The following is a 54156-nucleotide window of genomic DNA, read 5'->3' as shown; positions in this document are numbered from 1 at the left end:
GCCCGCTGAATTGCGGACAAAGTACCTTCCCGGGCTCGACGAAGGTACTTTTTCCGCAAGTCAACCCGGGAGGCGGGCGGGAGGGGCGCGGGTCAGGCCTCGATGACGAGGGGCACGATCATCGGGCGGCGGCGGAACGACACGTTCACCCAGCGGCCGACTACCCGGCGCACGGCCTGTTGCAGCGCGTACGGGTCCCGCACTCCGCTGTGGGCGGCCTCGGCGAGGGCCGCCACGATTTTCGGCTTGACCGCGTCGAAGACGGCGTCATCCTCGGCGAACCCTTTCGCGTGGATCTCCGGCCCGACGATGACCTTCCCGGTGTTGGCGTCGACGACGATGATGATCGAGATGAACCCCTCCTCGGCCAGCGTGCGGCGATCCTTGAGGTCGGCGTCGGTGATCTCGCCCACCGTCGACCCGTCCACGTACACGTAGCCGATGTCGAGCTGGCCGACCGTGCGGGCGATTCCGTCCCGCAGGTCAATCACGGTGCCGTCCTCGGCGAGGATGGTGTTCGCCTCGGGCACGCCGCTGTCCATGGCCAGCCGGGCGTTCGCGACGAGGTGACGGTATTCGCCGTGCACCGGCAGCACGTTCTTCGGCTTGACGATGTTGTAGCAGTACAGCAGCTCCCCGGCGGCGGCGTGCCCGGAGACGTGCACCTTCGCGTTGCCCTTGTGCACCACGTTCGCACCGAGCCTGGTCAGGCCGTCGATGATCCGGTAGACCGCGTTCTCGTTGCCGGGGATGAGGCTGGAGGCCAGGACGACGGTGTCGCCGTGGCCGACCTCGATCTGGTGGTCCCGGTTGACCATCCGGCTGAGCACCGCCATCGGCTCGCCCTGGGAGCCGGTCGACATGTAGACGATCTTGTCGCCTGGGATGTTGCCGGCCTTCTTGAAGTCGACCAGCACCCCCTCCGGCACTTTGAGGTAGCCGAGGTCGGCGGCGATGGTCATGTTGCGCACCATCGAGCGGCCGAGCAACGCCACCCGGCGGCCGTTGGCGTGCGCGGCGTCGAGGACCTGCTGCACCCGGTGCACGTGGCTGGAGAAGCTGGCGACGATGACCCGGCGCGGCGCCCGGGCGATCACGTCCTCCAGCACGGGCCCGATCAGGCGCTCGGACGGGGTGAAGCCGGGGACATCCGCGTTGGTCGAGTCGACCAGGAACAGGTCGACGCCCTCGGTGCCGAGGCGCGCGAATTCGCGCAGGTCGGTGAGCCGGCCGTCCAGGGGCAGCTGGTCCATCTTGAAGTCGCCCGTGTGCAGCACCGTGCCGCCCTCGGTCTTGATCGCCACGGCGAGGGCGTCGGGAATCGAGTGGTTGACGGCGACGAACTCCAGGCTGAACGGGCCGAGCCGCTCGGTCTGCCCCTCGGCCACCTGCAGCGTGTACGGGGTGATCCGGTGCTCCTTGAGCTTGGCCTCGATGAACGCGAGGGTGAGCCCGGAGCCGATCAGGGGGATGTCCTGGCGGAGTTTGAGCAGGTACGGGACGGCACCGATGTGGTCCTCATGGCCGTGCGTGAGCACGACGCCGAGGATGTCGCCCAGGCGGTCTCGGATGGGGCCGAAGTCCGGCAGGATCAGGTCGACGCCCGGCTGGTGCTCCTCGGGGAACAGCACGCCGCAGTCCACGATCAGGATCTTGCCGTTGATCTCGAAGGAGGTCATGTTCCGGCCGATTTCGCCCAGGCCTCCGATCGGGATGATCCGGAGGGTCCCGGGCTCGAGTGCGGCCGGTTCGTATACGTCGCCTGGCATATGCCCTCCCGGGGCTCTTTCGTTTAGCGGGTCGTGCCGGCGATCCTGGGCAGCGCCCCTCCGGCCGCGGCGTTGCGGTCGGGCCGGAAGTTGGAGAAGTCCACGCCCGGGATGCCGGTGACCAGGTCGATTTCGTCTTCGATCTGGGCGGCTTCCCACTCTTCCGGCCCGACGAGGGGCAGGCGCACGCGCGGGCTGCCGATCCGGCCGAGGCCGTGCAGGATGTACTTCACCGCGACGGTGCCCGGCACGTGGGTCATGCACGCCCGCACCAGCGGTTCGAGTTGCTTGTGGGCGGCGGTGGCCGTCTTCAGGTCGCCGGCGTTGACCGCGTCGACCATCTGCCGGTAGGGGGTGGCCGCGATATTCGCGGTGACGCCGATCAGCCCGGTGGCGCCGATGGCCAGGTGCGGCAGCACGTTGGGGTCGTCGCCGGAGAAGTACAACAGGTCGGTCTGGTTGAGCACCCGGCTGACCTGGGCGAGGTCGCCCTTGGCGTCCTTCACGGCGAGGATGTTCGGGTGCTTGGCGGCGCGGAGGATGGTCGCGTACTCGATCGGGATGCCGGTGCGGCCCGGGATGTCATAGAGGATGACCGGGAGGTCGGTGGCATCCGCGATCATGCGGAAGTGGGTGAGCACGCCGGCCTGGGTGGGCTTGTTGTAGTACGGGGTGACGATCATGTTGCCGTCGGCGCCCGCCTTCTCGCTCTGCTTGGCGAGCTGCATGGCATGGGCGGTCTCGTTGGAACCGCCGCCGGTGATGATTTTCGCCCGGCCGGCGGAGACATCCTTGCCGACCTCGACCAGGCGGATCTTCTCCGGGTCGGTCAGGGTGGAGGTCTCGCCGGTGGTGCCGGTGACGACGATGCCGTCCGCTCCCGCCCGGATCACATCGTCGATGTGCTGGGCGACGCCGGGCCAGTCGACTTCCCCGTCGGCAGTGAAGGGAGTCACCAGGGCGACGAGCACCTGGCCGAATGGATTCGATGGCGTAGTCACGATTACAGGCTAGCGGCTCGGCGGGTTTGCCTGCAGCCCGGTCGTAACACGGGGTCGCAACACAGGCCGCAACACGGGCGGCGACACGGGGCCCCTGGCCCAGAGGTCAGGGGGCGACTCTGCCGTTCGTGTTGAACGCGTCGTAGGTGAGCGGCATGAGTTCGGCGAAGAAGTCCTCCATCTTCTCCGCGCACATTTCGATCTCGCGCTGCGGGAACGACGGGAAGTGCGTCCCTTCGCGCTTCGTGCGCAGGCTGAGGAAGTTCATCAGCGAGCGGGCGTTCATGGTGACGTACATCGACGAGTAGATGTTCAGCGGCAGGATGATCCGCGCGACTTCGCGGGCGACGCCGGCCTCCAGCATCCGCTGGTAGGCGCCGTAGGCGTGCACGGACACGTCGCGGGTCTGCTGCTCGACCAGGGCGGTCTGCTCGGCAGAGCCGGGCAGGAAGTCGTAGGCTCCCGGCTTGCCGACCTGGAGCAGGTTGCGCTCGGGGGCGGGAACGTAGAAGACCGGGTTCAGCTCGCGGTAGCGGCCCGATTCTTCGTTGTAGGAGGCGATGCGGTGGCGCATGAACTCGCGGAACACGAAGATCGGCGCCTGCACGTAGAAGGTCATCGAGTTGTGCTCGAACGGCGAACCGTGCCGGTCGCGCATCAGGTAATTGATCAACCCACGGTCGCGCTTCAGGTCGGCCTCGGATTCCGAGCCCTCCAGGCGGCTCTCCTCGAGGGTTTGCTCGCCCTGGGTCGACACCCGGGCTGCGAACAGCACGTCGGAGTCGTGGGCGCTGGCGCGAACCAGTTCAACGGTCACATCGGAGCGAAACTCAATCTCAGGCACGGCGTAAACGATACCCGGTGCCGCGTGCCCGCCGAGCCGTGGCTCGCCGCCCGGTCCCGCGTAACCTGTTGTCACAGACCGGGATCCGGAGTTTGCCCGCGTAACGTTGCGAGCATGAATCCTCTCACCGCGCTCACCGTCATCCTGGCGCTCGTCGCGGCCGCGACCGCGCTGGGCCTGGTCTGGCGTGCCCGGCAGGGGCGAATCGCGACGGTCTCCGGGGTGGTCATCACGCCGACGGATGTTGCCAGCGACGTCCCGTTCGGCCGGAACGCCACCCTGCTCCAGTTCTCCACCGAGCTGTGCGCGCGCTGCCCCGGCACGAGCCGACTGCTGGCCGGAGTCGCGAGCTCGCGCCCCGGCGTCGCTCACCTCGATGTCGACCTGACCCACCGCGCGGACCTCGCCAACCGGTACCGGGTCATGCAGACACCGACCACGCTCATCCTCGACGGCGACGGCCGGGTTCGGGCCCGAATCGGCGGGGTTCCGCACCGCTCCGGCATCGCCCGACACCTCGACGACCTCACCGGGAGCAACAATGTCAGCCTCGCCCGCTAGGCCCCGGATCGACCCGCGCGGCCCACGGTTCGTCGCCGGGATCACCGCCGCGCTGCTCCTGGCCGTGGTCTTCCTGTCCCTGACCGGGGCATCCGTCGCCGCGCTTCTGCTGCTCACCGTGCTGGCGGCGCTGTTCGCCTGGGGCGCCTTCGCCGGTGCCGGGCGGCATCCGTTCGGGCTGCTGTTCAAACGGTACGTGCGGCCGAGGCTGGCCGCGCCGGCCGAGCTGGAAGACCCGGCTCCGCCGACCTTCGCGCAGGGCGTGGGCCTGGTCGTCAGCCTGATCGGCGTCATCCTGGGCCTGGTCGGCCTTTCCGGCGGCCTCGCGGCCGCCGCGGCTGCCGCCTTCGTCGCGGCCTTCCTCAACGCCGCGTTCGACTACTGCCTCGGCTGCCAGCTCTACCTGCTGCTCGTGCGCGCCGGCGTGCTGGGCCGCTCCGGGAGGGTCGGCGGCGCAGCATAGAGCGGCCCGCTGGGCGGCAATCAGGTTCCGAGGTCGCGCGGCGGTTAGGCTGGGGTTCCACTTCCAGGAGGTATCACCATGGCTCTGACCAGCGAAGCAACAACAGTGTGGACCGGCGACCTGATGTCGGGTCGCGGCACCACCACTCTCGACTCGTCGCACGCCGCGGAATTTCCCGTCACCTGGGCGGCGCGCGCAGAGGGCACGCCCAACACGACCAACCCGGAGGAACTGCTCGGCGCGGCCCACTCCGCCTGCTTCTCGATGGCGCTGGCGAACGCGCTCGCTGCCGCCGGCCACACGCCGGAGAGCATCCAGACCACCGCGGCGGTCACCTTCCAGCCTGGAACCGGTGTCGTCGGCAGCCACCTGCTCGTGAGCGCCCGGATCCCGGGCATGACCGAGGAAGCCTTCGAGGCCTTCGCCGAGGACGCCAAGCAGAACTGCCCGATTTCCAAGGCACTGACCGGCATCCCGATCACGATCGAGGCGGAACTGGCCTGAGCCGGGGCTGCGGCGCCATGCGAGTCCTGATCGCCGGGGCATCCGGCCTGATCGGCACCGAGCTCTCCCGCCAACTCGAGGAGGCCGGCCACACAGTGCTCCGCCTGGTGCGGAGCGAACCGCGCACGAGCGGCGAAATCCGCTGGGACCCGGCGGGGGCGGGCCTCGCGGCCGGCGTGCTCGACGGCGTCGACGCGGTCGTCAACCTGTCCGGCGCCTCCCTGGCCCGCCTTCCGTGGACCCCGGCGTACCGACGGGAGATCCTGCGTTCCCGCGTGCGGGCGACGCGTGCCCTCACCGATGCGATGCGGCAGAGCGCAACGCCGCCCGCGGTGCTGCTGAACGCCTCGGCGATCGGCATCTACGGCAACCGGCCGGGCGAAACGCTCACCGAGGAATCCCCGCCGGCACAGGATTTCCTCGCCGGCGTCGTCTCCGCCTGGGAACGCGAAGCCCTGCGCGCGCCCGAGCAGACCCGGGTCGTGACCTTCCGCACCGGGCTCGTGCTCGAGCGCGGCGGCGCCCTCAAGCCGCTGCTGCCGATCGTCCGGCTCGGGCTGGGCGGACCGCTCGGCCGCGGCACCCAGCACTGGTCGTGGATCAGCCTGCATGACGAGGCCGCGGCCATCGTGCACCTGCTCACCTCGACTCTGAGCGGCCCGGTCAACCTGGTCGGGCCCACCCCGGCGACGGCGAACGACGTGATCAGGGCGGTGGCGAGGGCCCTGCACCGCCCCTTTTTCATCCCCGTTCCGGAGTTCGTGCTCACCCTCGCGCTGCAGGATGCCGCCCGGCAGCTGCTCCTGGCCGACCAGCAGGTGAGCTCCGCGAAACTGCAGGCCGACGGCTTCGTCTTCACCCACCGCACCGCCGCCGAGGCCGTCGACCACATGCTCCGCGCCTGACTTCCCCCGTCTTCCCCCCGCGAAACCGCAGTCGTGCGCGTTATGAACGCGTTTTAGCGCGCACAACTGCGGTTTCGCGGAGGCGGGGAAGGCGGGTTACGCGCGGCGTTCGAGAGCGATGGCGGTGCGGATGGCGCCACGCGCGCGGCGCCGGTCCCCCGAGGCGTCGTAGGCGAGCCCGAGCCGGAACCAGGCGCGCCAGTTTTCCGGGTCGGCCTCCGCCGCTTCGCGGAAGCGGGGGAAATCGGCGTCGGCCGCGTCCCGGTAGGGCCGCCCACTGGGCCGGGACGGAAGCTCGTCGACGGGCAGTTCGCCCTCGGCGTCCAGGCGCCGCAGCAGCCGCTCCGAGCCCAGCCCGAACTGCAGCTCGCGGGCGAGCGCCCAGACCCCGACGATGGGCAGGATGATCAGCGCCCCGCCGATCACGATACCGATCGGCTCGCCGGTCAGCATAAACTTCACGGCCTGCCAGCCCACGAGGACCAGGTAGACCAGGAGCAGCAGGGCCATCAGCGCGGCGGCCAGGCGACCCCTCATTCCGCTGCCCCGGACGTGGCGGCGGAGCCGGCGGCGCGCGGCGAGCCGGCGCCGGCCTCGCCCAGGCCGAGGTCGACGATCCGGTCCAGGCCGACGGTCACCCCGCGGGCCGTGCGGGTGGCCGCGAGGGCCAGCAGGATGCCGCGCTCGTAGGCCTCGGCCGAGAGCGTGTTGTGGCTGATGGTCAGCGTCTCGCCCGGTCCGCCGAGGAACACGTCCTGGCGGGCGAGGAGGCCGTCCAGCCGCAGGCTGTGCACGGGCACACTGGAGACCTGCTGGCCGCGGGCGCGCTGGTCGGTGTGCGGGGCCGAGACCGGGCCGAGGCCGGCCCGCGCCCGCCCGATCAGCTCGGCCGTGCGCACCGCCGTGCCCGACGGCGAGTCGACCTTGCCGGCCTGGTGCGCCTCGACGATCTCGATCGAGTCGAAGAAGCGGGCGGCCTGGGCGGCGAATGCCGACCCGAGCACGGAGCCGATGGAGAAGTTGGGGATGATGACGACGCCCGCATCGTCCAGGCCGGCGAGGCGGAAGGCGAGCGAGTCGATCCGCTCCTGCGACCAGCCGGACGTGCCGACGAGCACCCGGATGCCGTGGTCGACGGCGAACTCGACCACGCGCTGGCTGACGCCCGGCGCTGTCAGGTCGACGGCGACATCCGCCCCGAGCATCTCGGAGAGCGCACTCTTCGAGTCCAGCCGGGCGACGAGTTCGTAGCCGTCGGTGTCTTCAATGAGCGAGGAAACCAGGCGGCCCATCTTGCCCGTTGCGCCGATAACGGCCACCCGTGTTGTCATGTTCCCAATCTACCAAGCGCGACCTTGCGGGCCCGACGTAGCCTAGGGGCATGCCTGAATTCAGAGAAGTGTCGGTGACGGATGCGCCGGCGCTCACCCTGCTCACCCAATACTTCAGCGACCGCGCGTCGTCGTTCCCGTCGGCTCAGGGCAGCTACCGCACCACCCTGCCCGTCGCGGAGGAGTTCCTGCCGCCGCGGGGCGTGTTCTTGCTGGTGGAGGAGGGACATTCCGGCCGCTACGTCGGCTGCGGCGGGGTGCGGCGCATCGCCGACTCCCCGGCCGGCGCCGTGCGGTACGAGATCAAGCACCTGTGGCTGCAGCCGCACGTGCGCGGCCTCGGCTGGGGGCGCGTGCTGCTGGGCGAGCTGGAGAGCCGGGCGAGCGCGTTCGGCGCCGGCGAGGTCGTGCTCGACACGAACGCCAGCCTCGAGGCGGCCGGGGCCCTGTACCGGAAAGCGGGTTACGAGGACATCGCGCCGTACAACGACAACCCCAACGCCACGAACTGGTACCGCAAGGCGCTGGTCAGCCAGGAGCGGGCCGAGGCCTAAAAGAGAAGCTGGTCCGGCAGCCCGGTTCGGAGCTCGACCGGCAGGTGCCCGAGGTCGTTGTGGGTCACCAGCGTCCAGGGCCGCCCGGGCTTCTGCTGCAGCACGGTGAGCCCGCAGTTGGCCTGGTTGATGCTGATCCAGCGCCAGTCGGGAGCACCGAGCACCTCGCGGACGAACCAGGCAATGACGAAGTTGTGGGTGATCAGGAGGTCGTGGCGTTCACCGCGCCTGGAGCGGAGGAATTCGGCCGCTGCGTCTTCCATCTGGGCCCGGCCGGCCTCGATCTGGGCCTCGGAGACCGCGCCGAAGAACGGGTCGAAGGCCGAGGGCATCTCCGGCGTCTTTCCGGTGGGGATGCAGTCCATCAGCAGCGCGGACGGCTCGGAGGTGAGGGCGGGAAGCCTTTCGGCGATGATGTCCGCCGTCTCCGCCGCGCGCTGCAGCGGCGAGTGCCAGGCGCCGGTGAACGGGACTCCCCCGAGTCGTTCGGCGATCAGGTGGGCCTGGCGCTTGCCGCGCGGCGACAGCGGGCCGTCCGGGAGGCCGTGCTCGGCGTCCTGCTGTTCGCCGTGGCGAACCAGGTAGAGGTAGTGGGGCACGGTGTCTCTTTCGTTGTCTTGCTGCGGAAAGCGCGAAGCGCGGCTGCGGGCGGAGCGCGCTACGGCTAGTGCCTGGCGGCGGTGAGGGCCGCTGTGAACGCGTCGTCATCGAGGGCGCCGACGGCGGCGACCGAGATGGGACCGGCGACCAGCTCGGCGGCGAGCTCCTGCACGTCCTCGGCCGTCACGAGCGCCAGGCGTCGGAGCGCCTCGTCGAGATCCACAAACTCCCCCAGGGTGATTTCCGAGCGACCGAGCCGGGACATGCGGGTGTCCGAGTCCTCGAGGGCGAGGGCGGATGCCCCGGACAGCTGCCCGGAGGCCCGCTTCATCTCGTCGGCGGTGACGCCGCCTTCGGCGAGCCGGTTCAGCTCGCCGAGCATCAGCTCGACCACCTGCCCCGCCTTCGCCGGGGTGCAGCCGGCGTACATGCCGAACAGCCCGGCATCCGAGTATCCGGGCGCGAACGAGTAGACGGAGTAGGCCAGGCCGCGCTTCTCGCGCACCTCCTGGAACAGGCGGGATGACATGCCGCCGCCGAAGATCGAGTTGAGCACGCTCATCGTGACGCGGCGGTCGTCGGCCGCGAGCAGGCCCGGGACACCCACGAGGAGGTTCGCCTGCTCCAACGGGCGCCGCACGATCGTGACCGGGTCGCCCTGGCTGATCAGCGCGGCCCGGCCGGTGCGGCGGGCGACCGGGGCCGCATATTCGCCCAGGTCCCAGCCGGCGAGGAGCAGGGCACGGGTGACGGCGGCCACGAGCACGTCGTGGTCGACCGCGCCGGCGACCGTGACGACGAGGTCCTGCGGGCGGTAGTTGGCGCGGTAGTGCTCCCAGACGGCGGCGCGGGTGGCGGCCTGGATCGTTTCGCGGGTGCCGCCGATCGGGCGACCGAGCGGGTGGGCGCCCATGACGGCCTCGAAGAATCGCTCGTTCGCGACATCCGCCGGGTCGTCGTCGGCCATCGCCAGCTCTTCGAGGATGACGCCGCGCTCGTTCTCGAACTCCACCGGGTCGAGCAGGGAGGAGGTGATCATGTCGGTGAGCACCTCGACGGCCATCGACAGGTCGCGGTCCTGTACCTTGGCGTAGTAGCAGGTGTATTCTTTGGCCGTCATGGCGTTGTGTTCGCCGCCGACCGAGTCGAAGGCGACCGCGATGTCGAGTGCGGTGCGTTTCTGCGTGCCCTTGAAAAGCAGGTGCTCCAGGAAGTGCGTCGAACCGAAGTGACCTGGCTGCTCGTCGCGTGAACCGACCGCGACCCAGTAGCCGATCGTCAGGCTGCGGCTGCCCGGAACGTGTTCGCTCAGGATGCGCACGCCGCTGGGTAGCACGCTTCGGCGCACCAGCGACTCACCGGCGGCCCGGAAAGAGAGTTCGGCCAGGTCCAGGGGGAACTCAACAGCACCGTTCATGTCACTGACAACCTTACGACACCGCCCGGCCGGGCGTCCCACCGGTCGGCCACGACAGACTGGTCTGTCTAGCCGTTTTGTGCTAGCGTTTAGCCACCGGCGCACGCCGGGCGTGCCCTGAATCGCGGCGCGACACGCGCGACGCGGAGGAGCAGCACGCATGGCCGAGGCGGCACCAACACCGGCGAGGCCGACCACGCACGCGAAGGTGCGTATCCTCGCCACCGCAGACGGCCTGTTCTACAGCGAGGGTGTGCACACGGTCGGTGTCGATCGCATCATCAGTGAGGCGAAGGTCACCAAGGCCACGTTCTACAAGTACTTCCGTTCGAAGGACAGCCTGATCGTGGCCTACCTCCAGGGGCGGGACACGCGGGCCCGCGACTTCGTGGCGGACGTCGCCCTGCGCTACGACAGCCCCGAGCAGCGGCTGCGCGGCATCGTGGACGAGATCGCCGACGAGGTCATGCGCCCCGGGTTTCACGGCTGCCCGTTCATCAACGCGGCGGCCCAGTTCGCCGACCCGCGGCATCCGGTGCGCGAGGCCGTTGCCGCTCACCGCGAGTGGTACGGCACGACGATCGAGGGCCTGTTCCGCGGCATGGGGCACTCCCACCCCGGCGACGCCGCCGACGACTTCTTCCTCGCCCGTGACGGGGCCTACGCCGGCGCCAACCTGGGCGACCCCATCGCCGCGCATGCCGCGCTGCAGCGCGCGATCCAGCGCGTTATCGCCGAGATCCCGTAGCCGGGCCGGGGGCGGCCGACGCCCGGTCGAGTTCGACCATCTCGCCTCGGCCGAGCCGGATGCCCGCGGCCGCCACGAGCGCGTCCACTTGCTCCGGCAGGCTGGCGCCGGCGACGGGCACGAAGGTTCCGTCCCGGGCCAGCAGCCAGGCGAGGGCAATCGTCGCCGGTTCCACGCCGTGTTCATCCGCGATCCGGTCGACCACGGCGAGCGTCCGCAGCGCGTGGCGGTTCAGGTAACCGGCGGCGCGTTCGGCCCTGGCCGTTCCGGCGGCCTCGGCCCTGGTGCGATACCGGCCGGCCAGGAAGCCATGAGCCAGCGCGAAGTACGGCAGCACCGTCATCCCCTGCGCATGGGTCACCAGGGCGAGGGACGATTCGAAGGGCTCGCGGTGCACAAGGTTGTAGTGCGTTTCCAGGGCCACGAACCGGGGCAGGCCGTTGGCGGAAAGCACCCTCGCCTCCATCAGCCGTTCGGCGGTGAAGTTCGAGGCGGCCAGGTAGCGCACCTGGCCGCGGCGGATGAGGACGTCGATGGCGCCGAGGCTCTCCTCGAGGGGAACCTCCGGATCGTCCAGGTGGAAGTAGAGCAGGTCGATGTAGTCGGTGCCCAGCCGTTCCAGGGAAGCCTGCACGGCGCCGGTGATGCTCTCGGCGCTCAGGCCGGGGTGGTCCCGGTTCCGGCCGATCTTGGTCGCGATCACCGTGTCGCCTCGAGCCCCGCGGCTGCGCAGCCACGAGCCGATGATCACCTCGCTGCGTCCTGCCGCGTAACTGTCGGCCGTGTCGAGGAAGTTGCCGCCCAGGTCGCGGTGCCGGTCGAGGACGCGCATGGCGGCACTCCCGTCGATTGTCCAGCCGAAGACGCTGCAGCCGAGGGCGAGCGGGTGCACCAGCAGGTCCGTGTCCGCGATCGGATGCCTGGCCGCGGCGCCCTGGGGCGCCGGGACCGCTCCGGACACGGGCGCCGACTGCACCGGGACCGGCGCCGAAATGGGCGGCGGGCCGGCGGAGAGGGGCTGCCGCGGGCGTGACCCCTGTGGGGGCCGGGGACTGAGCGACCTGTGCGAGGCATGGGTCGCTGACCGGGGCGCTGGGAACCGAGGCATGGCTCTCCCTTCCCGTTGCCTGCTGCTGTGCCCCGAGAATAATCCCCGTTCCCGGTCTTTCCGAGGGGCTTGCGGGAACCGTTATCCAAGCGGTGCGCTCACGCGGCGCCCCTGCCCGCGAGCCGCTTCAGCTTCCTCGAAGCGCGCCGGGCTATCCTCGGCGGATGACAGCATCGACGCTTTACGAGATCCCGCTCACCCTCATCGACGGCACGGAGACGACGTTCGACCGGTTCAGGGGCAAGACGGTGCTCGTCGTCAACGTCGCCTCGAAGTGCGGCTTCACCCCTCAGTACGCGGGCCTGGAGGCGCTGTACCGCAGGTACAAGGACGAGGGCTTCGTGGTGCTCGGCCTGCCCTGCAACCAGTTCATGGGCCAGGAGCCGGGCGACGAGGCCGATATCGCGTCGTTCTGCGAACTGAACTTCGGCGTGAGCTTCCCGCTGACCGAGAAGGTGGATGTGCGGGGCAAGCACCAGCATCCGCTCTACGCGGAACTGACGACCTTCAAGAGCGGCCCGCTGCCGGGACTGATCAAGTGGAACTTCGAGAAGTTCCTGGTCAACTCCGCCGGCCAGGTCGTCGACCGCTTCGCGTCGACGGTGGAACCCGAATCCGAGCAAATCGTGCGGGCCATCTCCCGCGAAACCGCAGTTGTGCGCGCCAAGACGCCGGAATAACGCGCACAACTGCGGTTTCGCGGGATGTGGCGAGGGGTCAGGGGGCTTCGGCTCGGCGGAGGACCGCCTCGGCGTGGCGCAGCAGCGGGCCGTCGATCATCCGTCCCTGGTACTGGAAGACGCCGCCTTCCGTGGCCGAGGCCTCGAGGATCGCCCAGGCGTAGGCGATCTCCGCGGCGGTCGGCCGGTAGGCGTCCCGGATGACGGCGACCTGGCCGGGGTGGATGCAGGCCGTTGCCCGGAACCCGCTGGCCACGGCGTCTTCGGCCTCGGCGGCGAGGCCGGTGATGTCGGCGATGGCCAGGAACACGCTGTCGATGGCGGCCTTGTCGTGCGCGCCGGCGGCCAGGAGCACGGAGGACCTGGCGTGGCGGGCGACGGCGCGGTAGCTGCCGTCGGCGAAGCGGCTCGAGCTTCCGCCGAGCGAGGCAATGAGGTCTTCGGCCCCCCACATCAACGCGACCACATTGGGCACCGCGGCGATCTCAGGCGCGGCGAGGATGCCCGCGGCCGTTTCGCAGAGGGCGATCACGTCGTACGCGGGCAGCGCCTCCAGCTGTGCGGCGCTGACCGCCTTGGGCAGCATGACCGTGCGGTACAGCGTCTGTTCCAGCGCAGCCAGGTCGAGTTCGAAGTCCTCGGTGCCGACCGCGTTGACCCGCACGACGGTGCGCGCGGGATCCAGCGGGTTCGCGATCAGTGACACCCGCGCGTCGGCGCGGGCGTCGGGGCTGACGGCATCCTCGAGATCGATGATGACCGCGTCGGCCCGTGCGGCCGCCTTCGCGTAGCGCTCCGGCCGGTCGGCCGGGCAGAAGAGGAGGGCCGGGCCCAGGTCGAAGCTCACGGCGCCGAGTCCTTGCACCAGACCATGACGGTGCGGATCGCGGTCGCCACGACGTCGCCGTGCTGGTTGCGGGCCGTGTGTTCGAGCGTCAGGATGCCCTGGCCCGGCCGGGAGCCGGAGAGCCGTTTGTCGGTCACGATCGTCTCGGAGTACATGGTGTCGCCATGATAAAGCGGATGCGGGAACTTCACCTCGGCGAAGCCCAGGTTCGCCACGATCGTGCCCTGGGTGAGCTGCGCGACGGAACTGCCGACCAGGGTGGACAGCGTGAACATCGAGTTCATCAGCCGCTGGCCGAACGGCTGGGTGGCCGACCAGGCCGCGTCGAGGTGCAGCGACTGCGTGTTCATCGTCATGGTCGTGAACAGCACGTTGTCGGCCTCGGTGACCGTGCGGCCGGGGCGGTGCAGGTAGCGCGCGGCCAGGTCGAACTCCTCGAAGTACAGCCCGCGCTGCTCGATCACGGTGCGGTCGCCGGTCATACGCTGACCTCGTGTTCCTCGACCAGCAGCTCGGCGCCGGTCGCCGCGATGACCTGCTCCACCGTGACGCCGGGCGCGAGCTCGCGCAGCACGAGGCCGTCGGGGGTGACGTCGATCACGGCGAGGTCGGTGATGATGCGGTCGACGCAACCCCGGCCGGTCAGCGGCAGCGAGCAGCGTTCGAGGATCTTCGGGTTGCCGGCGCGGTCGGTGTGCTCCATCATGACGATCAGGCGCTTGGCCCCGAAGACGAGGTCCATCGCCCCGCCCATGCCCTTGACCATCTTGCCGGGGACCATCCAGTTGGCCAGGTCGCCGTTCGCGGCGACCTCCATCGCCCCGAGCACCGCCACGTCGACGTGTCCGCCGCGGACCATGCCGAAGGATGCCGCGGAGTCGAAGAACGCCGCGCCCTGGTTGACCGTGACGGTTTCCTTGCCCGCGTTGATCAGGTCCGGGTCGACGTTGTCGTCGGTGGGGTACGGCCCGACACCGAGGATGCCGTTCTCGGCGTGCAGGACGACCTCGATGTCATCCGGAATGTAGTTCGGAATCAGCGTGGGCATGCCGATGCCGAGGTTGACGTACTGGCCGTTTTCGAGCTCCAGGGCGACGCGCGCCGCGAGCTCCTCGCGGGTGAGGCTCATGCGCCGAACTCCTTGGTGGCTGGGGTGATGGGGGCGCCGGTGATGGTGCGCTTCTCGATCCGCTTTTCGATCGCTCCGACGACGACGACACGCTGCACGAAGATGCCCGGCGTGTGGATGTGCTCGGGGTCCAGCTCGCCGGGCTCGACGAGCTCCTCGACCTGGGCGATCGTGATCCGCCCGGCCATGGCGGCGAGCGGGTTGAAGTTCGCGGCGGCCGCGTGGAAGACGAGGTTGCCGTAGCGGTCGCCCTTCGCTGCGTGCACGAGGGCGAAGTCGGGGGTGACCGAGTGCTCCATCACGTAGTCGGCGCCGTCGAAGCTGCGCACCTCCTTGGGCTCGGACGCCTTCGCGACCGTGCCGTCCGTGTTGTAGCGCTGCGGCAGCCCGCCTTCGCTGACCTGGGTGCCGACGCCGGCCGGGGTGAAGAAGGCGGGGATTCCGGCGCCGCCGGCGCGCAGCTTCTCGGCGAGCGTGCCCTGGGGGGTCAGCTCGACCTCGAGCTCGCCGGAGAGGAACTGGCGTGCGAATTCCTTGTTCTCGCCCACGTAGGAGCTGATCGTGCGGCGGATGCGGTGGTCTTCGAGCAGCCGCCCGAGTCCCCAGCCGTCGACGCCGCAGTTGTTGCTGATCGTCTCGAGGTCGGTCGTGCCCTGCGCGTGCAGGGCCTCGATCAGGTTCTCGGGGATGCCGCACAGCCCGAAGCCGCCGACGGCGAGGGATGCCCCATCCGGAACGTCGGCGACGGCCTCCGCCGCACTCGCCACAACTTTGTCAATCATTTCGATCTCCCGTTCTGCATGCACTCACGATAGGGCCAGGTCGGCTCGTCCGTCACACCATCGGTGCGTCGTCGGGCTCGGCCATCGTGGCGATCGCTGCGATGGTGGCGACAATCTGGTCGAGCTTGACCAGGTCGCCTGGCTTGAAGGTGACGCTGACGACGCCGGCCGTTGCCGCGGTGAGCTTGTGTTCCATCTTCATGGCCTCGACCGTGAGGATGGTCTGGCCGATCTCGACGAGGTCGCCCGAGGCGGCGTGCACGGCGATGACGGTCCCGGGCATGGGCGAGCGCACGTCGGGGCTGGCCGCGCCCTCGACGCGGTCGCGGCCGGCGAGTTGCTCGGCCAGCTGCTCGGCGCGGGAGCGGCGGCGCAGGTCGACCGAGAACCCGTCGCTGCCGATCCACAGCCGCCGGCCGTCCCGGACCAGGTCGAGCACGCGGCTCACCCCGTCGAGCTCGATGCTGAAGGCGCCGGGGCGGCCGGCCACCTCGGCCAGGCTCGCCGGCGCGGGCTCGCCGGCGCCGACGGCGACGGATGCCGCATCCGGGCCACCCTCGACCCGCACGTCGACCGACTCGGTCGCGCTCACGGCCAGGTTGTACCGGGCCTGGCGGTGCGGGCCCATCCGCCAGCCGCTCGGGCGGGACCAGACCGGGTTCTCCCCCGACCAGGCCTGCGCGTGCAGGAACAGCGCCGCTGCGGCGTAGACGTGGTCGTCGGCCGCGCGGAAGCCGAGGCCCGGGAGCTTGCGCTCGATCAGGCCGGTGTCGAGGTGCCCGGCGCGGACGTCCTCATCCTGCACCAGGAGCCGGAGGTATTCGATGTTGGTGCGCACGCCGAGCACGACCGTGTCGGCGAGGGCGCGGTCGAGGCGGGACAGCGCCTCGGCGCGGGTGGGCGCCCAGGCGATGACCTTGGCGAGCATCGGATCGTAGTCGGAGGAGATCGCCAGCCCCGGGGTGAGGGCGCTGTCGACGCGGATGCCTTCGCCGCACGCCTCCTCGAGCCGCAGCACCGTGCCGGTGGTCGGCAGGAAGCCGCGCTCGGGGTTCTCGGCGTAGACGCGGGCCTCGACCGCGTGCCCGGTGAGCACGACGTCCTGCTGGGCCAGCGGCAGGGTCTCCCCCGCCGCCACGCGCACCTGCCACTCGACGAGGTCGAGCCCGGTGACCATCTCGGTGACCGGGTGTTCCACCTGGAGCCGGGTGTTCATCTCCATGAAGAAGAACTCGTCGGGCGCGGCATCCGAGACCAGGAACTCGACGGTCCCGGCGCCGGTGTAGCCGACGCTGCGGGCGGCGGCGCAGGCGGCCTCGCCGATCCGGGCGCGGGTGTCCGCGTCGAGCAGGGGCGACGGGGCCTCTTCGATGACCTTCTGGTGGCGGCGCTGCAGGGAGCACTCGCGTTCGCCGAGGTGGATGACGTTGCCGTGGTTGTCCGCGAGCACCTGCACCTCGATGTGCCGGGGTGCGCTGACGAACCGTTCGATCAGCAGGGTGTCGTCGCCGAACGCGCTGGATGCGACGCGGCGGGCGGTCACGAGCGCGCCGGCGAGGTCGCCCGCTCGCTCGACGAGGTGCATGCCCTTGCCGCCGCCGCCGGCGGACGGCTTGATCAGCATCGGGTAGCCGACGCCCTCAGAGGCGGCGATGAGCTGCTCGTCGCTCTGGCCGGGCAGGGACACCCCGGGGACGACCGGCACACCGGACTCCGCCACGTGGTTCTTCGAGCGGATCTTGTCGCCCATCATGTTCAGCGCGTGCACGCTGGGCCCGATGAAGACGACGCCGGCGTCGGAGCAGGCCCGGGCGAAGGCCTGGTTTTCGGAGAGGAAGCCGTAGCCGGGGTGGATCGCCTGGGCGCCGGTGCGGGCGGCGGCGTCGAGGATGGCCTCGATGCTGAGGTAGCTCAGCTGGGGCTTCGCGGGGCCGATCCGCACCGCGACATCCGCGAGCGAGACGTGCAGGGCACCGCGGTCGGCGTCGCTGTAGACGGCGACCGAGCGGATGCCGAGCTCCCGCAGCGTGCGGATGATGCGGCAGGCGATTTCGCCGCGGTTGGCGACGAGGACGGTGTGGAACATGGTCATGGTCTCTCTCACATCCGGAAGAGGCCGAAGGCGGTCTCGGGTAGCGGGGTGGCGGCGCAGACGTCGAGGGCCAGGCCGAGCACGGTCCTGGTGTCCAGCGGGTCGATCACGCCGTCGTCCCAGAGGCGGGCGGTCGAGTAGTAGGGGCTGCCCTGGTGCTCGTACTGTTCCTTGATCGGGGCTTTGAAGGCGGCCTCGTCCTCGGCCGACCATTCCTCGCCCCGGCCCTCGTACTGCTCCCGTTTCACGGTGGCGAGCACGGAGGAGGCCTGCGCGCCGCCCATCACGGAGATGCGGCTGGCCGGCCACATCCAGAGGAAGCGCGGCGAGTAGGCGCGCCCGCACATCGAGTAGTTGCCGGCGCCGAAGGATCCGCCGATGACGACGGTGAGCTTGGGCACGCGGGCGGTCGCCACGGCGGTGACCATCTTGGCGCCGTGCTTGGCGATTCCGCCGGCCTCGTAGTCCTTGCCGACCATGAATCCGGCCAGGTTTTGCAGGAAGACCATCGGGATGCCGCGCTGGTCGCAGAGCTCGATGAAGTGCGCGCCCTTCATCGCCGACTCGGCGAACAGCACGCCGTTGTTGGCGATGATGCCGATCGGGTGCCCGTGCAGGCGGGCGAAGCCGGTGATCAGCGTCGTGCCGTATTCCTTCTTGAACTCGTGGAACTCGCTGCCGTCGACGATGCGCGAGATGACCTCGTGCACGTCGTACTGGCCCTGCACGTCGGTGGGGACGGCGCCGTAGAGTTCGGTTTCGTCGGCGACGGGTTCGACCGTCGGGAGGATGTCCCAGGCCGGCTGGGCAGGCCGGGGCAGGGTGGACACGATGTCGCGCACGATCTGCAGGGCGTGCTGGTCGTTCTCGGCGAGGTGGTCGGTGACTCCGGAGGTGCGGGCGTGCAGGTCGCCGCCGCCCAGCTCCTCTGCGGTGACGATCTCGCCGATCGCGGCCTTAACCAGCGGCGGGCCACCGAGGAAGATCGTGCCCTGGTTACGAACGATCACGGTCTCGTCGCTCATCGCCGGCACGTAGGCGCCGCCGGCGGTGCAGGACCCCATGACCGAGGCGATCTGCGGGATCTTCGCCGCGGACATCCGGGCCTGGTTGTAGAAGATCCGGCCGAAGTGCTCCTTGTCGGGGAAGACGTCGTCCTGCATCGGCAGGAACGCTCCGCCCGAGTCGACCAGGTAGACGCACGGGAGGCGGTTCTCGAAGGCGATCTCCTGCGCGCGGAGGTGCTTCTTGACCGTCATCGGGTAGTAGGTGCCGCCCTTGACGGTGGCGTCGTTGGAGATGACGAGAACCTGGCGGCCGTGGACGAGCCCGACGCCGGCGATGATGCCGGCGCCCGGGCAGGCGTCGTGGTACATGCCGTTGGCCGCGAGCGGAGCGATTTCGAGGAAGGGACTGCCTTCGTCGAGCAGCGCGTCGATGCGTTCGCGCGGCAGGAGTTTGCCGCGACCGATGTGGCGCTGCCGGGATTTCTCCGGGCCGCCGAGGGCCGCGAGCGCGAGGCGCTGCTGCAGGTCTGCGACGAGGGCGCGTTGGGCGGCGTCGTTCTCCGTGAAGGTCGGGCTGCTGGAGTCGATCCGACTCTCGAGTGTCTCCATTGACGTCTTCCCGTTGCTGCGTGCATCAAGTACAGTTAATGATCACTAACCGAAATTCAGGCTAGCCGGTCGTCGCCGAGATGTCCAGACGGGAAGCTCAATGGTCGACATGAGAGCCGCCGCGCCGGCCCCCCGGCCGGCGCCGGCCGCCGCGCCAACGCCCCGCAGCCTGGCCAAGGCCGACCGGCGCGAGGCGCTGCTGGCGGCCGCCGCGTCGCTTTTCGCCCGCTCGGGCTTCAACGGCGCCTCGATCGAAGACCTCGGCACGGCCGCCGGGGTCAGCGGGCCGGCCGTCTACCGCCATTTCAGCGGCAAGCAGGCGGTGCTCGCCGCGCTGCTGGTCGGCGCCAGCGAGGACCTCGTCGCCGGGGGCCGCGCCGTCGCCGGCGCGCATCCGGATGCCGCGGCCGCGCTGGCCGCGCTGGTGCGCTTCCACGTGGACTTCGCCCTGTCCAACCCCGACGTCATCCGGGTGCAGGACCGCGACCTCGACAGCCTCGCCGAGGCGGACCGGCACCGGGTGCGCGCCCTGCAGCGGGCCTACGTGGAGCTGTGGGTGCAGGTGCTCGGCCGCGTGCATCCGGGCGTGGACACGGCGCTGCTTCGCATCCGTGCCCATGCGACGTTCGGCCTGATCAACTCGACCCCGCACAGCGCCACCGCCGGCGCCAGTCCGGCAACCGTGCGCGCCCTCCTCGAGCAGATGGCCCTCACCGCCCTCACGCCCGCCTGACACCCACCCGCCGACCCACCCCTCCGCCGAACTACCGCCGAACTGTGAGTTTGGCACCTTCCCGACGCCCACGAAGGTGCCAAACTCACAGTTCGGCGGAGGGGGCGGGGCGGAGGGGGCGGGGTAGGTAGTGGGGGCGAAATCGGGGATGTCGGCTCGGAGCCAGGCGATCAGGCGGGTGAGGGAGCGCGTAACGATGGGGCGGGCGCCCGAGGCCACGACCTGGCCGAAGGGGCCGTACATGCGGTCGTAGGTCAGCGAGTCCAGCCGGTCCCGGATGATCCGCACCGCCTGCTCGGGCAGCGGGATCAGGGTCGGGTACGAGCGCATCGCGCTGACGGTCATATTGTCCGGGCCGATGAAGATCGTGTCGCCGGTCAGGAGCACCCCGCGACCCTCGGCGCCGTCCCGCCACAACAGCACGCAACTGCCCGGGAAGTGCCCGCCGCACTGCACGAGGGTGACGCCCGGCAGCGGGCTCTCGCGGCCGCCCCAGTGCCGGATCGCCGGGTCGGGCCGGCGGCTCCAGGCCGCGTCGTCCGAAGCGACGTAGACCGGGGCGTCGCCGAAGGCGTGGCTCCAGCTGATGGCCGCCCCCATCAGGTGCGGATGGCTCCCGGCCACCGCCGCCACTCCGCCGAGGGCCCGCACGGCGTCGCCGAAGGCCGCGGAGATGAATCCCGGCGGCTCCCAGAGCAGGTTCCCGGCCGGAGTGGTGACGAGGAATGCCTGCTGGCCGATCCCGACCCGAGGCGCCACCGTCATCCGGTGGAGCCCGGCCTCGACCGCGGCGACGCTCGCAGTGGTGCCCGCCCGTTCGAGCCGCTCCGAGGTGGTCCAGCTCTGGCCGACGGGCGGCACGAATTGCCGTTCGTCGGTGCAGATCACGCACACCGGCGGCGGTTCGGCCGTCTCCGGATGCTCCAGCCCGCAGGCCTCGCAAATCCAGACCGGCACCATACGCCGCCGCTCAGTTCGCCGCCGTGCAGACGCAGAGCTCGTTGCCCTCCTCGTCGGCCAGCACCCACCAGTCCGGGGCGTGCTCGTCGGTGAGGAGGATCCCACCCACGTCGACGATTTCCTGCACCCTGGATTCGGCATCCGCGGTGGGCACGTACACGTCGATGTGGATGCGGTTGCGGTCGGTGCGGGCGATCTCCATGTGCTGGAACCAGACCCGCGGCCCGTTCCCGTGCGGGTCGACCAGCTCGAGCTCCCCCTCGGCGACGACTTCCTTGTAGCCGAGGCCGACCATCCAGAACGGGCGGATGACGTCGGCGTCGGTGCAATCGATGGCGATGTCGTAGCGGGCCGGGGCCGCGTGCGCGTTTCTCGCGCCGAGTTCGTCGGCGAGTTCCTGGATCCGGCGGGCCAGCTTCACGTCCCGCGCGGTGACCCCGCCGGCGTCATGCGAATGCAGGCGGAAGGTGACCGTCCCGTAGCCGAGCCTGACCTCCGGGTGGTGGTTCATCGCCTCGGCATCCTCGCCGACCCTGTCGACCAGGCGAAGCGCGGATGCGAAATCCGCGGTCTTGTATCTGCCGTGCAGGCTGCCGTCGAGGTGGACGAACGCGCTGCCGGCGATGGCGACTTCGGTGTCGGCGGGAGCGAGGATGCCGTGGGTGCGGGTGTGGCTCATGCCCATACTCTCCCCCGCCTCCGGAGACCGGTCAAGGGCATCCGGCCGCGCCCGGCTCTAGCCGAAAAGGGACGGGCGGTGGAACACTGGGGCGTGGCCACTTCCGGAGCAACCATCCTGTGCGACCTCGACGGCACGATCTATTCCTCGGGCGTGACCGTCGCCGGGGCGGGCGAGGCGATCCGGGAACTCAGGGAGCTGGGCTGCGTCATCCGTTTCCTCACCAACACCGATTCCAGGCCCGAGGAGCTGATCGTCTCCGACCTGCACGCCCGCGGGATCGACGTGCGCCCCGGCGAGCTCTTCACCCCGGTCACCGCTGCCCGCCGCTACCTCGCCGCCGCGGGGCCGGTGAACGTGCTGCCGGTCGTCTCCAGCGTGCTGCTTGAGTCCTTCGCTCCGTACGTCGGGCGGGACTCCGACCCGATCACCCATGTGATCGCGGGCGACGCGCGCGACACGCTCAGCTACCCCCTGCTCGATGCGGCGTTCCGCGCGCTCCGCGCCGGCGCGCAGCTCATCGCCCTGCAGCGCGGCCGCTACTTCAAGCGGGCCGACGGCGACCACATCGACACCGGCGCGATCGTGGCCGCCCTCGAGTACTCCAGCGGGTCGCCCGCCGTGCTGCTCGGCAAGCCGTCCCAGGATTTCCTGCGGCTCGCCGCGGAGTCCGCCGGCGCCGAACCGCACGAGGTGTGGATAGCGGGCGACGATGCGACCACCGACATCGCGATGGGCAACGCGGCCGGGGCGACGACCGTGCAGGTGCGCACGGGCAAGTACCCGGATCAGGCCGTCGAGCGGGCCACGATCCGGGCCGTGCACGAAATCGACTCGATCGCGTCGCTCCCGGCGCTGGTGGCAGCATCCGGGTTTCGCGCATAATTCCTCCGGAATGTCCGCGCCGCGCCGCGACACCCCGAAATTCCGGGGCAGTTACGGCGACGGCCGCCGATCTGGAGGAGTTATGAACGCGGCGTGCGCCGCAGAAGCACCACCCGCGATGCGCGGACGGGTGGAGCGGATTACACCATCGTGAGGACCATGCCGGGCTCGGCCAGGATGGCCCCGATGTCGGCGAGGAACCTCGACCCCTGCTCCCCGTCGACGAGGCGGTGGTCGAAGGACAGGCTCAGCGTCATGACCTGGCGCAGCGCGATCTCGCCCTTGTATTCCCACGGCGTGCGGCGGATCGCGCCCATCGCGAGGATGGCCGCCTCCCCCGGGTTCAGGATCGGCGTGCCGGCGTCGATCCCGAAGACGCCGATGTTGGTGATCGTGATCGTGCCGCCGCTGAGCGCAGCCGGGCTGGTCGTTCCCGCCCTGGCCGCGTCGGTGAGCGCGGCGAGAGCGGCGGAGAGGCCGGTCAGGCCGAGCGCGTCGGCGTCCGTGATGTTCGGCACGAGCAGCCCGCGCGGTGTTGCCGCGGCGATGCCGAGGTTCACGTAGTGGTACTGCACGATCTCGCCGGCCTCGTCGTCCCAGCGGGTGTTCACCGAGGGGTGCCGTGATGCCGCGATGCAGAGCGCCTTCGCGACGACGGTGAGGATGTTGATCCGCTGGTCGGCGAAGGCCCGGTTGCGTTTGAGCGAGTCGAGCAGCTCCATCGTCGGGGTGACGTCGACCGTGAGGAACTCCGTGACGTGGGGCGCCGTGAACGCGCTCCGCACCATGGCGGCAGCGGTGTGCTTGCGCACGCTCTTGATCGGCGTGCGGCTCTCCCGGGCGCCGGGAACGGATGCCGCGGCGCCGATCGCCGGAACGGTCGCGTCGGCGCCCGGGCCGGTCAGGGCCCCCGCCCGCACGTCGTCCCTGGTGATCAGGCCGTCGGGGCCGGTGCCGGTCAGACGGGCGAGGTCGATGCCCAGGTCGCGGGCGAGGGCTCGCACCGGCGGGGTGGAGCGGGGGCGTTCGGCGCCGACGGCGCCGACGCCTGCAGGAACGGAGGCGGGAACGGAGCCGGGAACGGAGGCCCGAACGGAGGCGGCCGCGGGTACGACGATGGCGGCCGCGGGCGCCGGCGCGGCACCGCGGCGCGCGCGCCGCTGTGGGCGTCCGCCGCGTTCGACCGACGCGCCGTAGCCGACGAGCACGGCCTCACGCTCCTGCGCCGGCTCGGCCGGGGCGGCGACACCGGCAGGGACACCGGCAGGGACATCCGTCCCGGCAGTCGGCGCGGCAGCGGCCGGCTCGGCGCCTTCAACGTCGAACGACACGATCGCCTCGCCGACCTGCACGACGACACCGGTCGGCTGGTGCAGCGTGGAAACGGTGCCCGCGAACGGAGACGGGAGCTCGACCACGGCCTTGGCCGTCTCCACGTCGGCGATGTGCTGATTGAGGGTGACCGTGTCGCCAGGGGCGATGTGCCAGGCCACGATCTCCGACTCTGTGAGTCCTTCACCGAGGTCGGGCAGCTTGAAAACCTTGATCACGTTCAGCGTCCCATCACGCGGTCGACGCCGGCGAGCATGCGGTCGAGGTCTGGCAGGTGGTGGCTCTCGAGCTTCGCGGGCGGGTACGGAATGTCCCAGCCGGTGACGCGCACCGGGGCGGCCTCGAGATAGTTGAAGCAGCGTTCGGTGATGCTGGCGATGATCTCGCCGCCGATGCCGCCGGAGCGGACCGCCTCGTGGGTGACGACGAGCCGTCCGGTCTTGCGAACGGATGCCTCCACCGTCGCGTAGTCGACCGGCGCAAGCGAGCGGAGGTCGATGACCTCGACCGAGACGCCTTCGTCGGCGGCTGCGAGGGCGGCATCCCGGGCGGTGGGCACCAGCGGGCCGTAGGTCACGAGCGTGACATCCGTGCCCGGCGCGACAATGACCGCCTTCTCCATCGATTCGCCGAGCACCGGGGAAACCTCACCCTTGACGTGGTACCGGCGCTTTGGCTCGAAGTAGAGCACCGGGTCGTCCAATGAGATGGCCTGGCGGAGCATGCTGTAGGCATCCTGGGGGTTGGACACGGAGATCACGCGGAGCCCGGAGGTATGGGTGAAGTAGGCCTCGGGCGACTCGGAGTGGTGCTCGGCGGCGCCGATGCCCCCGCCGAACGGCACCCGGATCGTGATCGGCATCTTCACCGCTCCCTGGGTGCGGTAGTGCAGCTTGGCGACCTGGCTGACGATCTGGTCGAAGCCCGGGTAGATGAAGCCGTCGAACTGGATTTCGCAGACCGGACGGTAGCCGCGGTAGGCGAGGCCGACGGCGGTGCCGATGATGGCGGATTCGGCCAGCGGGGTATCGATCACGCGATTCGCGCCGAACTCGGCGAGCAGCCCGTCGGTGACCCGGAAAACGCCGCCGAGAGCGCCGATGTCCTCACCGAGCAGCACCACCTTGGGGTCGTCCAGCATCGACTGGCGGAGCGCCGCGGTGATGGATTTGGCCAGCGTCAGGGTCGTCGGCGTTGCCAGGGCGGTCGTCGTCTTCACGGCGCTCGTCGTCATCGAGTCCTGAGTCTTCAGCGTTGTCATGCTCATGAGCTGCTCCCGTCCGCGGCGTCGAAGCTCGCGAGGTAGTCGGCGTATTCGGCGCGCTGGCCGTCCAGCGTGGCGTTCGGCGTCGAGTAGACGTGGTCGAAGACCGTGAGCGGCGCGGGGTCGGGCATCCCGATGCAGCCGGCGCGGAGTTCCGCGGCGACGGCATCCGCCTTCGCCTGCGTCTTCGCCTCCAGCTCGGGCGTGAAGAGGCCCATCGAGTCGAGCAGGCGCTGCAGGCGCAGGATCGGGTCCTTCGCCTTCCACGCCTCGAGCTCGGCGGTCTCGCGGTACTTGGTGGGGTCATCCGCGGTGGTGTGCGGGCCCATCCGGTAGGTGACGGCCTCGATGAAGGTGGGTCCCCCGCCGTTGCGTGCCCGGTCGAGGGCGATGCGGGTCGCTGCCATCACCGCGAGCACGTCGTTGCCGTCGACCCGGATGCTGGGGATGCCGAACCCGGGAGCGCGGTCGGCGATGTTGCGGTGGGCCTGCAGGGCGACCGGCTCGGAGATGGCCCACTGGTTGTTCTGGCAGAAGAAGATCACCGGAACCTGGAAGCTGGCGGCGAAGACCATGGCCTCGTTGACGTCGCCCTCGCTCGTGGCGCCGTCGCCGAAGTAGGTGATCGCGGCGGAGTCGGAGCCGTCGAACTTGGCGCCCATCGCCCAGCCGGTGGCGTGGAGCGTCTGCGCGCCGATGATGATCGCCGGGGTCGCCATGCCGATCTCGAACGGGTTCCAGCCTGACTGCGCGGAGCCGCGCCACACCCGGAGGATGTCGGTGTAGTCGACGCCGCGGCAGTACGCGACCGCGTTCTCGCGGTAGCTGGAGAAGACGAAGTCGTCGCTGCGGAGTGAGCGGGCCGAGCCGATCTGCGCGGCTTCCTGGCCGAGGAGCGGCGGCCACAGGCCGAGCTCGCCCTGGCGCTGGAGCGCGGTGGCTTCGGTGTCGATGCGGCGAACGACGATCATGTCTTCGTACATCGCCGCCAGTTGTTCGCCGGTGACGTCGGCGACCCACGGGTCGTAGTCGACCATGGCCGACCGGACACCGCCGGGAGTGAGTAATTGCACGAAATCTGCGGGGAAATCAACCAAAGTACCGCTCCTAGCGTCCTTGCTAAAGTTGACCCGAGCCTAGAGTCATGCGGCACAAAGCACAACTCCATTCGAATCCATTGTGCATACTGCCCTATCCAGCGCGCGAGCCGCGTGCTAACGTCTTGCACTATGCACAGCCTGGACAAAACCGACACGCAGCTTCTTGCCGCTCTCTGCGACGACCCGAACAGCACCTTCGTGGCTCTCGCGCAGAAGCTGGGCCTTTCCCGCAATACCGTGCAGGCGAGGATGGCCAGGCTCGAGGACTCCAACGCGTTCCTGAGCTTCGACCGTCGCATCAATCCGGTGGTCCTCGGCTTCCAGCTGACGGCGTTCATCACCGTGCATGTGCAACAGAAAAGGCTGTCCCAGATCGTGGTCGACCTCGCCCTGATCCCGGAGATCGTGCAGGCCCACGGCATGAGCGGGCCGGCTGACCTCCTCGTGCGGGTGGTCTGCCGGGACGCCGACGACCTGTTCCGCATCGACGGCACGATTCTCGCCTGCGACGGCGTCGAGCGCACCGAGACGTCGCTCGCCATGGGCGAACTGATCCCGTACCGGATCACACCGATTCTCGAGGACAACGGCGCCTGAGCCGCGCACCCCTCAGCCGGCGGTGCGTGGCTTCCGGGCCGGCGGAATCAGCGTGCGGGCGTAGCGAATCGCGTCGGGGGTGCCGGCGAAGACCCGCCCCAGCTCACGCAGGTGCGGCGCGACGCCGAGTCGCCTGAGCACCGCCCGGTGCTCGTCGGTGACGCCGGAGACGAGCACCACGATCCCCTTGGCCTCCAGGCGCGTGATCACGTCATCGAGCATCAGGCCTCCGGTCGCGTCGAGGGTGGTGACCCGGCTCATCCGGAGGATCACCACAGACACGGCGCTCACCTCTGTGAGCTCGAGCAGGAAGCGGTGCGCCGCGCCGAAGAACAGCGGTCCGTCGAACCGGTAGGCGACGATGTGCTCGGCGAGAAGTTCGCGTTCCTCTGCGCTGTGGTCCGCGGTGTCCAGCGGCACCCGCTCGACCCGGGCGCTGCGGGCAACCTCTCGCAGGGCGAGCAGCGCCGCCGCCGCGAGCCCCACCACGACCGCGGTGACCAGGTCGATGGCGACGGTGACACCGAATGTGACCACGAGCACGACGGCGTCACCGCGGGTGGCCCTCATGATGGCGCGGATCGCGCCGAGCTGCACCATCTGGATGGTCGTGGCCAGCAGCACACCGGCCAGGGCGGCCAGCGGCACGTAGCCCACGAGCGACCCCGCGACCAGCACGACCACGAGCAGCACGACCGAGTGCGAGATCGCGGCGAGCCGGGACCGGGCGCCGCTGCGCACGTTGACGGCCGTTCGGGCGATGGCGGCCGTGGCCGGCACTCCGCCGAAGAACGGCACGACGAGGTTGGCGATCCCCTGCCCGAACAGCTCGCGGTCGGGGTTGTGCCGCTCCCCCACGCTCATCCCGTCGGCTACGGTTGCGCTCAGCAGGCTCTCCAGGGCCGCCAGGGCTGCGATCGCCAGCGCCGAGGGCAGCAGAACGGCGAGCATGGCCGGGTCGAAGAAGTCGGCGGCCGGGGCGGTCAGCGCGCTCGGCAGCGCGCCGATGACCGGGAGGTCGGACCGGCCGTAGGCAGCGATCACCGTCACGATCACCACGGCGAGCAGCGAAAGCGGAAGCGACGGGCGCCACCGGGCGCCGGCCAGGATGACCCCGGCCACGCCGAGGGTGATGAGCGGGGCGACCGGGTCCGGCGCCTGCATGAAGCGTACGACCGCGTCCCACGCGAGGGCCCAGACCTTCTCCTCGTCTCCCGGTTCCACGCCCAGCATGTTGGGCACCTGCTGCAGCGCGATGACCACAGCGATGCCGGCGGTGAAGCCCTCCACCAGAGAGGCGGGCAGGTAGCGCACGTATCGGCCGATGCCGCTGAGGGCCAGGACGAGCAGGATGACGCCGGCCATGAGCGTCACCTCGAGCACGCCGGACACCCCGAACTGGTGCACCACGGGCACGAGCACGACCGTCATCGCCCCGGTCGGACCGGAGACCTGGATGTTGCTGCCGCCGAACACCGCGGCGAGGATGCCGGCGATGACCGCCGTCGTGAGGCCCGCCGTCGCCCCCAGCCCGGAAGCGACCCCGAAGGCCAGGGCGAGGGGCAGGGCGACGATGGCGACGGTGAGCCCGGCGAGCAGGTCGCGCCCGGGCGAGCGGCGCATCAGGGTGAAGTCGGCGCGCTGCGGCAAGAGCCCCCGCGCGAAGGCCAGTCCGTGCAGCGCCTTCGTCTTCATCGTGCGTCCTTTTCCATCGTGCGCAGCAGGGCGTGCGAGTCCTGCAGGTTGGCGACGAGCATCCGCTTGGCAACCTCGAGCAGGTCGATCATGTCCCGGTCGCGCAGCGCGTAAAAGATGGTGTTGCCCTCTCGCCGGGTCGTCACGACACCCGCGCGGCGCAGCACGCCGAGCTGCTGCGACAGGCTCGACAGCTCGGAGCCAAGCGCATCGGCCAGGCTGCCGACGGAGCGTTCGCCGCCGACGAGCTGCTCGAGCACCTGGACTCGCAACGGGTGGCCCAGGGCCTTGAAGAGCTCGGCCTTCAGCTGAGCAACGGGAAGTTCGGTGGAGAGCACCATCTGATTATATCGCTAAGTTACATTTTCTTTACATAGATTCGCCCGGGTGCCCGGGTCCGGGAAGCGCAAGGGAGCGCTCGCAGCCTCGCGGCCACGAGCGCTCCCGACGCCGTCAGCGGCGCAGCACGCCGTCGCCCACGAGTGCCCGGTAGTAGCCGAAGGTGTTGCCCAGCGCGTTCGGGTGGAAGTTGCTCGGCGCCAGCAGGTTCGCCGGGTTGAACGCGATGTAGGGCACGGCAGACCCAATGCCGTGGCCGGCGAATTCCTGGGTCGCGTCGATGTAGCGGATCCGGTCGACGCCGGCCGGTTCGGGAATGGCGGTGACGGCCAGATTGATCGCGCTGTTCAGGCCCGCGGTGCCCTGGTTGACCAGGTCACCCAGGGGCGACACTCCCGGCTGGAACAACAGCGGATAGTTCAGCACGGCGACGCGGGCATTCGGCAGGGTCGCCGCGATGTAGCCGTAGGTCTGCGCGAGGCCGGTCACGAAGGCCGGGCTGGACAGGGTGGCCACGCTCGTCTGCACGGCCAGGCCGCAGGGCACACTCGCCGGGTCCGGGGCGCAGGCCTGCAGGATCGCGGTGGATCCGGCATCGATGCCGCCGACCGTGATCGTGACCAGCGTCGTCGTGGCGCTCACCCCGGCCAGCTGGGCCGGGATGTCGGCCATGCGCGCCCCGGAGCAGGCCTTGTTCGCGCTCAGGCGGTACGGGCTGAGCAGGGAGCTGATCACCGGGTAGCTCTTGTACCGGCTGCGCTGGCAGGTCGCGTCGGAGTACGGCGGGGCACCCTGGCCGGAGGTGAACGAGTCGCCGAGGGCGACATAGCCGAGCGGCGCGGAGAGCGCGAGGCCGGCCCGGGTCGCATTCGAGCTCGCGACGGGCCCGGTGGGGGCGGACAGGGACGGGGCGGCGGTGGCCGGGGCTGCAACGACGCCGACGACCAGGGCGACGCTCAGAAGGGAGAGGGCGCCGACGCGCGACAGGGAACGCGTGCGATTCTGAGAATTTGTCATGCTGCAGGTTATTGCCCGTCCGGCGGCACCGACTAGGGCGGGCTCTGGCCCCAGTTCGGGGGTGACGATCGCCCGGCAGGCGAAACGGCCCGCCCTGCCGAAGCAGGACGGGCCCTCCGTCTCACCGATCTACCTGGCGAGAGGTGATCGGGAGAACTACCAGACTACGCTTCGGTCGGAGCCTCGGCGTTCGCGGACTCGGCCGACTCGGCCGACTCCTCGAGAACCGGTGCGAGCGACAGCTTGCCCCGGTCGTCAATCTTGGTGATCTCAACGAGGACCTTCTGGCCCACGCCGAGCACGTCTTCGACGTTCTCGACCCGCTTGCCACCGGCGAGCTTGCGCACCTCGGAGATGTGCAGCAGGCCGTCCTTGCCCGGGAGCAGCGAGACGAAGGCGCCGAATGCGGCGATCTTCACGACAGTTCCGAGGAACTGCTCGCCAACCTCGGGGTTGGTCGGATTCGCGACGGCGTTGACCATGGCGCGGGCGGCCTCGGCCGAGGGACCGTCGACGGCGCCGATGTACACGGTTCCGTCTTCCTCGATCGAGATGTCGGCTCCGGTCTCGTCCTGGATCGAGTTGATCATCTTGCCCTTCGGGCCGATCAGCTCGCCGATCTTGTCGACCGGGATCTGGACCGAGATCACGCGGGGCGCGGTCGGGGCCATCTCGTCGGGCTTGTCGATCGCGGCGTTCAGCACGGCGAGGATCGTGGTGCGAGCATCCTTGGCCTGGGTGAGCGCTCCGGCCAGGACCGACGCGGGGATGCCGTCGAGCTTGGTGTCGAGCTGGATCGCGGTGACGAACTCGCTCGTGCCGGCGACCTTGAAGTCCATGTCGCCGAGTGCGTCTTCGGCGCCGAGGATGTCGGTCAGGGCCGCGTAGCGGGTCTTGCCGTCAACGGTGTCGGAGATGAGGCCCATGGCGATGCCGGCAACGGGCGCGCGCAGCGGCACACCGGCGTTGAGCATCGACAGGGTCGAGGCGCAGACGGAACCCATCGAGGTGGAACCGTTGGAGCTGAGCGCCTCGGAGACCTGACGGATGGCGTACGGGAACTCCTCGCGCGTGGGCAGCACGGGGACCAGGGCGCGCTCGGCGAGTGCTCCGTGGCCGATCTCGCGGCGCTTCGGCGTTCCGACCCGGCCGGTTTCACCGGTCGAGTAGGGCGGGAAGTTGTAGTTGTGCATGTAGCGCTTCTTGGTGACCGGGCTCAGGGAGTCGATCGTCTGCTCGAGCTTGAGCATGTTCAGCGTGGTGACACCCAGGATCTGGGTCTCGCCGCGCTGGAAGATCGCCGAACCGTGCACGCGCGGGATGACAGCCACCTCGGCGTCGAGCGGGCGGATGTCGGCGAGGCCGCGACCGTCCATGCGCACGCCCTCGTTGAGGACGCGGGTGCGGACAACCTTCTTCGTGACGGACTTGTACGCCGCTGAGACCTGGCCGAGCGCACCGGCGGGAAGTTCACCGGCGTCGATCCTGGCCGCGATGGCGTCCTTGACACGAGCCTTGAGTGCGTCATCCGCATCCTGGCGTTCGACCTTGCCGGCGATCTTGTACACGTCGCCCAGCTCGGCCTCGGCCAGGGCCGCGACGGCGTCGTAGGTCTCCGGCTGGTAGGGCGGGAAGACCTGGTAGTTGCCGGTCGGCTTGGCAGCGGATGCCGCGACCTTCTGCTGGGCCTCGATGAGCTGCTTGATGAAGGGCTTGGATGCCTCGATGCCCTCGGCGATGACCTCTTCGTTCGGCTTGATGGCGCCGCCCTTGATGAGGTCCCACGAGTTGTCGGTGGCTTCGGCCTCGATCATCATGATCGCGACGTCCTGGCCGCCATCGGCATCCGTGACGACGCGACCGGCAACGACCATGCTGAACACGGCGTCGGCGATCTGCGAGTACTTCGGGAAGGCAACCCACTGGCCGGAGCCGTTCTCATCGGGGATGAGGGCGACGCGAACGCCACCGATCGGTCCGGAGAAGGGGAGGCCGGCGAGCTGCGTCGACATGGACGCGGCGTTGATCGCGAGCACGTCGTAGTACTCGTCCGGCGCGATGGCCAGAACGGTCACGACGACCTGGATCTCGTTGCGGAGGCCGTCGACGAACGACGGGCGCAGCGGCCGGTCGATCAGGCGGCAGGTGAGGATCGCCTCGGTCGACGGGCGACCTTCGCGACGGAAGAAGCTGCCCGGGATGCGGCCGGCAGCGTACATACGCTCCTCGACATCGATGGTCAGCGGGAAGAAGTCGAAGTTTTCCTTCGGCTGCTTGCTCGCGCTCGTGGCGGAGAGAAGCATGGTTTCTTCGTCGATGTATGCGGCGGCAGAACCCTGCGCCTGCTGGGCGAGACGCCCGGTTTCAAAACGGATGGTGCGCTTGCCGTACTTGCCGTTATCGATAACGGTTTCAGCGAAAGTGATTTCTGGACCCTCCATGTGGGGGTTCTCTCCTTTGTTTAGACTCGCATGCCCGTGTGGCGCGCGAGTGGGACAAGGAGCAGGGAACAGGCAGGACGAAGTCGTGCGCAGTGAGCGCCGACTCGTGCTGGCCACCAGTAGAAATTCACCACCACGCCGTTCGTGTGAACCGCGGTTGGGAAACCACCACCGAGGACCAGCTTCCTGCCAGCCTGCTCCAATTGCTCGGCCATCCGAGAATGGCCGTCCCAATTCTAACAGCCCCGCCCCCAGATACCCCCTTCCCCCCTCCGCGAAACCGCAGTTGTGCGCGCTAAAACGACGTTTTAGCGCGCACAACTGCGGTTTCGCGGGTTAGACGGCACGCCCACGGAATGCAGGTAGGTGAACATCGGCCGCAGCGCGTGGTCCAGCGCCAGCGAGTGGCGCGCCGTGCCGGCGGTCGCCCCGATCAGCACCGGCATGTCGGTGAGGGACTTGGCTCAGCCCGGCGGACACCACGGCAAGTCGGCGGGTCGTCATCTCAGGCCCCCTTCGGGTTCGACGCGGCGAGGCCGGGGGCACCGGCCGGGCTCGACTTCAGGACGGTCTCCGCGATCGCCCGCGCCTCGGCGGCGGCCGTGAGGGAGGCGTGCGTCGGGGCATCCGGCACGGTCGCCGGGCGCATCTTCGCGAACTCGGCTCGGAGCACGGGCACGACTTCCTCGCCGAGGAGGTCGAGCTGTTCGAGCACGACCTTCAGGGGCAGGCCCGCGTGGTCCATCAGCCAGAGCTGGCGCTGGTAGTCGCCCACGTAATCGCGGAAGCCGAGCGTGCGGTCGATGATCTCCTGCGGGCTGCCGACGGTCAGCGGAGTCTGCTCGGTGAACTCCTCCAGGCTCGGGCCGTGGCCGTAGACCGGGGCGTTGTTGAAGTACGGGCGGAACTCATTGACGGCGTCCTGCGAGTTCTTGCGCATGAACACCTGCCCGCCGAGTCCGACGATGGCCTGCGCGGCGGTCCCGTGGCCGTAGTGCTCGAAGCGCTGGCGGTAGTACCCCACCATCTTCGCGGTGTGCGAGGCGGGCCAGAAGATGTGGTTCGAGAAGAGGCCGTCGCCGTAGAAGGCGGCCTGCTCGGCGATCTCCGGGGTGCGGATGCTGCCGTGCCAGACGAAGGGCGGCACGCCGTCGAGCGGACGCGGCGTCGACTGGAAGCCCTGCAGGGGGGTGCGGAACTGGCCCGACCAGTCCACGGAGTCCTCGCGCCAGAGCCGGCGCAGCAGCGCATAGTGCTCGAGGGCCAGCGGGATGCCCTGGCGGATGTCCTGGCCGAACCAGGGGTAGACCGGGCCCGTGTTGCCGCGGCCCAGCATCAGGTCGACCCGGCCTTCGGCGAGGTGCTGCAGCATGGCGTAGTCCTCGGCGATCTTGACCGGGTCGTTGGTCGTGATCAGCGTGGTCGCCGTGGACAACACGATCCGCTCGGTCTGCGCGGCGATGTAGCCGAGGAGGGTGGTCGGCGAGGAGGGCACGAAGGGCGGGTTGTGGTGCTCGCCGGTGGCGAAGACGTCGAGCCCGACCTCTTCGACCTTCCTGGCGATGGTGACCATGGCCTTGATGCGCTCGTGTTCGGTCGGGGTCCGACCGGTCGTGGGGTCGGTGGTGATGTCCCCGACGGTGAAGATTCCGAACTGCATTTCCAGCCTCTCAATCTCAATGCGTTTGCATGGATATTCTAGCCAACGACCGACCGAGTGATCTTATTCCGTCGCGCCCGTGATCGCGTGACAGGATTGGCCAATGACGGATGCCCCGGACCTCGATCCTGCCTTCGCCACGGTCCCCGCTCCTGCCCCGTGGTGGACGCAGGCCGTGGTGTACCAGGTGTACCCGCGCAGTTTCGCGGACTCGGACGGCGACGGGATCGGCGATCTGGGCGGCATCCGGTCGAAGCTCGATTACCTGGCCGAGCTCGGCGTCGACGCGGTCTGGCTCTCCCCGGTCTACCCGTCGCCGCAGCACGACAACGGCTACGACATCCGTGACTACCAGGACATCGACCCGGTGTTCGGCAGCCTCGCGGAGTTCGACGCGCTGCTGGCCGAGGCTCACGAGCGCGGCATCAAGATCGTGATGGACCTCGTCGTCAACCACACGAGCGACGAACACGCCTGGTTCGAGGAGTCTCGCTCCTCGCGGACGAGCCCCCGGCGCGACTGGTACTGGTGGCGGCCGGCCGCAGCCGACGGCGGACCGCCCAACGGCTGGCGCAGCGCCTTCAGCGGCCCGGCCTGGACCCTCGACGGGGCCACCGGCGAGTACTACCTGCACCTGTTCGCCCGGCAGCAGCCCGACCTCAACTGGGAGAACCGCGAGGTGCGCCAGGCCGTCTACGCGATGATGAACTGGTGGCTCGACCGCGGGGTCGACGGCTTCCGGATGGACGTGATCAACTACATCGCCAAGCAGATCGAGCTCGTCGACGGACCCCACCCGAGCCTGGACGGCGGCTCCCCGATGGGGCCGCAGATCCACGACTACCTGCAGGAGATGCACCGCGAGGTCTTCGCCGGGCGAGCGGGCGAGCACCTCACGGTCGGAGAGATGCCCGGTGTGAGCGTCAGCGACGCCGTGCTGTTCACCGACCCGGCCCGGGCTGAGGTCGACATGATCTTCCAGTTCGAACACGTGTCGCTCGATCAGGGAGACCACAAGTTCCTGGCGCTGCCGCGCAGCCTGCCCGCGCTGAAGAAGAGCCTCTCCCGCTGGCAGGACGGCCTGGCCGAAACCGGCTGGAACAGCCTTTACCTCAACAACCACGACCAGCCCCGGCTGGTGTCGCGGTTCGGCAACGACGCCGAATACCGGTACGAATCCGCCACGCTCTGGGCGCTCGTGCTGCACCTGCACCGCGGAACGCCCTACATCTACCAGGGCGAGGAAATCGGCATGACCAACGTGCGCTTCGATTCCATCGACGACTACCGCGACATCGAGTCGCTCAACCACTTCCGCGAGGCCGTGCAGGAGTTCGACCAGTCGCCCGCCGCGGTGCTGGCAGGGGTGCACACCATGGGCCGGGACAACGCCCGAACGCCGATGCAGTGGGACGCGTCCGACAACGCCGGCTTCACCTCCGGAATACCGTGGATCGCGGCGAACCCGAATTATCCCGAGATCAACACGGTTACCGACCGGGCCGACCAGCGGAGCATTTTCCGCTTCTACCAGCGCCTGATCGCGCTGCGCCACGAGAGCCCGGTCGTGGCGCTCGGCGCGTTCTCGATGCTCGAGCCGGAGCACGACCAGCTCTACGCGTTCACCCGCACGCTCGGCGACCGGGCGCTCCTCGTGGTTGCCAACGCCTCGCATGCGCCCCTGGCCGGGCCGCTCCCGGTCGATGTCACGGGCGGCGTACTGGTGCTCGGCAACTACGCCGACGCCGCGGGAAGCGGGCTGCGGCCCTGGGAGGCACGGCTCTACCGGCTGTGACGGCTGTGACGGCTTGTCGCGATCCTTACACGCGTGCACGGACGGGCGGGCGACGCACGACCTGCCAGGCCGTGATGACGAGGGCGAACACAACCCCGAGCACGGCGCCGGCGCCGTTCGCGATGAGGTCGCGAACGTCGGGGTATCGGGTCGGCAGGAACTGCTGGGTGAACTCGATCGAGCAAGTGAGCACGACGCCGATGACGATGGCGAGCCACCAGAGCCGGCGCCCGAAGAGCAGGAGCAGGAACACCCCGATCGGGATGAAAATACCGATGTTGGCCGCGAATTCGACCCGCCCATAGGTGATCCAGTCGGTCGAGTCGTGCCGGGCGAAGAACCCCAGCGCGCGGAGCAGCCAGCCGTTGTTTGCGCTGTCGAGCGGCTGCGGTCCGAGGGTCACCCAGCCGACGAACGCCAGGTAGGCGAGCGTGACCAGGGACAGGACGGGATGGCGATGCAGCATCCCCCCATCGTGCCCGATCGCGCCTGGATGTCCACCCCGCGGCGCGCCTCAGCCGCGGCCTCTCGCCCTCGCCCCGGGGCCAACTCAGGAGAATCGGGGAAAACGGCCGGAATTCGCCCGTTTGCGCACCATTCCCCCGGAATCTCCTGAGTTGGCCACCGGGCCGTCGCGACAGGAGGTGGCCGAGGTCGAGCCCGCCGAGAACACGGTGGCGGCGGGCTCGATTCACCGGTGACGCACTACTTGCGGAGCGAGTCTTCCTCGGCGATGGCTTCGTCGCGGATCGTATCGTCGAAGATCCGCTTCGCTTCGATGCCGACAACCGAGTGGCGACGGCCGTACGCGAAGTACACGATGAGCCCGATCGCGAGCCAGACCGCGAAACGAACCCAGGTCAGCGTGGTGAGGTTCAGCATCAGCCAGAAGCAGAGCACGGCGGAGAGGATCGGCAGGAACGGCGAGAACGGCACCCTGAACGCCCGCTTCAGGTCCGGGCGCTTCTTGCGCAGCACGACGACGGCGATGCTTACAAGCACGAAGGCCGACAGCGTGCCAATGTTGATCATTTCCTCGAGCACGCCAACGTCGGTGAGCCCGGCGATCAGGGCAACGGCCAGGCCGGTGATGATCTGGATGCGCACCGGGGTGCCGCGCTTGGCGGAGGTCTTGCTCAGCGACCGCGGCAGCAGGCCGTCGCGGCTCATCGCGAAGAGAACGCGGGAGAGGCCGAGCAGCAGCACCATGATCACGGTGGTCAGGCCCACCAGGATGCCGACGGAGATGACCTGGGCGGCCCATCCTGCGCCGACCGCGACGAATGCCGTCGCGAGGGACGCGTTGGGGTCGTCGGCGAGCACCGTGTAGGGCACCATGCCGGTCAGCACGAGGCTGACACCGATGTAGAGCACCGTGACGATGGCCAGGCCGGCGAAGATTCCACGCGGGAGGGTCTTCTGCGGGTTCTTGACTTCCTCCGCGGAGGTCGCGATCACGTCGAAGCCGATGAAGGCGAAGAACACGAGCGAGGCGCCGGCCAGCAGACCGAAGATCCCGTACTGGGCGGGCGCCGCTCCGGTCATGAAGGAGAACAGCGACTGTCCCCAGGCGTCGCCGTCGCCGCCCTTGGTGGGAATGGCGTCCGGGATGAACGGCGTGTAGTTCTTGATGTTGATGAAGAACGCGCCGACGACGATCACGAAGACGACGATCGCGATCTTGATCAGGGTGAAGATGCTGGCGACGCGCGCGGAGAGCTTGGTGCCGAAGACGAGCAGGGTCGTGAAGATGGCGACGATGACGAACGCGCCCCAGCTCACCTTCAGGCCGACCACATCGATCTCGGCGGGGATGTCCCAATTCCAGAGCGCGAACACGTTACTGAGGTAGATGCCCCAGTACTTGGCGATGACGGCCGCGGCGGTCAGCATCTCGAGGATGAGGTCCCAGCCGATGATCCAGGCGAGCAGTTCGCCGAGCGTCGCGTAGGTGAACGTGTAGGCGGATCCGGCGACCGGAACGGCCGACGCGAACTCCGCGTAACACATGATCGCGAGGGCACAGGTGAAGGCCGCGAGGATGAAGCCCAGCGTGACGGACGGCCCGGCGTAGCTGCCGGCGGCCTTCGCGCCGACCGAGAAGATACCGGCCCCGACCGCGACGGCGACGCCCATGATCATCAGGTCCCAGGTGCCCAGCGTGCGTTTGAGGCTGTGGCCCTTTTCGAGGGAGTCCGCGATGGAAGATTCGATACTCTTGGTGCGCCTGAGGCTCATGGCGGGGTAGTGTCCGTTCAGTTGGTCGTCCGGCTTCCCTGCCGGGCAAACACCAATCCTAGGTGTCGCAGTGTCCCCCGTTGACGGGGCTACGGAATTTGTCCGCGACCATCCGCTTCGAAAGGACCTCATGAACGCACCGCTCCTGCCGCTGGGCAATGGTCGCAGCATCCCTCAGATCGGGCTCGGGACCTGGCCGCTGGACGACGCCGAGGTGGCTCCCGTGATCGTGACCGCCATCGAGGCCGGGTACCGGCACCTCGACACGGCCGTCAAGTACGGCAACGAGGCCGGCGTCGGCCGCGGCATCCGGGACAGCGGCATCGCCAGGGGCGAGCTGTTCGTCACGACGAAGCTCAATGGCGTCTACATGGGCGACGACAAGGCGATCGCCGGGCTCGATGAGTCCCTCACCCGGCTGGGCCTGGACTACGTGGACCTGCTGCTGATCCACTGGCCGGTGCCGCAGCGCGGCCTCTTCGTCTCGACCTGGAAGACGTTCGAGAAGCTGGTGGCGTCCGGGAAGTCCAGGTCGATCGGGGTGTCGAACTTCAAGCCCGCCCACCTCGACCGGCTCCTCGCGGAGACGGACATCGTGCCGGCCGTGAACCAGATCGAGCTGAACCCCTACGTGACCCGCGCAGAGCAGCGCGCCTACAACGCCATGCATGGCATCGTCACGGAATCCTGGAGCCCGCTCGGGCAGGGAACCGAGCTGCTCAGCGAGCCGCTGCTCGGCTTCCTCGCCGAGAAGTACGAGAAGACCCCCGCCCAAATCGTGCTGCGCTGGCACATCGAACTCGGCCTGGTCGCCATCCCGAAGTCGAAGACCCCGGAGCGGATCCGCCAGAACATCGACGTGTTCGACTTCACCCTCGACCCGACGGACGTCGAGGCGCTGGCCGCGCTCGATCAGGGACCGGATGCCGGCGTCGACTCGGACGTGATCGGGCACTGACAGAGCGCGCGGATCAGCGCGCGTAGATGTCGTCCCAGCCATACTCCATCGCTGCGCAGGCATCGGCGTATTCCTGCTCCAGCTGCGTGGACAGGCTTCGCGCGCGGTCACGCAGCTCCGAGAGCACGTCCGTCGAGTCCGGTTCCGCCGCCAGATCCTCGGGGATGCCCGTCAGTGCGCTCCGCGAGCCGACGATCAGTTGCACCGTCACCGTTCTCGCGTCGTTCTTGACGGCCCGTTCCACCATCTCGGAATTGTCTCCGTCGTCAAAGGAGGCGACGAGAAGCAAGAGGGCGTCCGCGCCTTCATCCGTGGTCAGGAAGGACTCTCCGGAATATGAAACCTGGTTCATGATCTTCTCCCCCGGTGCATTGTTCGTGCCTGCGCCTGATCCGGAGTTGGAATCCGGAACGGCGCTGGCGCCACGCTAGCATCGGCGACGGATGCCCGCAGTCGGCATGAAGGGGGACAGCCGCGGGCCCTCGAGCGGGGAAAACAAAACGGGCCGCCACCCCAAGGTGACGGCCCGTTCGTAAGAAGATCGCGTTATCGACGAAGGCCGAGGCGCTCGATCAGCGAGCGGTACCGGTTGATGTCGACATCCGACAGGTAACCGAGCAGACGGCGACGCTGTCCAACCAGAAGCAGCAGGCCACGACGTGAGTGGTGGTCGTGCTTGTGCTCCTTGAGGTGCTCCGTCAGGTCGAGGATGCGCTGCGTGAGCATTGCAATCTGGACCTCGGGGGAACCCGTGTCGCCTGGGTGGGTAGCGTACTTTTCGATGATCGCCTTCTTAGCATTAGCTTCGAGTGCCATAGATGGGATCCCCTTTCTCTCACTGCGCGGTGCCCGGGGCAGAATGCCTGGGCTCTCTTTGTCCGCGGCCGTTAGACGGCAACCTGAAGAGTTTAGCAGAGTCGGATGCCCGGGCTCGCTCCCTCGGGCACCGGACCCTGGCGCCTGGCGGCTGGCGGCTGGCGGCTGGCGGCTCAGGCCGTGACGGCCGCGGTGCATAACTCCGCCAGATCTGCGGCGGTCGCCGGAACAACCCCGTGATTTCGCCGGCTCAGGACGCGGGTCCGACATTCTGGCGGAGTTATGCGCAGACGTCACTTCTCCCCCGTGGCGGCCTTCCGCTGCTCCGACGAGAACGCCCCGTCGACGCCGGTGCGAGAGCGCTTGATGTAGTCGTTCAGGCCCGCACTGAGCCCGGCGACACCGTCGGGCACGGCCGCGTAGGTCATCGACTTGTCGGCCTGGAAGCCGAGGTGGGCCCCGGTGAGCACGGCGTCCTGGTTCGCGCCGAGGAAGACGAAGTCCCAGTTGAAGTCGTTCGTCTGCTGCCGCACGAGCGTGCGCACGGATTCCGCGGTCCACTCGTGGCTCGAGTTCTCCTCTCCGTCGGTGGCCACGACGACCTGCACCGTGCCGGGACGCTGGTCTTCGGGCAGCAGGGCGAGGCGCCAGCCGAAGGTCGAGACGGCGTGGCCGATCGCGTCGTAGAGGGCCGTAGCCCCGCGGGGTTCCAGCGCGACAACGACGTTGGCCGGGTCGGCAAAGGTGGCCTGCGTCTCGATCTCGGTGTCGAAGGTCACGATGTCGACGCTGAGCCGGCCGGGCTCGGCGGCCTGGTCGCGCAGCATCGATTCGAGCCCGCCGACCATGTCGTTCCGAATCGTCGTCATCGATCCGCTGCGGTCGATGATGAGCAGCAGTCCGGTGTAGTTGGGGTCGGTCATGGGAGTCTCCTGTCGCGTGAGTGTGCGCCCGCGCCACGTTGGCCGGACCCGGCGTCGCAGCTACAACCGCAGGACGACTCGTATCCCACATGGTGCAGGGGACGACCGACATTCCTTCCGATGTGCCGGGTCGGAAGCGTCGCGCGGGTAGTACGCCGCATCGCGTGCGATGCGCCACCCGCGCAGCGGCGTGCCACCCGCGCAGCTCGGAACCGGCAGCCGAACAGCTTCCGGTACGCGGCGTTGCGGACGACGCTACACGCTCGCGGCCCGCCGCTTGCGGGGCGCCCGCGCGAGGAGGGATTCGTCCGGACCGTTCCACACCTTGAGGATCGCCCAACCCACCGCCGTGATCGGCACCGCGAGGACCGCCCCGGCAATGCCGCCGAGGATCGTGCCGGCGGTCAGGGCCACCAGGATCACCAGCGGGTGAAGCTTGAGGGACTGCCCCATCACCAGGGGCTGCAGCAGGTCCCCCTCCAGCTGGTTGACCACAATGACGATGCCCAGCACGATGAGGGCGACGACCGGCCCGTTGGCGACCAGCGCGACGAGTGCGGCGAGGATACCCGCGACCGTCGCCCCGATCAGGGGGATGAAGGCGGTGAGGAAGATGATGACGGCCAGCGGGAGCGCCAGCGGGACCTGGAGGATCGCCAGCCCGCCTCCGATCGCCACCGCGTCGACCAGGGCGATGATCGCCGTGCCTCGCACGTAGCCGCCGAGCACCCGCGGCGCGGTGTCCCCGATGCGGCGCATCCGCTCGAGGCGCTCGCCACGGAAGGGGCGCAGGAAGAACGCCCAGATCCCGTCGCCGTCTTTGAGGAAGAAGAACAGGATGACCGCCACGAGCAGGATCCCGGTGATCGCCTCGGCCGCGGCGGAGACCCCGGCAATCGCACCGGTGCCGAACTGGCTGCTCGTGATGAAATCGACGAGTGCCGCGCGTGCGTCATCCAATTGCGCCTGGTCGATCGGGATCGGCCCGTCGGCCAGGAAGGCCTGCAGCTCGTCCAGGCCGTCAGAGCCGGCCTGGGCCAGTTCGCCCCACTGGTTGCGCACGGCGAACACGATAAGGGTGATGATCCCGCCGAAAACGAGCACACCGGCGAGCAGCGTGAGCCAGGTGGCGAGCATCGCCGAGAGGCCGCGCCGCCGCAGCCAGCCGACGAGCGGGGCGATCGCGGCCGCGAGAATCACGGAGATCAGGACCGGAATCACCACGAGCTTCAACTGCACCAACCCGAACACGACCACCGAGGCGAGCGTGATCACCAGGATGAGCTGCCCGCTGCGGATGCCGAGGCGCCCCAGGCGGTCCGTCCAGGGTGCTCGAATGGACGGTCGGCCGGTGTTGTCGTCTTCTCCCATGGTGCAACCTTAGACAGGCGGCGGGGCCGACGACTCCTGTCGTGCGGCCTGCCGTGAATCGCCCTGGCCGAGGACCGACCGCCTGACCTTTAGCCGAGGACCGCCGCGACGGATTCGTCGATGATGCCGAGCCCGCGCTCGAGTTCCTCGTCGGTGATGGTCAGTGCGGGCAGGATCTTCATGACCTCGCCCTCCGGACCCGACGTTTCCATCAGCAGGCCCCGGGTGAAGGCCTCGGCGCAGACCCGGCCGGCCAGGTCACCGTCGGCGAACTGCAGCCCGCGGGCCAGTCCTCGTCCCTTCGCCACGAGGGCATGCTCCGGGTAGCGGGCCGCGATGGCGGCGAAGCGTGCCTGCACGGTCTCGCCCCTGGCGAGCGTCGAACGCTCGAGCGCGTCATCCGACCAGTAGAGGCGGATGGCCTCGGCCGCGGTGGCGAACGCGGGGCTGATGCCGCGGAAGGTGCCGTTGTGCTCCCCCGGCGCCCAGATGTCGAGCTCCGGACGGATGAGGGTGAGCGCCATCGGCAGGCCGTAGCCGCTGATCGACTTCGACAGGCAGACCATGTCGGGCACGATCCCGGCTTCTTCGAAGCTGAAGAACCCGCCGGTTCGTCCGCAGCCCATCTGCACATCGTCGAGGATCAGCAGCACGCCGTGCTCCCGGCACAGCTCGGACAGGCCGCTCAGCCACTCGGCCCTGGCCACGTTGATGCCACCCTCGCCCTGCACCGACTCCACGATGACCGCGGCCGGCTTGTCCAGCCCGCTGCCGCTGTCGCCGAGGAGGCGTTCCAGGTAGGCGAAGTCGGCGCCGCCCTCGAGGTAGCCGTCGAACGGCATCGGCGTCGTGTGCACGAGGGGAACGCCGGCGCCGCCACGCTTGAGCGCGTTGCCGGTCACGGCGAGCGCGCCGAGCGTCATCCCGTGGAAGGCGTTCGTGAAGTTGATGACGCCGGTGCGGCCGGTCACCTTGCGGGCGAGCTTGAGGGCAGCCTCGACGGCGTTCGTGCCGCCGGGGCCGGGGAAGACGATCTTGTAGTCGAGGTTCCGCGGCTTCAGGATCAGCGAGTCGAAGGTCTCGAGGAAGTCCCGGCGCGCGGTGGTGAACATGTCCAGCGAGTGCATGACCCGGTCGTCGCTCAGGTAGTCGATCAGGACCTTCTTGAGTTGCGGGTTGTTGTGGCCATAGTTGAGGGCGCCGGCGCCGGCGAAGAAGTCCAGGTAGCCGCGGCCGTTCTCGTCGTACATGGTGCTGCCGACGGCGCGGTCGAACACGACCGGCCAGGACCGGGAATAGCTCCGGACCTGTGATTCTCGCGTGGTGAAGACGTCAGTGATCATGGCCATGGGAGTTCCTCCGCATTTGGGGTGATGGCCCGGCCGGCCGATCGGGTGGAGCGGCTCGGCATCGTGGGCGTCCGGGAAATCTGTTCTTCGAAAGTGAGCTCGTGACGACCCGGTCGTTGTCGGCATGCGCCCCTTGAGCCTATGCACTCCCCCTCCGGATGGCTAACCTTGGCGGGGGGCCGCTCGGCCGCCAGCACCGCCGCAGCCAGCACGGCCGCAGCCATCACCGTCGCCAAGGAGTAGCGCCATGCCAGAAGACACCGCACCAGTGTTGCCGCCCAGCCCCGCGGCATCCGGCCCGGCCGTGCTCGACGAGTGGGTCACCCGACTCGTCCGGGAGCTGGGTCTTCCGGCCGACGTCATCAACGTCGCGCTCGTGCTCGACCTCGCCCGCGACGCAGCCCACGGCGTGGCCCGTCCGGCCGCGCCCCTCACCACGTTCCTGGTCGGCTACGCGGCCGCTCTCGCCGGCGGCTCCCCCGACGACGTCGAACGGATCGCCGCGATCGCCACCCGGCTCGCGACCGAATAACCCCCGCGAAACCGCAGTTGTGCGCGCTAAAACGCCCGAATAACGCGCACAACTGCGTTTTCGCGGGGGTCAGCGTTCGAAGATGAGCAGGGTCGAGGTGGCGGTGGCGTAGACGCGGCCCCGGGCATCCGTGAGGGCCGCCTGGGCGAAGGCCGCTCGTCGGCCGAAGGAGATCAGCGTCGCCTCGGCCCGGACCGGCCCGGTGTCGGCGGTGATCGGGCGGTGGAACGACACCTTGAGCTCCAGGGTGGTGTACCCCTGCGTCGCGGTCAGCCGCGAGTGCGCCGCGCAGCCGCAGGCACTGTCGAGCAGCGTCGCGGCATACCCGCCGTGCACCGTGCCGATCGGGTTGTAGGCGTGCCGCCCGGGCACACTCTCGAAAACGGCGCGTCCCTCCTCGGCCTCGACCAGGGTGAAATCGAGCGATTCGCCCATCCCCGGGCGACGGCCGGAGGCGATCATCGCGCGGAGCTGTTCGAGGCCGGAGAGCCCCGGGGCGATCTCGTCGAAGAGGGAAATCATGCGCGTCGCCCTTCCAGGGTTGAGGCCACGCGTTCGAGCACCGACTCGCGGCCGGCGTAGATCCCCTCGGCGCGCGGCCAGTGGCTGATCACATCGGTGAAGCCCAGTGCGTCCGCGCGGCCGACAGCGTCGTCGAACGCGTCCACGCTCTGCAGCGAGTATGCCCCGTTGCTGTCCAACGAGAGGTAGCGCTCGATCGACGCCGGATCGCGGCCCGCGGCGAGCGCGGTGTCGTCGAGCCTGGCCGTGAGCGCGGCGACCGAGGCCCACCAGTCCTCACCGGTGGCACCGTCGGCGCCCGTGGTCACCCACCCGGCCCCGTGCTCGGCGACCAGGCGCAGACCCTTCGGCCCGTTCGCGGCGATCACGAACGGCACCCGGGGATGCTGCGCCGGCCGGCCGACCATGCGCGCCTCTACGGCGCTGTACCAGTCGCCGTCGAAGCTGATGCCGCCGACGCCTTCCTCGTGCCGGAGCAGCTGGTCGAGGGCCCGGACAAATTCGGCGAACCGTTCGTGGCGCTGGCGGGGCGTGTACCCGGGCTGGCCGAGCACCGACGCGTCGAAACCGGTCCCGCCCGATCCCACGCCGAGGGTGAATCGCCCGCCGGAAATGTCGCTGAGCGTCGCGATCTCCTTGGCGAACGGGACGGGATGCCGGTAGTTCGGCGACGACACGAACGTGCCCAGCCGGATCCGGCTCGTGAGCGTCGCGGCGGCCGTGAGCGTGGGCACGGTGGCGTGCCACGGCTCGTCGGCGAGCGTCCGCCAGGAAAGGTGATCGTAGGTCCAGGCATGGTCGAAGCCGTACTGCTCCGCCGCCTGCCAGCGACGCCGGGCCTCCGGCCACGAGTCCTGCGGGAGAATGACGATTCCAAAGCGCATGCAGCGAGTCTACGGATGCCGCAGCGGTCCGCTCTCGTGGCTGCATGCGCCCGGTGCTACCTTGTGGTGCGACGCCCGCCCGGGCGCGAGGGAGCAAACCGATGAAGGCCACGGCGCGATGCACGATCGTGCCCCCGTACCTGCTGGTGCGGCTGGCGCGGCTGGACGACCCGCGCTTCGCCGCGGCGGCGGAAGCGGCCAGGCAATCGCTGCTCCGCGACATCCCGCTGCGCGAACATCGTGCCGCGGCGCATCCGCTGCCCCCGGCGCTCGCGGTTCGCGCCGGTGCGGCCAGGCAGCGCGGCCGGATCGACCGCAGCATCTGGGATGCCGTGGGCCTGGAACGGCTGCCCGGGCGCCTTCTCGCCCGCGCGGAGGGCTGGCCGCCCACCTCGGACCCCGCGGTCAATGAGGCCCATGACGGCCTCGGTGAGACCCACACCCTGTTCTGGACGCGATTTGCGCGGGACTCCATCGACGACCGGGGGATGCCGTTGGAAGCAAGCGTGCACTACGGCCGGAAATACGACAACGCGTTCTGGGACGGCGAGCGCATGGTCTTCGGTGACGGGGACGGCCAGGTCTTCAACCGGTTCACGCTCTCGCTCACGGTGATCGGGCACGAACTCACCCACGGGGTCACCCAGCACACCGCGAACCTCACCTACGCGGGCCAGTCGGGGGCGGTCAACGAATCGATGTCCGATGTGTTCGGCTCGCTCGTCGAGCAGCACGCCAGGGGCCAGACCACGGCGGAGGCGAGCTGGCTGATCGGGGAGGGTCTGTTCACGGAGCAGGTCCAGGGCGTTGCGCTGCGGTCGATGAAGGCGCCCGGCACCGCCTACAACGACGATGTGCTCGGTAAGGACCCGCAACCAGGCAGCATGGCGGGGTACATCGACACCGAAGACGACAATGGGGGCGTGCACCTGAATTCCGGCATCCCGAACCGTGCGTTCTACCTCGTCGCCGAGGCCCTCGGCGGCAATGCCTGGGAGGCGCCGGGGCAGATCTGGTACGACACCCTGACCGGCGGCGCCCTGGGCAGGCGGGTCGACTTCGCGGGTTTCGCTCGCGCGACCGAGGCCGCGGCGGCGGCGCGCTTCGGCCCCGGTTCCCGCGAGCATGCGGCCGTGCGCTCCGCGTGGCACGAGGTGGGTCTCGGCCTGTCGCTGCCTGCGCGAGCGCCCTCGGAGTAACATTCCCGCATGAAGGTCATCGTCTCGCGGAGCGGCGGCATCGCCGGCATCCGGGTCACCTGGGAAGTGCAGGTCGACGAGCAGCCGGATGCCCCCAGCTGGCGGGAACTCCTGGACTCGCTGCCCTGGGGCCAGGCCGAGGAAACCGCCCCCGAGCCCGACCGGTATGTGTATCGCATCCGGTGCGCCCCGCACGAGGTGGTGCTGCCGGAGCCGCAGGTGGCCGGGCCGTGGAAGGACCTCGTCGACCGGGTCAGGGCCGTCAACGAGGGTCGGTAGCGCGCGGGCGATGCGCGGCGCGTTTCGTGGCGTGGTTCGCTCGCACGGACGCTCCTCCCGTGGGACGATGTGCATATGGCTATCAACGACTTGAACCCGGTTGAGATTCTCAGCGACGACGAATGCTGGGAATTCCTGCTGTCCGCCAACCTGGGCCGCCTGGCGGTGAGCGTCGTCGGCGAACCCGACATCTACCCGGTGAACTTCGTCGCGTCCGACAAAAAACTGCTGTTCCGCACCTCCGAGGGCGAGAAGCTGCTCGAACTCACCGTGAACAACAAGGTCGCGTTCGAGAGCGACGGGGTCGGCCGGGAGCAGGCCTGGAGCGTCGTGGTCAAGGGCACGGCGCGCGTCCTCGAAACGCGGGCGGAGATCGACGCCGCCGAACAGCTGCCGCTCCGACCGCTCGTCCCCACCCTCAAATACATCTGGGTCGAGATCACGCCCGCCAGGATGTCCGGGCGTCGTTTCACCCTGGGCCCGGAACCCGAACGGTTCTGAGCTCGGCCGGGTCAGAACCCGGCGAGGTCAGAGCCCGGCGAGCGCGCGCATCGCCTGGAGCCCCTGGGGCGTGCCGGGCCAGTGCCGCTCGAGGGCTTCCGCCCCGGCGTGCCGGGTGGCGAACCGAAGCACGACCGCGACGATGATGGCATCGTCGGCGTAGCCGAGCACCGGGATGAAGTCGGGGATCAGGTCGATCGGCGACACCAGGTACGCGAGCAGGACGAGCAGCACGACCCGCACCCGTCGGGGAACCGTGCCGTCGGCGGCCAGGCGGCGCACGAGCCGGATGACGTCCGGGATGAGGCGAAGGGCATCCGTCAGCGTGGTCTTGTCCGGTCGGTCGCGTGAGGCACGCCAGAGGAGCGCGACGAGAACCAGCCACAGCAGCAGGAACCCGGCCAGGACGCCGAGCAGGACCTCCCACCACATCAGGCGGACCGGGTGAGCAGCGCCAGGAGCGCCGCGCCGTAGGCATCCGACGCATCCGCGGCGTCGAACGCCGTGCTCTCCCCCGCGACCTCGACCTCCACTCGGTAACCGGCAGCTGCCAGCCGGTGGAGCGAGCGGAAGGTGCCCCGCAGCAGCTCGCGCAGCTGGTCTTCCCGCGGCAGCCAGAGAGCGTGCTCGAGGGCGAGGGAGTCCAGCGCCCATTCGGTGGTCCCGTTGAACCCGAGGATCGTGCCGATGTCGAATTCGTGGGCTTCGATCGTCATCTCGCTCACCGTGAACACGTCGCTGTCGAAATCGGGGCGTTCGATGCGGAACGAATCCCCGGAGACCGGATGCCAGTGCAGGCCGGCCTCGCGGAGCACACGGGCGTTTTCGACGGAAATCATGGGACACTCGATCCTGGCGTTTGCCTCGACGACGCTGCCTGCACCGGAAGGACCGTACGTGACCCCAGCGGTGAATCTCACGGTACGCGTGAAGCCGGGCAGCCGCAAAGGGCCGCTGGTCGTGACGGAGGATTCCGACGACGCGTCGCTGACGGTGTTCCTGCAGCAGCGGGCGGTCGACGGGGCCGCGAACGACGCGCTCGTCCGATTGCTCGCCGCACACTTCGGTGTGGCCCGGAGCGCGGTGCGCATCATCCGGGGCCACACCTCACGTGTGAAGCACGTGCGGATCGAGTCTTAGCTCACACCGAGCAGGTCGATCACGAAGATCAGCGTCTGGCCGGACAGGCGGTGGCCTCCGCCGGCGGGGCCGTAGGCCAGCTGCGGCGGGACGACGAGCTTGCGGCGTCCGCCGACCTTCATCCCGGGGATTCCCTGCTGCCAGCCGGCAATGAGCGAGCCGAGCGGGAAGTTGATCGACTGCCCGCGGTTCCAGGAGGAGTCGAATTCGTCACCGGAGTCGTACTCGACGCCCAGGTAGTGGACGTCGACGGTGGCGCCGGGCGTGGCCTCTGCGCCTTCCCCGACGACGATGTCAACAATCTCGAGCTGTTCGGGCGCGGGGCCCTCCGGGGCGTCGAGTTCGGGCTTTGAGTTCAAATCAGTCATTGCACCATCCAACCGGATTCCGGGCCGGATCGCACACCGGAGAATTCCTCCTTGCGCGAACGGGGTCGCCGGGTGCAGGCTGTAACCAGACAAACTCGCCGCACCGGGAGAGTCGTCGGCAGTGCCACACCACCGGGCGGCGAGTTTTTTTGCGCCTCGGCGCCGACGTGCTAGTCGCGACGAGCCGCCGGGGGCGTGCCAATCACGACGGCGCGGTTGGCCCGCAGCGAGGCCAGCAGGCGGGCTTCGCCGGAGCGGTCGGCGGGCCTGGCTCCCGCCCCCGCGTTGAGCATCCGCTCCCGGGCGAAGGCCAGGCGGGTGGCATCCGTGATGAACCCGCGCATCGCGGCCTGCCGGCCGGGCGGCTGCGCGGTCGCCCAGGCCAGGGCCTGGCGACGTCCCGCCGCGGTGGCGAGCATTGCGACCTCCTCCGGCGTGAACCAGCCGGCCGCGGAGTACTCGTTCAGCCGCGCCTGGGTGACCTGCCTCTCCTGCCGGCGCATCAGGTTGACGACGAGGATCGCGCCGATGAACAGCGGCACCTGCACGAAGACGTAGTACCGCAGCAGCGCCGAGTCGCCGACGAAGACCAAAGAGGCGCCATTCCACAGGGCATGCAGCAGCACGGCCGGGATCAGACCGATCACGAAGTAGCCGATGGCGCCGAACGCGCCGGTGCGCCGGGCCGCGATCCCCAGGGCCAGGCCGGTGCAGGCGGTGAACATGACGTGCGCGAACGGCGAGAACACGCCGCGCAGCAGGAACGTCACGCCCAGGACTCCCGGCCCGCCGTCGGCCATGGCCGTGCCGAAGTACTGGATGTTCTCCGAGAACGCGAAGCCAGCGGCGATCGTCGCGGCGTAGACGATGCCGTCGACCGGGCCGTCGAAGTGCCTGCGGATGGCCCAGAAGATCAGCAGCACGCCGAATCCCTTCGCCGCCTCCTCCACGATCGGAGCCTGGACGACGCCGGTGACCAGGTCGTTGCCGACCAGTTCGCCCCCGCTGGCCCGGATCGTCAGCTGCACGCCCAGGTCGAAGATGAGCGCCGTGACGACGGAGACGCCTGCTCCCCAGAGGAACGCGAACCAGAGCGCCGGGCGAGGCTCCGGATCCCACCGGTCGATCCAGCGCACCGCGAACAGCACCGCGGTCAGCGGGATCAGCGCGAGCAGGAGCGAGACGAGCAGGCCGGACGTGCCGAGGAAGCTCGCGAGGTAGACGAAGACGAGCAGGAGGGCGAGCGCGGCCAGGGTGATTCCGGTGACGGCCAGGGCGAGCGTCCCGGCCCGGGACGGCGCTTTCGGCGGGGTCCACACCGGCTGCACGGGCTCGGGGCTCGGCTGCACGGGCGACTGGTCGAAGGTCATGCCTCTATTCTGACGCAGCAGCTCCGGCTCGGGCGCCCGGCCGTCAGCCGCCGAACATCGTGTCCGGACCCAGGATGCCCAGCGGGTCGAACACCGCCTTGATCCGTCGCTGCAGCTCGAGGCTCGTGTCGCCGATCTCCTCGGCCAGCCAGCGGCGTTTGAGCACGCCCACGCCGTGCTCGCCGGTGAGCGTGCCGCCAAGCGCGAGCGCGGCGCGGAACAGCTCGTCGGCCGCGGCCCAGATGTGGTCCGGCACCATCGGATCCCCGATCCGCCGCAGCGGGTCGATCGGAATCACGAAGTTCGGGTGCAGGTTGCCGTCCCCGGCATGGGCGACCGTCGGAATGGGCACGCCCGTGCGGGCGCTGATCTCGGCGATCCGCTCGAACATCTCGGCCATCCGCGAGCGCGGCACCGACACGTCCTCGATCAGGACCTCGCCGTAGGCGGCGAGCGCCGGGTGCGCGGAGCGCCGGATCGCCAGCAGCCGCTCGCCCGAGGCGGGGTCCGTCGACTGGCGCACCTGGCCGCCGGAGCTCCGCAGCACGGCGGCGGCCTGGTCGGCTTCGGCGAGCGCGGCCGGCCCGTCGGTCTGCAGCAGCAGGAACGCTCCTCCCTCGATGGGGAGCCCGGCGGAACCGTCCGGGCCGAGGTAGTCCGCGATCATCGCCAGGGCGACCGGGTCGATGAGCTCCATCACGGCCGGGCGAACCCGGGCGGCGATGACGGCGGCGGATGCGGCGGCCGCGGATGCGACATCCGGGAACACGGCGCCGAGAGTGACGACCTCGCCCGGGGTGATTGCCCGCACCCGCACGGTGGCTTCGACGATGACGCCGAGCGTGCCCTCCGAGCCGGTGAGCAGCGCGGTGAGGTCGTACCCGGTGACGCCCTTGACGGTGCGGTGGCCGGTCTTCAGCAGCCGGCCGTCGGCGAGCACGACGGTCAGTGCGAGCACGGCCTCCCGGGTGACCCCGTACTTCACGCAGAGCAGACCGCCCGCGTTCGTGGCGATGTTGCCGCCGATCGAGCAGATCGCCTTGCTGGCCGGGTCGGGCGCGAACCACAGCCCGTAGGCGGCGAGCGCGTCGTTCAGGTCCTGGTTGATCACGCCCGGTTCGACCACGGCGAGTTCGTCCTCCGGCCGGATCTCGAGGATCCGGTTCATGCCGGCCACGCTGAGCACGATCGAGCCGTCCGTGCCGCACGCTCCCCCGGCCAGCCCGGTGCCGGCGCCGCGCGTGACGACGGGCGTGCCGGTCTCGCTGGCGATGCGCAATGTCGCCTGGACCTGCTCCGTGGTCGTCGCACGCACCACGGCCAGCGGAATCCCCGCGGCAACCCAGCCCGACTTGTCCTCGCGCACCGCCGCCAGGTCGGTCGGGTCCGTGCTGACGATCGAGCCGAGTTCGGCCTGCAGCCGGGCGAGTGTGGTCATGGGGCTCAGGATAGCGTGCCGGCGATGTCCGATTTCCGCTACCGGAGGCCGCCGGGACGTGACAGGCTGGGTTGGTGAGCAGAGACCGAACCACACGGCCGGGCCCGGTCGACCCGGCCTTCGACGAGCGGTACCGGGCCATGTCGAGCCGCGACGCCCGCTTCGACGGCCAGTTCATCACCGGCGTGCACTCGACCGGCATCTACTGCCGGCCCAGTTGCCCGGCCGCCACGCCCAAACCTGCGAATGTGTCGTTCTACCTCACCGCCGCCGCGGCCCACGAGGCGGGGCTGCGCGCCTGCAAGCGGTGCCTGCCTGACGCCGTCCCCGGATCGCCGGTCTGGAACATCCGTGACGACCTCGCCGCACGGGCCATGCGCCTGATCGCCGACGGCGCGGTCGAACGCGACGGCGTGCCGGGCCTCGCGGCGCGCCTCGGCTACACCCCGAGGCACCTGACCCGCGTGCTCGTCGCCGAGGTCGGGGCAGGGCCGCTCGCCCTGGCCCGCGCGCACCGCGCCCAGACGGCCCGGGTGCTGTTGATCAACACGGGGCTCTCGATCGCCGAGGTCGCGTTCGCGGCCGGCTTCGGCAGCGTGCGCCAGTTCAACGACACGATCGCCGCCGTCTATGAGCGCACCCCCTCCGAACTGCGGGCCACCGGCTCGGCCCGCCGGTCCCACGACGAGCGAACGGATGCCGCGGCCGCGCTGGCGACCGGCATCACCCTGCAGCTTCCGGCCCGGGCGCCCTTCGACGGGGCCGGCGTGCTCGCCTTCCTCGGCACGCGCGCCATCGCCGACGTCGAACAGGCCACCGGCACCGGCTACGCGCGCACGCTCCGGCTGCCCCACGGCGTCGCGACAATCGCGCTGTCCCTCGCCGGAACGAACGCGGCCCCCGCGATCCTCTGCACCGCGAAGCTGACGAACCTCACCGACCTGGCCCCGCTCGTCAGCCGGGTTCGCCGCCTGCTCGACCTGGACGCGGACGCCGCGGCGATCGACCTGGCCCTCGCCGCCGATCCCGCGCTCGCGTCCTCGGTCGCGGCGCTCCCCGGCATCCGGGTGCCCGGAAGCATGGATCCCGAGGAAACGCTGTTTCGCGCGTTGATCGGGCAGCAGGTCTCGGTGGCCGCGGCCCGCACGGCGCTCACCCGCCTGGCGGCCGCGCTCGGCGACGAGCACCCGGGCGGCGGGCTCCCGGGCGAGGAGCACGGGCCGCGGCGCCTGTTCCCCACGGCCGAGCGCATCGCCGCCGACGGACGTTCCGTGCTGCGGGGCCCGGCCGCACGCATCAACACGATCATCCGCGTCGCCGAGGCGCTCAGCACGGGCGAGCTGGCGCTCGACGTTGGGGAAACCCGCGAAGACCTGGAGTCCCGGCTGACCGCCCTGGCCGGGATCGGACCGTGGACGGCCGGGTATGTGGCGATGCGCGTGCTCGGCAGCCCGGACATCCTGCTCACCAGCGACCTGGCGCTCCGCCAGGGCGCCGCACGGCTCGGGCTGCCGGGCGAGGCCAGGGCGCTGGCGGTCCGCGGGGCCGGCTGGGCACCCTGGCGCAGCTACGCCGGGATGCACCTGTGGCGCGCGGCCGGCGCGCCCGTCGATGTCCTCCAACGATCCGGCGGGGCTCTTGGCTACGCCCCACAACCGAACGCCTCCCCGGTGCCGATAGCCTAGACAGGTGAAGTTTGCGCACCTCAGAGTCGAAGGCCAGTCCACACCTCGGCTGGCGGTGGTGTTCGGGGACGCCGCTTTGTTCCTCGACGAGATCATGGACGACGCCCCGCGCGACCTGCAGGACATGATCGAAAAGGGTGAGCAGGAGTTCGACCGGGTGCGCGCGCTCAGCCTCAACGCGGCCTCCCACGGAGCGAGCCTCACCCCGCTCGACGGGCTCCGCCACTCCTCCGCCGTGCTGCGCCCGCCGCAGATCATCGCGATCGGCGCCAACTACGCCGCCCACTCCGACGAGCTCAAGCTGCGCTCCGAGACCGCCGCGACGGTGTTCTCGCTCTGGCCGAACTCCCTCACCGGGCACGAGTCGACCATCACCTGGCCGGGCGACCTCACCGGCCAGGTCGACTACGAAGCCGAACTCGGTGTGATCATCGGCCGCCCGGCGCGAAACGTGTCGGTTCACGACGCCCTCGACTACGTGTTCGGCTACACCGTCGTCAACGACATCACGGCCAGGGACCTGCAGTTCTCCGAGGCGCAGTGGTCCCGGTGCAAGTCCTTCGACGGCTTCACCCCCACCGGCCCCGTCGTCGTCACCGCCGACGAGATTTCCGACCCGCAGGACCTGTGGCTGACGACCCATCTGGGCGGGCGCGTGCTTCAGGACGCCTCCAGCGGCGACATGGTGCGCACGGTGGCCGAGATCATCGCGTACCTCTCCACCACGTCGACCCTGCTGCCGGGAACCCTGATCTCCACCGGAAGCCCCGGCGGCGCGGGGTACAGCCGCAAGCCGCAGGTATTCCTTCAGGACGGCTCGACCGTGACGGTGTCGATCGACAAGATCGGTTTCCTCACCACGCACTGCCGCGTCAGCTAGGGCGTGTCTCCTAATCGAATCGTGATTCGTTTGGGAGGGTGGAGGGATGTCTCGTACTGCTTTGCTGATCGATGACCAGTGGGCTCGGATTGAATCGTTGATGCCGAGCTCGGATGGCAGTGCGGGGCGACCGTTCCGGGATCATCGCTCGATCGTGGAGGGCATCATTTACCGGTTCCGGGCGGGAATTCCGTGGCGGGATCTGCCGGAGAATTTCGGTCCGTGGCAGACGGTCTGGAAACGGCATCGCCGGTT

Annotated in this window: 58 protein-coding genes and 1 pseudogene; 21 read left to right on the top strand and 38 right to left on the bottom strand. The window is 69.6% G+C overall.

Translation table 11 applies throughout. The annotated features are described in order from the left end of the window. Nucleotides 1–92: 92 nt before the first annotated feature. The 3 genes from BLQ39_RS10875 to thyX all read right to left on the bottom strand — a co-directional run bounded on the left by BLQ39_RS10875 (nucleotide 93) and on the right by thyX (nucleotide 3614). Nucleotides 93–1769: a ribonuclease J gene (locus tag BLQ39_RS10875; RefSeq protein ID WP_092323929.1), complete on the bottom strand. Its 1677-nt coding sequence runs from the start codon at nucleotides 1767–1769 to the stop codon at nucleotides 93–95. Nucleotides 1770–1792: 23 nt separating this feature from the next. Beyond that, nucleotides 1793–2770, bottom strand: a complete 978-nt coding sequence (gene dapA, locus BLQ39_RS10870; protein ID WP_092323927.1) for a 4-hydroxy-tetrahydrodipicolinate synthase — start codon at nucleotides 2768–2770, stop codon at nucleotides 1793–1795. Between the two features lie 106 nt (nucleotides 2771–2876). After that, on the bottom strand, nucleotides 2877–3614 hold the full coding sequence (gene thyX / locus BLQ39_RS10865) for an FAD-dependent thymidylate synthase (RefSeq protein WP_174775333.1): 738 nt from the start codon (nucleotides 3612–3614) through the stop codon (nucleotides 2877–2879). Nucleotides 3615–3728: 114 nt separating this feature from the next. On the opposite strand from thyX, the gene BLQ39_RS10860 reads away from it, so the two are divergent. The 4 genes from BLQ39_RS10860 (at nucleotide 3729) to BLQ39_RS10845 (ending at nucleotide 6047) form a co-directional block, all read left to right on the top strand. Then, nucleotides 3729–4175 (top strand): TlpA family protein disulfide reductase, encoded by a 447-nt coding sequence (locus BLQ39_RS10860; RefSeq protein ID WP_092323926.1) that lies wholly within the window; start codon nucleotides 3729–3731, stop codon nucleotides 4173–4175. Beyond that, nucleotides 4156–4638 carry a DUF4395 domain-containing protein gene (locus tag BLQ39_RS10855; RefSeq protein ID WP_092323924.1) on the top strand — a complete coding sequence of 161 codons (483 nt, stop codon included), beginning with the start codon at nucleotides 4156–4158 and terminating at the stop codon, nucleotides 4636–4638. The genes BLQ39_RS10860 and BLQ39_RS10855 overlap by 20 nt, the downstream gene beginning before the upstream one ends. Before the next feature lie 78 nt (nucleotides 4639–4716). Further along, nucleotides 4717–5142 carry an OsmC family peroxiredoxin gene (locus BLQ39_RS10850; protein WP_092323923.1) on the top strand — a complete coding sequence of 142 codons (426 nt, stop codon included), beginning with the start codon at nucleotides 4717–4719 and terminating at the stop codon, nucleotides 5140–5142. Nucleotides 5143–5159: 17 nt separating this feature from the next. Continuing rightward, nucleotides 5160–6047 carry a TIGR01777 family oxidoreductase gene (locus BLQ39_RS10845; RefSeq protein ID WP_092323921.1) on the top strand — a complete coding sequence of 296 codons (888 nt, stop codon included), beginning with the start codon at nucleotides 5160–5162 and terminating at the stop codon, nucleotides 6045–6047. 96 nt (nucleotides 6048–6143) lie between these two features. Here the strand turns inward: BLQ39_RS10845 and BLQ39_RS10840 are convergent, their stop codons facing one another. Together BLQ39_RS10840 and dapB are read right to left on the bottom strand one after the other, a co-directional pair. Continuing rightward, nucleotides 6144–6584, bottom strand: a complete 441-nt coding sequence (locus BLQ39_RS10840; RefSeq protein WP_092323920.1) for a tetratricopeptide repeat protein — start codon at nucleotides 6582–6584, stop codon at nucleotides 6144–6146. Beyond that, nucleotides 6581–7378: a 4-hydroxy-tetrahydrodipicolinate reductase gene (dapB, locus tag BLQ39_RS10835; RefSeq protein WP_092323918.1), complete on the bottom strand. Its 798-nt coding sequence runs from the start codon at nucleotides 7376–7378 to the stop codon at nucleotides 6581–6583. The genes BLQ39_RS10840 and dapB overlap by 4 nt, the downstream gene beginning before the upstream one ends. Before the next feature lie 50 nt (nucleotides 7379–7428). On the opposite strand from dapB, the gene BLQ39_RS10830 reads away from it, so the two are divergent. Further along, nucleotides 7429–7932 (top strand): GNAT family N-acetyltransferase, encoded by a 504-nt coding sequence (locus BLQ39_RS10830; protein WP_092323917.1) that lies wholly within the window; start codon nucleotides 7429–7431, stop codon nucleotides 7930–7932. On the opposite strand, the gene BLQ39_RS10825 is transcribed toward BLQ39_RS10830, so the two are convergent. Then, entirely contained in the window at nucleotides 7929–8531 is a 603-nt protein-coding gene (locus tag BLQ39_RS10825; RefSeq protein ID WP_092323915.1) for a histidine phosphatase family protein, read from the bottom strand. The two genes, BLQ39_RS10830 and BLQ39_RS10825, sit on opposite strands and share 4 nt — an antisense overlap. A gap of 65 nt (nucleotides 8532–8596) precedes the next feature. After that, entirely contained in the window at nucleotides 8597–9949 is a 1353-nt protein-coding gene (locus BLQ39_RS10820; protein ID WP_092323914.1) for a M16 family metallopeptidase, read from the bottom strand. A gap of 160 nt (nucleotides 9950–10109) precedes the next feature. Between BLQ39_RS10820 and BLQ39_RS10815 the strand changes: the two genes are divergently transcribed. Then, nucleotides 10110–10697 (top strand): TetR/AcrR family transcriptional regulator, encoded by a 588-nt coding sequence (locus tag BLQ39_RS10815; protein WP_092323912.1) that lies wholly within the window; start codon nucleotides 10110–10112, stop codon nucleotides 10695–10697. On the opposite strand, the gene BLQ39_RS10810 is transcribed toward BLQ39_RS10815, so the two are convergent. Next, on the bottom strand, nucleotides 10678–11658 hold the full coding sequence (locus BLQ39_RS10810) for an aldo/keto reductase (RefSeq protein WP_241976988.1): 981 nt from the start codon (nucleotides 11656–11658) through the stop codon (nucleotides 10678–10680). The genes BLQ39_RS10815 and BLQ39_RS10810 overlap by 20 nt on opposite strands. 311 nt (nucleotides 11659–11969) lie before the next feature. Here BLQ39_RS10810 and BLQ39_RS10805 point away from each other — a divergent pair, with 311 nt between their 5' ends. Beyond that, a complete protein-coding gene (locus BLQ39_RS10805; RefSeq protein WP_092323909.1) occupies nucleotides 11970–12485 on the top strand; it encodes a glutathione peroxidase in 516 nt (171 codons plus the stop codon). Between the two features lie 37 nt (nucleotides 12486–12522). On the opposite strand, the gene BLQ39_RS10800 is transcribed toward BLQ39_RS10805, so the two are convergent. Genes BLQ39_RS10800 through BLQ39_RS10775 form a run of 6 tightly spaced genes read right to left on the bottom strand, consistent with a single transcriptional unit; the run spans nucleotide 12523 to nucleotide 18951 of the window. Beyond that, nucleotides 12523–13332, bottom strand: coding sequence for an HpcH/HpaI aldolase/citrate lyase family protein (locus tag BLQ39_RS10800; protein ID WP_092323908.1), 810 nt, complete (start codon nucleotides 13330–13332; stop codon nucleotides 12523–12525). Next, entirely contained in the window at nucleotides 13329–13814 is a 486-nt protein-coding gene (locus BLQ39_RS10795; protein ID WP_092323906.1) for a MaoC family dehydratase, read from the bottom strand. The genes BLQ39_RS10800 and BLQ39_RS10795 overlap by 4 nt, the downstream gene beginning before the upstream one ends. Further along, nucleotides 13811–14461, bottom strand: a complete 651-nt coding sequence (locus BLQ39_RS10790; RefSeq protein ID WP_092323905.1) for a CoA transferase subunit B — start codon at nucleotides 14459–14461, stop codon at nucleotides 13811–13813. Before BLQ39_RS10790 ends, BLQ39_RS10795 begins: the two co-directional genes overlap by 4 nt. Next, nucleotides 14458–15243, bottom strand: coding sequence for a CoA transferase subunit A (locus tag BLQ39_RS10785; protein ID WP_092323903.1), 786 nt, complete (start codon nucleotides 15241–15243; stop codon nucleotides 14458–14460). Before BLQ39_RS10785 ends, BLQ39_RS10790 begins: the two co-directional genes overlap by 4 nt. 52 nt (nucleotides 15244–15295) lie before the next feature. Further along, nucleotides 15296–17329, bottom strand: coding sequence for an acetyl/propionyl/methylcrotonyl-CoA carboxylase subunit alpha (locus tag BLQ39_RS10780; protein ID WP_439822886.1), 2034 nt, complete (start codon nucleotides 17327–17329; stop codon nucleotides 15296–15298). Between the two features lie 14 nt (nucleotides 17330–17343). Beyond that, nucleotides 17344–18951 carry a carboxyl transferase domain-containing protein gene (locus BLQ39_RS10775; protein WP_092323901.1) on the bottom strand — a complete coding sequence of 536 codons (1608 nt, stop codon included), beginning with the start codon at nucleotides 18949–18951 and terminating at the stop codon, nucleotides 17344–17346. Nucleotides 18952–19060: 109 nt separating this feature from the next. Here BLQ39_RS10775 and BLQ39_RS10770 point away from each other — a divergent pair, with 109 nt between their 5' ends. Together BLQ39_RS10770 and BLQ39_RS15985 are read left to right on the top strand one after the other, a co-directional pair. Then, the gene (locus BLQ39_RS10770) at nucleotides 19061–19684 is read left to right on the top strand and encodes an SACE_7040 family transcriptional regulator (protein ID WP_092323974.1); all 624 of its coding nucleotides are present in this window, start codon (nucleotides 19061–19063) and stop codon (nucleotides 19682–19684) included. Between the two features lie 277 nt (nucleotides 19685–19961). Next, nucleotides 19962–20237, top strand: coding sequence for a hypothetical protein (locus tag BLQ39_RS15985; RefSeq protein WP_167738530.1), 276 nt, complete (start codon nucleotides 19962–19964; stop codon nucleotides 20235–20237). Nucleotides 20238–20654: 417 nt separating this feature from the next. Here the strand turns inward: BLQ39_RS15985 and BLQ39_RS10760 are convergent, their stop codons facing one another. Beyond that, nucleotides 20655–21323 carry a 4a-hydroxytetrahydrobiopterin dehydratase gene (locus BLQ39_RS10760; RefSeq protein ID WP_166784450.1) on the bottom strand — a complete coding sequence of 223 codons (669 nt, stop codon included), beginning with the start codon at nucleotides 21321–21323 and terminating at the stop codon, nucleotides 20655–20657. A 93-nt stretch (nucleotides 21324–21416) separates the two neighbouring features. On the opposite strand from BLQ39_RS10760, the gene BLQ39_RS10755 reads away from it, so the two are divergent. Then, complete coding sequence (locus BLQ39_RS10755; RefSeq protein WP_092323973.1) at nucleotides 21417–22208, top strand: HAD-IIA family hydrolase; 792 nt, start codon at nucleotides 21417–21419, stop codon at nucleotides 22206–22208. A gap of 140 nt (nucleotides 22209–22348) precedes the next feature. Here the strand turns inward: BLQ39_RS10755 and BLQ39_RS10750 are convergent, their stop codons facing one another. The 3 genes from BLQ39_RS10750 to pdhA are packed head-to-tail and all read right to left on the bottom strand — an operon-like array spanning nucleotide 22349 to nucleotide 25901. After that, nucleotides 22349–23758 (bottom strand): dihydrolipoamide acetyltransferase family protein, encoded by a 1410-nt coding sequence (locus tag BLQ39_RS10750; protein WP_092323898.1) that lies wholly within the window; start codon nucleotides 23756–23758, stop codon nucleotides 22349–22351. Nucleotides 23759–23760: 2 nt separating this feature from the next. Continuing rightward, nucleotides 23761–24774, bottom strand: coding sequence for an alpha-ketoacid dehydrogenase subunit beta (locus BLQ39_RS10745; protein ID WP_092323971.1), 1014 nt, complete (start codon nucleotides 24772–24774; stop codon nucleotides 23761–23763). Between the two features lie 29 nt (nucleotides 24775–24803). Continuing rightward, a complete protein-coding gene (gene pdhA, locus BLQ39_RS10740; protein WP_256332743.1) occupies nucleotides 24804–25901 on the bottom strand; it encodes a pyruvate dehydrogenase (acetyl-transferring) E1 component subunit alpha in 1098 nt (365 codons plus the stop codon). Nucleotides 25902–26033: 132 nt separating this feature from the next. Here pdhA and BLQ39_RS10735 point away from each other — a divergent pair, with 132 nt between their 5' ends. Beyond that, nucleotides 26034–26501 carry an Lrp/AsnC family transcriptional regulator gene (locus BLQ39_RS10735; RefSeq protein WP_092323895.1) on the top strand — a complete coding sequence of 156 codons (468 nt, stop codon included), beginning with the start codon at nucleotides 26034–26036 and terminating at the stop codon, nucleotides 26499–26501. 12 nt (nucleotides 26502–26513) lie between these two features. Here BLQ39_RS10735 and BLQ39_RS10730 read toward each other — a convergent pair whose 3' ends face one another. The 6 genes and pseudogenes from BLQ39_RS10730 to BLQ39_RS10705 all read right to left on the bottom strand — a co-directional run bounded on the left by BLQ39_RS10730 (nucleotide 26514) and on the right by BLQ39_RS10705 (nucleotide 33653). Next, nucleotides 26514–28196, bottom strand: coding sequence for a SulP family inorganic anion transporter (locus BLQ39_RS10730; RefSeq protein ID WP_092323893.1), 1683 nt, complete (start codon nucleotides 28194–28196; stop codon nucleotides 26514–26516). Further along, entirely contained in the window at nucleotides 28193–28537 is a 345-nt protein-coding gene (locus BLQ39_RS10725; protein WP_092323892.1) for an ArsR/SmtB family transcription factor, read from the bottom strand. The genes BLQ39_RS10730 and BLQ39_RS10725 overlap by 4 nt, the downstream gene beginning before the upstream one ends. Before the next feature lie 112 nt (nucleotides 28538–28649). Further along, nucleotides 28650–29552 carry an SGNH/GDSL hydrolase family protein gene (locus BLQ39_RS10720; RefSeq protein ID WP_092323890.1) on the bottom strand — a complete coding sequence of 301 codons (903 nt, stop codon included), beginning with the start codon at nucleotides 29550–29552 and terminating at the stop codon, nucleotides 28650–28652. 164 nt (nucleotides 29553–29716) lie between these two features. Next, on the bottom strand, nucleotides 29717–31993 hold the full coding sequence (locus BLQ39_RS10715) for a polyribonucleotide nucleotidyltransferase (RefSeq protein ID WP_092323889.1): 2277 nt from the start codon (nucleotides 31991–31993) through the stop codon (nucleotides 29717–29719). A gap of 344 nt (nucleotides 31994–32337) precedes the next feature. Beyond that, nucleotides 32338–32451: pseudogene (locus BLQ39_RS10710) on the bottom strand (NADPH-dependent FMN reductase); the annotation flags it as partial. A gap of 47 nt (nucleotides 32452–32498) precedes the next feature. Continuing rightward, nucleotides 32499–33653: an LLM class flavin-dependent oxidoreductase gene (locus BLQ39_RS10705; RefSeq protein WP_092323885.1), complete on the bottom strand. Its 1155-nt coding sequence runs from the start codon at nucleotides 33651–33653 to the stop codon at nucleotides 32499–32501. Nucleotides 33654–33756: 103 nt separating this feature from the next. Between BLQ39_RS10705 and BLQ39_RS10700 the strand changes: the two genes are divergently transcribed. Next, nucleotides 33757–35448, top strand: a complete 1692-nt coding sequence (locus BLQ39_RS10700; protein ID WP_092323884.1) for a glycoside hydrolase family 13 protein — start codon at nucleotides 33757–33759, stop codon at nucleotides 35446–35448. Nucleotides 35449–35473: 25 nt separating this feature from the next. Here BLQ39_RS10700 and BLQ39_RS10695 read toward each other — a convergent pair whose 3' ends face one another. Continuing rightward, on the bottom strand, nucleotides 35474–35914 hold the full coding sequence (locus BLQ39_RS10695; protein WP_092323882.1) for a VanZ family protein: 441 nt from the start codon (nucleotides 35912–35914) through the stop codon (nucleotides 35474–35476). Nucleotides 35915–36153: 239 nt separating this feature from the next. Beyond that, nucleotides 36154–37686: an amino acid permease gene (locus BLQ39_RS10690; RefSeq protein WP_092323880.1), complete on the bottom strand. Its 1533-nt coding sequence runs from the start codon at nucleotides 37684–37686 to the stop codon at nucleotides 36154–36156. A gap of 130 nt (nucleotides 37687–37816) precedes the next feature. On the opposite strand from BLQ39_RS10690, the gene BLQ39_RS10685 reads away from it, so the two are divergent. Further along, entirely contained in the window at nucleotides 37817–38644 is an 828-nt protein-coding gene (locus BLQ39_RS10685) for an aldo/keto reductase (RefSeq protein ID WP_092323879.1), read from the top strand. A gap of 13 nt (nucleotides 38645–38657) precedes the next feature. On the opposite strand, the gene BLQ39_RS10680 is transcribed toward BLQ39_RS10685, so the two are convergent. The 5 genes from BLQ39_RS10680 to ectB form a co-directional block, all read right to left on the bottom strand. After that, nucleotides 38658–38996, bottom strand: coding sequence for a hypothetical protein (locus BLQ39_RS10680; protein WP_092323877.1), 339 nt, complete (start codon nucleotides 38994–38996; stop codon nucleotides 38658–38660). Nucleotides 38997–39190: 194 nt separating this feature from the next. Next, a complete protein-coding gene (rpsO, locus tag BLQ39_RS10675) occupies nucleotides 39191–39460 on the bottom strand; it encodes a 30S ribosomal protein S15 (RefSeq protein WP_066594293.1) in 270 nt (89 codons plus the stop codon). Between the two features lie 293 nt (nucleotides 39461–39753). Beyond that, nucleotides 39754–40383: a vWA domain-containing protein gene (locus BLQ39_RS10670; RefSeq protein WP_092323875.1), complete on the bottom strand. Its 630-nt coding sequence runs from the start codon at nucleotides 40381–40383 to the stop codon at nucleotides 39754–39756. A gap of 255 nt (nucleotides 40384–40638) precedes the next feature. Continuing rightward, nucleotides 40639–41754: an AI-2E family transporter gene (locus tag BLQ39_RS10665; protein WP_092323874.1), complete on the bottom strand. Its 1116-nt coding sequence runs from the start codon at nucleotides 41752–41754 to the stop codon at nucleotides 40639–40641. An 89-nt stretch (nucleotides 41755–41843) separates the two neighbouring features. After that, complete coding sequence (gene ectB / locus BLQ39_RS10660) at nucleotides 41844–43097, bottom strand: diaminobutyrate--2-oxoglutarate transaminase (protein WP_092323970.1); 1254 nt, start codon at nucleotides 43095–43097, stop codon at nucleotides 41844–41846. Nucleotides 43098–43350: 253 nt separating this feature from the next. Here ectB and BLQ39_RS10655 point away from each other — a divergent pair, with 253 nt between their 5' ends. Then, on the top strand, nucleotides 43351–43635 hold the full coding sequence (locus tag BLQ39_RS10655; protein WP_198417082.1) for a DUF6457 domain-containing protein: 285 nt from the start codon (nucleotides 43351–43353) through the stop codon (nucleotides 43633–43635). Between the two features lie 69 nt (nucleotides 43636–43704). Here BLQ39_RS10655 and BLQ39_RS10650 read toward each other — a convergent pair whose 3' ends face one another. Continuing rightward, nucleotides 43705–44157 (bottom strand): PaaI family thioesterase, encoded by a 453-nt coding sequence (locus BLQ39_RS10650; RefSeq protein ID WP_092323872.1) that lies wholly within the window; start codon nucleotides 44155–44157, stop codon nucleotides 43705–43707. Beyond that, complete coding sequence (locus BLQ39_RS10645) at nucleotides 44154–45041, bottom strand: LLM class flavin-dependent oxidoreductase (protein WP_092323871.1); 888 nt, start codon at nucleotides 45039–45041, stop codon at nucleotides 44154–44156. Before BLQ39_RS10645 ends, BLQ39_RS10650 begins: the two co-directional genes overlap by 4 nt. 101 nt (nucleotides 45042–45142) lie before the next feature. On the opposite strand from BLQ39_RS10645, the gene BLQ39_RS10640 reads away from it, so the two are divergent. The 3 genes from BLQ39_RS10640 to BLQ39_RS10630 all read left to right on the top strand — a co-directional run bounded on the left by BLQ39_RS10640 (nucleotide 45143) and on the right by BLQ39_RS10630 (nucleotide 47020). Beyond that, a complete protein-coding gene (locus tag BLQ39_RS10640) occupies nucleotides 45143–46240 on the top strand; it encodes a M4 family metallopeptidase (protein WP_092323869.1) in 1098 nt (365 codons plus the stop codon). Between the two features lie 9 nt (nucleotides 46241–46249). Then, on the top strand, nucleotides 46250–46519 hold the full coding sequence (locus BLQ39_RS10635) for a protealysin inhibitor emfourin (RefSeq protein ID WP_092323868.1): 270 nt from the start codon (nucleotides 46250–46252) through the stop codon (nucleotides 46517–46519). 75 nt (nucleotides 46520–46594) lie between these two features. Continuing rightward, nucleotides 46595–47020 carry a pyridoxamine 5'-phosphate oxidase family protein gene (locus BLQ39_RS10630; RefSeq protein ID WP_174775332.1) on the top strand — a complete coding sequence of 142 codons (426 nt, stop codon included), beginning with the start codon at nucleotides 46595–46597 and terminating at the stop codon, nucleotides 47018–47020. Between the two features lie 27 nt (nucleotides 47021–47047). On the opposite strand, the gene BLQ39_RS10625 is transcribed toward BLQ39_RS10630, so the two are convergent. Both BLQ39_RS10625 and BLQ39_RS10620 read right to left on the bottom strand, forming a co-directional pair. Continuing rightward, nucleotides 47048–47452: a YkvA family protein gene (locus tag BLQ39_RS10625; protein WP_092323866.1), complete on the bottom strand. Its 405-nt coding sequence runs from the start codon at nucleotides 47450–47452 to the stop codon at nucleotides 47048–47050. After that, nucleotides 47452–47859: a pilus assembly protein CpaE gene (locus tag BLQ39_RS10620; RefSeq protein WP_092323865.1), complete on the bottom strand. Its 408-nt coding sequence runs from the start codon at nucleotides 47857–47859 to the stop codon at nucleotides 47452–47454. The genes BLQ39_RS10625 and BLQ39_RS10620 overlap by 1 nt, the downstream gene beginning before the upstream one ends. Before the next feature lie 58 nt (nucleotides 47860–47917). On the opposite strand from BLQ39_RS10620, the gene BLQ39_RS10615 reads away from it, so the two are divergent. Continuing rightward, a complete protein-coding gene (locus tag BLQ39_RS10615; protein ID WP_241982827.1) occupies nucleotides 47918–48160 on the top strand; it encodes a DUF167 domain-containing protein in 243 nt (80 codons plus the stop codon). Here the strand turns inward: BLQ39_RS10615 and BLQ39_RS10610 are convergent. The 3 genes from BLQ39_RS10610 to BLQ39_RS10600 all read right to left on the bottom strand — a co-directional run bounded on the left by BLQ39_RS10610 (nucleotide 48157) and on the right by BLQ39_RS10600 (nucleotide 51336). After that, complete coding sequence (locus tag BLQ39_RS10610; RefSeq protein WP_092323862.1) at nucleotides 48157–48528, bottom strand: FKBP-type peptidyl-prolyl cis-trans isomerase; 372 nt, start codon at nucleotides 48526–48528, stop codon at nucleotides 48157–48159. The two genes, BLQ39_RS10615 and BLQ39_RS10610, sit on opposite strands and share 4 nt — an antisense overlap. Nucleotides 48529–48698: 170 nt before the next feature. Further along, nucleotides 48699–49898 carry a PrsW family intramembrane metalloprotease gene (locus BLQ39_RS10605; protein WP_092323860.1) on the bottom strand — a complete coding sequence of 400 codons (1200 nt, stop codon included), beginning with the start codon at nucleotides 49896–49898 and terminating at the stop codon, nucleotides 48699–48701. A gap of 43 nt (nucleotides 49899–49941) precedes the next feature. After that, nucleotides 49942–51336: an FAD-binding oxidoreductase gene (locus BLQ39_RS10600; RefSeq protein WP_092323858.1), complete on the bottom strand. Its 1395-nt coding sequence runs from the start codon at nucleotides 51334–51336 to the stop codon at nucleotides 49942–49944. A 74-nt stretch (nucleotides 51337–51410) separates the two neighbouring features. On the opposite strand from BLQ39_RS10600, the gene BLQ39_RS10595 reads away from it, so the two are divergent. The 3 genes from BLQ39_RS10595 to BLQ39_RS10585 form a co-directional block, all read left to right on the top strand. Then, the gene (locus BLQ39_RS10595) at nucleotides 51411–53021 is read left to right on the top strand and encodes an AlkA N-terminal domain-containing protein (RefSeq protein ID WP_256332742.1); all 1611 of its coding nucleotides are present in this window, start codon (nucleotides 51411–51413) and stop codon (nucleotides 53019–53021) included. Between the two features lie 4 nt (nucleotides 53022–53025). Beyond that, a complete protein-coding gene (locus tag BLQ39_RS10590) occupies nucleotides 53026–53901 on the top strand; it encodes a fumarylacetoacetate hydrolase family protein (RefSeq protein ID WP_241982828.1) in 876 nt (291 codons plus the stop codon). 46 nt (nucleotides 53902–53947) lie between these two features. Continuing rightward, nucleotides 53948–54156: transposase (locus tag BLQ39_RS10585; protein ID WP_143006465.1), on the top strand; the 209-nt coding region annotated here is incomplete at its 3' end.

Source organism: Cryobacterium psychrotolerans (genome assembly GCF_900101115.1).
GTDB classification, from domain to species: domain Bacteria; phylum Actinomycetota; class Actinomycetes; order Actinomycetales; family Microbacteriaceae; genus Cryobacterium; species Cryobacterium psychrotolerans.
This window is presented reverse-complemented; position numbering and strand designations above follow the sequence as displayed.

Coding starts and splice junctions, on each gene's coding strand:
- BLQ39_RS10875 (WP_092323929.1), bottom strand. CDS start 1,769: ATGCCAGGCGACGTATACGAACCGGCCGCACTCGAGCCCGGGACCCTC.
- BLQ39_RS10860 (WP_092323926.1), top strand. CDS start 3,729: ATGAATCCTCTCACCGCGCTCACCGTCATCCTGGCGCTCGTCGCGGCC.
- BLQ39_RS10855 (WP_092323924.1), top strand. CDS start 4,156: ATGTCAGCCTCGCCCGCTAGGCCCCGGATCGACCCGCGCGGCCCACGG.
- BLQ39_RS10850 (WP_092323923.1), top strand. CDS start 4,717: ATGGCTCTGACCAGCGAAGCAACAACAGTGTGGACCGGCGACCTGATG.
- BLQ39_RS10845 (WP_092323921.1), top strand. CDS start 5,160: ATGCGAGTCCTGATCGCCGGGGCATCCGGCCTGATCGGCACCGAGCTC.
- BLQ39_RS10840 (WP_092323920.1), bottom strand. CDS start 6,584: ATGAGGGGTCGCCTGGCCGCCGCGCTGATGGCCCTGCTGCTCCTGGTC.
- dapB (WP_092323918.1), bottom strand. CDS start 7,378: ATGACAACACGGGTGGCCGTTATCGGCGCAACGGGCAAGATGGGCCGC.
- BLQ39_RS10830 (WP_092323917.1), top strand. CDS start 7,429: ATGCCTGAATTCAGAGAAGTGTCGGTGACGGATGCGCCGGCGCTCACC.
- BLQ39_RS10820 (WP_092323914.1), bottom strand. CDS start 9,949: ATGAACGGTGCTGTTGAGTTCCCCCTGGACCTGGCCGAACTCTCTTTC.
- BLQ39_RS10815 (WP_092323912.1), top strand. CDS start 10,110: ATGGCCGAGGCGGCACCAACACCGGCGAGGCCGACCACGCACGCGAAG.
- BLQ39_RS10805 (WP_092323909.1), top strand. CDS start 11,970: ATGACAGCATCGACGCTTTACGAGATCCCGCTCACCCTCATCGACGGC.
- BLQ39_RS10795 (WP_092323906.1), bottom strand. CDS start 13,814: ATGACCGGCGACCGCACCGTGATCGAGCAGCGCGGGCTGTACTTCGAG.
- BLQ39_RS10790 (WP_092323905.1), bottom strand. CDS start 14,461: ATGAGCCTCACCCGCGAGGAGCTCGCGGCGCGCGTCGCCCTGGAGCTC.
- BLQ39_RS10785 (WP_092323903.1), bottom strand. CDS start 15,243: ATGATTGACAAAGTTGTGGCGAGTGCGGCGGAGGCCGTCGCCGACGTT.
- BLQ39_RS10780 (WP_439822886.1), bottom strand. CDS start 17,329: ATGTTCCACACCGTCCTCGTCGCCAACCGCGGCGAAATCGCCTGCCGC.
- BLQ39_RS10775 (WP_092323901.1), bottom strand. CDS start 18,951: ATGGAGACACTCGAGAGTCGGATCGACTCCAGCAGCCCGACCTTCACG.
- BLQ39_RS10770 (WP_092323974.1), top strand. CDS start 19,061: ATGAGAGCCGCCGCGCCGGCCCCCCGGCCGGCGCCGGCCGCCGCGCCA.
- BLQ39_RS15985 (WP_167738530.1), top strand. CDS start 19,962: ATGATCCGCACCGCCTGCTCGGGCAGCGGGATCAGGGTCGGGTACGAG.
- BLQ39_RS10760 (WP_166784450.1), bottom strand. CDS start 21,323: ATGAGCCACACCCGCACCCACGGCATCCTCGCTCCCGCCGACACCGAA.
- BLQ39_RS10745 (WP_092323971.1), bottom strand. CDS start 24,774: ATGACGACGAGCGCCGTGAAGACGACGACCGCCCTGGCAACGCCGACG.
- BLQ39_RS10735 (WP_092323895.1), top strand. CDS start 26,034: ATGCACAGCCTGGACAAAACCGACACGCAGCTTCTTGCCGCTCTCTGC.
- BLQ39_RS10730 (WP_092323893.1), bottom strand. CDS start 28,196: ATGAAGACGAAGGCGCTGCACGGACTGGCCTTCGCGCGGGGGCTCTTG.
- BLQ39_RS10725 (WP_092323892.1), bottom strand. CDS start 28,537: ATGGTGCTCTCCACCGAACTTCCCGTTGCTCAGCTGAAGGCCGAGCTC.
- BLQ39_RS10720 (WP_092323890.1), bottom strand. CDS start 29,552: ATGACAAATTCTCAGAATCGCACGCGTTCCCTGTCGCGCGTCGGCGCC.
- BLQ39_RS10715 (WP_092323889.1), bottom strand. CDS start 31,993: ATGGAGGGTCCAGAAATCACTTTCGCTGAAACCGTTATCGATAACGGC.
- BLQ39_RS10705 (WP_092323885.1), bottom strand. CDS start 33,653: ATGCAGTTCGGAATCTTCACCGTCGGGGACATCACCACCGACCCCACG.
- BLQ39_RS10700 (WP_092323884.1), top strand. CDS start 33,757: ATGACGGATGCCCCGGACCTCGATCCTGCCTTCGCCACGGTCCCCGCT.
- BLQ39_RS10695 (WP_092323882.1), bottom strand. CDS start 35,914: ATGCTGCATCGCCATCCCGTCCTGTCCCTGGTCACGCTCGCCTACCTG.
- BLQ39_RS10690 (WP_092323880.1), bottom strand. CDS start 37,686: ATGAGCCTCAGGCGCACCAAGAGTATCGAATCTTCCATCGCGGACTCC.
- BLQ39_RS10685 (WP_092323879.1), top strand. CDS start 37,817: ATGAACGCACCGCTCCTGCCGCTGGGCAATGGTCGCAGCATCCCTCAG.
- BLQ39_RS10680 (WP_092323877.1), bottom strand. CDS start 38,996: ATGAACCAGGTTTCATATTCCGGAGAGTCCTTCCTGACCACGGATGAA.
- rpsO (WP_066594293.1), bottom strand. CDS start 39,460: ATGGCACTCGAAGCTAATGCTAAGAAGGCGATCATCGAAAAGTACGCT.
- BLQ39_RS10670 (WP_092323875.1), bottom strand. CDS start 40,383: ATGACCGACCCCAACTACACCGGACTGCTGCTCATCATCGACCGCAGC.
- BLQ39_RS10665 (WP_092323874.1), bottom strand. CDS start 41,754: ATGGGAGAAGACGACAACACCGGCCGACCGTCCATTCGAGCACCCTGG.
- ectB (WP_092323970.1), bottom strand. CDS start 43,097: ATGATCACTGACGTCTTCACCACGCGAGAATCACAGGTCCGGAGCTAT.
- BLQ39_RS10655 (WP_198417082.1), top strand. CDS start 43,351: ATGCCAGAAGACACCGCACCAGTGTTGCCGCCCAGCCCCGCGGCATCC.
- BLQ39_RS10650 (WP_092323872.1), bottom strand. CDS start 44,157: ATGATTTCCCTCTTCGACGAGATCGCCCCGGGGCTCTCCGGCCTCGAA.
- BLQ39_RS10645 (WP_092323871.1), bottom strand. CDS start 45,041: ATGCGCTTTGGAATCGTCATTCTCCCGCAGGACTCGTGGCCGGAGGCC.
- BLQ39_RS10640 (WP_092323869.1), top strand. CDS start 45,143: ATGAAGGCCACGGCGCGATGCACGATCGTGCCCCCGTACCTGCTGGTG.
- BLQ39_RS10635 (WP_092323868.1), top strand. CDS start 46,250: ATGAAGGTCATCGTCTCGCGGAGCGGCGGCATCGCCGGCATCCGGGTC.
- BLQ39_RS10630 (WP_174775332.1), top strand. CDS start 46,595: ATGGCTATCAACGACTTGAACCCGGTTGAGATTCTCAGCGACGACGAA.
- BLQ39_RS10625 (WP_092323866.1), bottom strand. CDS start 47,452: ATGTGGTGGGAGGTCCTGCTCGGCGTCCTGGCCGGGTTCCTGCTGCTG.
- BLQ39_RS10620 (WP_092323865.1), bottom strand. CDS start 47,859: ATGATTTCCGTCGAAAACGCCCGTGTGCTCCGCGAGGCCGGCCTGCAC.
- BLQ39_RS10610 (WP_092323862.1), bottom strand. CDS start 48,528: ATGACTGATTTGAACTCAAAGCCCGAACTCGACGCCCCGGAGGGCCCC.
- BLQ39_RS10605 (WP_092323860.1), bottom strand. CDS start 49,898: ATGACCTTCGACCAGTCGCCCGTGCAGCCGAGCCCCGAGCCCGTGCAG.
- BLQ39_RS10600 (WP_092323858.1), bottom strand. CDS start 51,336: ATGACCACACTCGCCCGGCTGCAGGCCGAACTCGGCTCGATCGTCAGC.